Raw genomic sequence first — 57,096 nt, 5'->3', positions numbered from 1 at the left:
CCGGTCACCGCAGTCGCTCCGGCACGACCATTCACCTCGGTGCGCTCGAACTCGGCCCACGTCTCCTTCTCCGCTGCAGAGTCCACCGTGTCACGCGTCTCCTTGCGGATACTCGCAACAACAGGATCGCCCTGGTACTGACATCCCGGTGCCCACGGGGGGCTGTTCGTAACCTTGCCCTCCGTCTTCAGTCCAAAGGATTTCAATTCAGCATCCGACAAGATGCCGCACGGATCCACCCCGGCCAACACCTCACCCGAAGGCTTGGCACCCGAAGTCTCCTCCGTCGCACCCTCCGAGGAATCACCGGGACTACACCCGACAGCCCCCAGCAAAGCCGCACCGACACCAACGGCCACCAACGACCGCGACCACCTGCTCACTGCTGACTCCCCCTGTTCAGGTCACTGCTGATCTGCTCGTCGGTGGCAACGTACTTCTCCTTGGCTTGGCGGAACAGGTCCGCCTTACGCAGCAACTCGTCCCGGAACTGTCTCAGTAGGTCCGCTGCCCCGGTAGAACCGTTAGTGGCTTTCTGCGAGAACTTATTTGCCAACTGTCGCCCCGAGGGGTAATCCCCCAACCCAGGAACTTGTTGCAGACGAGCGGCATTATCGGCAAGCAAGGCTACCTTCTCAGCCTTCTCCTCGTACACCTTGGCTGCTTCGTCGGCGGCACTGGGCTCCATGCTCAGCCCGCCGCCCGAGATCTGCTGCTCGATCCAGGAGTTCTCCTCGCTGATCGCCCCCAGCGCCGCGCTGGCCCCCGAGAACCCGGAGCCCTCCCCCTTGACAACGGACACAGCCACTCCTCACAACGCGCTCGTCACGACCGCCCACCGGCACGAACACTGTAGCGCCGCCCCACGGCACTGTGTGCCAAACCGGCAAAAACCACTCCGGTGACGGAGATCTCAGTCCTTCAACCGGTGCACGAACGCGGTCCACTTTCGGGAGTCCACAGTCAACACCGCGCTGGCTGGCTCCTTCGAGTCCCGCACCGACGCTCCCGCACCACCGAGCGCCACCTCGACGCAAGCGCCCTGGTGATTGCTGTAGCTGCTCTTCCGCCATCCGTACTGCTCACCCACCGCCACGAGACCCCTCCGAGTGCGCGCCGGAGCGGTGCTCCACCGCCCCGGTCGAGGTTTCCGGAAGCGCTGCGCAGCCCGCAATCACCCAACTCAGCCCCACGAACCGGCGCGACGGAAGCCCCGACACAATCACGCACCTCACGCCTGTCCCGGAACGTTCGGCTCGACCTTCTCGGCGGTCTCCAGCGCCTTGGCGCACTCGTCGCGGCTGCCCGAACGAGCGACGTCATGGGCACGTACCTGGATCATGCCCTGACCGGCGTCGAACATCGCGTCGCAGGTCCCCGCCTGGGTAGCCCCCTCGGTCACCGCAGTCGCTCCGGCACGACCATTCACCTCGGTGCGCTCGAACTCGGCCCACGTCTCCTTCTTCGCTGCAGAGTCCACCGTGTCACGCGTCTCCTTGCGGATACTCGCAACAACAGGATCGCCCTGGTACTGACATCCCGGTGCCCACGGGGGGCTGTTCGTAACCTTGCCCTCCGTCTTCAGTCCAAAGGATTTCAATTCAGCATCCGACAAGATGCCGCACGGATCCACCCCGGCCAACACCTCACCCGAAGGCTTGGCAGCCGAGGTCTCCTCCGTCGCACCCTCCGAGGAATCACCGGGACTGCACCCGACAGCCCCCAGCAAAGCCGCACCGACACCAGCGGTCACCAACGACCGCGACCAACCACTCACCACTGCACCCCAGCCACGTGTCCACCCGAACGAAACCGGATCCCTACTCGCTCCGGCCCGGCACCGTCCAGGAATTCCGCACGAACATCGCCCACTGTCTCCAGGAGACCGTCAGCACAGGACCGAAGGGCTCCTTCGAGTCCCGCACCGAGACCCCCTCACCACCGAGTGCCACCTCGACGCAAGCGCCCTGGTTCATGCTGCGGGAGGACTTGCGCCATGCTGTGTCCGGAATACCTCGCATCTCACACCCCTACGTCAGGTCAGCGATCGCACTTTCCAAGCGCTCGACCGATTGTCTCTGATCGAGAGCTTCGTTGCGAAGGGCTTTCGCAGTCGATACGTAGGTCTGCGTCAGGGTCGGGTCTTCGACATCGTAGCGAGCACCGAGCACGGGATGGCTTTCCAGGAACACACCGGGATCGAACTCCTCGAACTCCAGGAGGACGAACTTGCCGTCCATACCCGAATGCGCGCCGACATCGGTGGGAAGCACCTGGATATCCACGTGCGGCAGTTCGGCCATCTCCACGAGGTGGCGGAGTTGTTCTCGAAGGATGTCGCGCCCACCGATGGGCCGCCGGAGGACGGACTCCTCGAACACCGCGTGCAGTTCGAGCGGGTTCGGCTCCAGGAGTCGCTTCTGCCGTTCCAGCCTGAGATCAGCCACCTTCTGTCGGTCCTCGGCCGAAACACTACGACTGGCCGCGGTCAGAGCCGCCGCGTAGTCACTGGTCTGTAGCAGACCGGGGACGACCAGCTGTTCGTAGTTGAACTCGCGAACAGCCTCTCCTTCCGAACCGAGAAAGAACGCGAACCACTCCTCGACCACATCGGCGTAAGGCGCCCACCAACTCGGTTCCGCGGAACGTTTCGCTTGCTCCACCACTGGAGCCGCAGCGGAGTGCGCGACCCCGTAGAACTTGAGCAGGTCACGGACATCCCGATGCTGAAGCCGGTACATACCGGCCTCCATCTGGCTGATCTTTCCTCTCGAACATCCCAACTCAGCAGCCGCCTCGTTGGTCGTCCTTCCCGCATCGGTTCGCGCCTGACGCAACTTCGCCCCGATACGACGTCGCAGCGAGACCGGATCCGTTCGCTCTGACACAGCACCTCCTCCGAGTAAACTCCAGTCTGCCCCAGGCGATATTCGCCCCAAGGTTCAACCAATCGTGGAATCTACAGACTAACCGTTAGCAGCTAACTTGTTAGTACATCGTTCTTCGATTTGTGAGGAGATCCAATGTCAGGCAACAACCCCTTCTACCCCAAGCTGCCTCCGCTGGGCACCCGCGAGGAGTTCATGGCCCAACTGCAGGGCGTGGTCACCGAGAACGCCCCCGGCCTGTTCGCCCTGTGCGAGGAGATCGGCGACCGCCACGACGCCGTCATCCACTACTGGGGCATGGCCCACGAGGACCGCACCGACCTCATCGGCACCGAGGGCACCCTGCACCTCGGCTTCCGCGACGCGGCCACCGCACGCCAGCGCCTGGCCTGTCGCCGCACCCTCCACCTCGTGTGGGCCTGACCCGGAATCCACCGCACGACGAAGAACCGCCCGGCGCGCAGCGGCACGCCGGGCGATCACACCCACGAAGGTCCGAAAAGGATCGCCGACCTCCTACTCGGCGGCGACGCTCCGCGCGGTCTCCCGCGCCCCGCTCCTGGCCAGCTCGTCGTAGTGGTGCTCGACCAGCGACAGGAAGCGCCGGTCGTCCAACAGCGCCTCGTCGACCCCGGCCGCGGCCAGCGCGGGCCGCACGACCCCCCTGCCCGTGCCGCCACCGGCGCCCTCCCGGATCCGCTCGTCGGCGGGCTCACGCACCTCCAACGGCTCCCCGCCGTCGGTCCGCCGCACGAGCACGCAGCGCAACCAGGCCGCGATCGCCAGCGCCGCCGCGCTCGGAACGACCGACCCCCGCAGCGCGTCGCCGACGGTTCCGAGCAGCCGCGGCCCGATCTTGAGCGACCCGTCCGAGGCGACCTGCTGGGTGGTGTGCGCCAGCGCCGGGTTCCGGAAGCGGCGCAGCACCGTGTCCACGTAGCCGCCGTGCTCGAAACCGGCGATCCCGGGCAATGTGGGGGCGACCTCGTTGTCGGCCAGCCTCCTGGCGACCGCCTCGAACTCCGCGACCGACATCGTCTCGGCGATGGTCCCGACACCGGCCAGCGCGCCCAGGTAGGCCAGCAGCGAGTGACACGCGTTGAGCGTGCGCAGCTTGGTCATCTCGTACGGCCGGACGTCGTCGACCAGCAGGGCACCGGCTTTCTCCCAGGCGGGCCGGGCCGCCGGGAAGTCGTCCTCGATCACCCACTGGATGAACGGCTCGGCGACCACGGCCGCCTCGTCGCGCGCACCCAGCTCGGCCTCCACCCCGGCGAGGTCCTCCTCCGTCGTGGCGGGCACGATGCGGTCGACCATCGTCGCGGGAAAGGTGACGTGCCGCTCGATCCACTCGGCCAGCTCGGCGCCGTCCGGCAGCAGCGCGCAGAAATCACGCACCGCCGCACGCAGCACCGGACCGTTCTCGTCGAGGTTGTCGCAGCTGACCACGGCCAGCGGACCCGCTCCCGCCGCGCGGCGGGCACGGATCCCGGCCACGAGCCGCCCCACCACCGTGGACGGCCCCTGCCCGGCGGCATCGGCCAGCACGCCGGGATCGGCGGTGTCCAACCGCCGCGTTCCCGGCAGGAGCCGGTAGGCGTGCTCGGTGACCGTGAGCGTCACGACCGTCACCGAGGGGTCGGCGATGCGCTCCAGCACGGCCTCCGTCTCCGACGGACCGTCCAGCACCTCGCGGACGGAACGCACCACCCGGTACGCCGTCCCCGACTCGTCCCTGGTGACCACTGTGTAAAGACAGTCCTGGCCGCGCAGCCGGTCGCGCACGGCGGGACCGCGCTGGGTGACCGCGCTGATCGCCCACCCGGTCTCACCGGTGGCCAGCATCGCGTCCTCGGTGCAGACGGCCTGGTGCGCCCGGTGGAAGTTGCCCGCTCCGAAGTGGACGATTCCGACGGTGAGCTCCTCGGGGGCGATCCCGTCCCCGGAGCGCCGGGAAACGTCGGTGAGGTTCTCCAGGTTCAACCGGCGCATGACACGCTCCCGGGACTCGTCGCCAAGTGCTCGCGGGTGCTCCCGATCGCCGGGATCCCGCCGGTACCACCACGTCCCCCGACCGACAGCGACGCGGCCGCCGCGGCCAGCCCGACCGCCACGGGGAGCTCGTCCCCGAGGGCCAGCCGAGCGGTCACGGTACCGGCGAAGACGTCCCCGGCACCCGTCTGATCCACCACGCTCCTCGCGGGCACGGGAGGAAGACGCCACGAACCGTCCCGCGATTCCGCCTCGACCAGCACCCCGTCGCCACCGCAGGTGACGGCCACCGCCTCCGTGCCGAGCGCACGGAGCTCGCGTGCCGCCTCCTCCGAGGTGCCGCACCCGAGCAGCGCGGAGGTCTCCCCCGGATGCGACGGGGTGACCAGCTTCGCCCCCTCCGACACGGCGCGCAGCGTGGCGGCCGCCTCGTCCGAACCGACCAGCGCGGGCCGGTGGTTCGGGTCGTAGACGAACTCGTTCGCCGCCTCCTTGGCGGCCAGCACCGCCGCGCGGGCGGTGTCCGACAGCGCGGCGGTGATACCGCTGGTGAGCACGCAGCGCGCGCGTTCGCCGAGCCGCGCCCGCCGAACGTCGTCCGGGCTCAACCCGCTGGCGGCGCTCCCGCGCCGCATGTAGGCGAACCCCCGCGTTCCCCCGGGGTCGGCCCGCATCAGGTAGCAGCCGTTGTGGCCCCCGGTCCTGTCGACCAGTCCGGTGTCCACGCCGAGCTCCTCGATACGCGCGACGATCCCCTCGCCGACCTCGTCGTCGCCGATCCTGGTCAGCAGACCGACACGCGCCCCGGCCGCCGCCGCGGCCGCGGCCGCGTTGAGCGCGTCGCCGGAGCAGCCCAGCCGTGCCTCGACGCCGTCCCGGAACACCGCGGACGTGCCGACCTCGAGCAGCACCTCGCCGAGGACGATGACGTCGTAGTCCATTGTGGTCACCAATCGTGCATCGATCCGTCGTGCAGCCGCGCCACGGGCAGGTAGGCGGGCTCGTACGGGTGGGACTCGGCGGCGTTCTCGTCGATGTCGACGCCGAGCCCCGGATCCTCGCTCGGGTACAGGTGCCCGTCGGCGAAGTGATAGCCGTGCGGGAAGACCTCGTTCGTCCGCTCCTCGTGCGGCATGTACTCCTGAACGCCGAAGTTCGGGATCGCGGTGTCGACGTGCAGCGCCGCGGCCATGCACACCGGCGACAGGTCGGTGGCGCCGTGCGAGCCGGAACGCACGCCGTGCAGCTCGGCCAGCGACAGGATCCGGCGCAGGTGCGTGATCCCGCCCGCGTGCGTGACGCTGGTGCGGATGTAGTCGATCAGCCGCTCGGTGATCAGCCGATCGCAGTCGTGGATGGAGTTGAAGATCTCACCGGTCGCCAGCGGCGTGGTGCTGTGCTCGCGGATCCGGCGGAACGCCGTCTGGTCCTCCGCCGGTGTCGGGTCCTCCAGCCAGAACAGCCGGAAGGGCTCCAGGGCCTTGGCGAGCCCCGCCGCCTCGTTCGGGCTCATCCGGTGGTGGGCGTCGTGCAGCAGGTGGAACCCGTAGCCGTGCTCGCGACGCACCCGGTCGAACAGCTCGGGCACGTGGTTGAGGTAGGCGGGCGTCGACCACGGCGTCTCCTCCGGCAGCCCGGAGGACGCCGGTTCGTAGCGCTCGCCGTCCGAACCGATGCCGTAGGTGCCGGACAGCCCCGGTATCGCGGTCTGCGCGCGCACCGCCCGGTACCCGCGTTCGAGGTAACGTCCGACCTCGTCCACGGTCTCCTCGATCGTGGAGCCCTGGGCGTGGCCGTAGACCATCACCCCGTCGCGGCTGCGCCCGCCGAGCAGCTGGTAGACGGGCAGTCCCGCCACCTTGCCCTTGATGTCCCACAGCGCGGTGTCGACACCCGCGATCGCGGTCATCGTGACCGGCCCGCGCCGCCAGTAGGCCCCCTTGTAGAGGTACTGCCAGGTGTCCTCGATGCGGCTCGCCTCGCGACCGATCAGCAGCGGGCAGACGTGCTCGGTGAGATAACCGACGACGGCCATCTCGCGCCCGTTGAGCGTGGCGTCGCCGACCCCGGTGACACCGTCCTCCGTGGTGATCTTGACGGTGACGAAGTTGCGTCCCGGTGATGTGACGATCACCTTCGCGTCCACGATCTTCATGCTCACCTTTCCGTGGTGCATTCGACGGTCGTTTTGACCCCGGTACCGCCGCTCGCCCGGCCGAGGGCCTCGGCAGCGCGTTCCAGGGGGTAGTTCGCCGTGCCGAGCGCGACGAGGTCCACGGCTCCGTCCTCGACCAGCCGGATCGCCTCGGGGAAGCCGCCCGCGTACCGGAACGCGCCCACCAGGTCGATCTCGTAGCGCTGCACCGGAGCCAGGCGCGCCCGCACCGCCTCGTCGGGAACGGTGCCGACCAGCCCCAGCCGACCTCCGGGGACGGTCGCCGCCACACCGGTGTCCAGAGCGGACACCGCCCCGGAGCACTCCAGCGTGCGTTCCACGCGGAGCCCGTCGAGCTCGTCCGGGCGGAAGGCGCGCTCGACGCCGACCGCTCGGGCGACCTCCAGACGCGATTCGTCCACATCGGATATCGTCACCCGGCGGGCGCCCCAGGCGAGCGCGACCTGGGCCACCAGCAGGCCGACCGGTCCGGCCCCGGTCACCAGCACGGACTGTCCGGGGGCGAAGCCGGTGCGGCGCAGCGCGTGCACCGCGACGGCGAGCGGTTCGAGCGAGGGGACTGCCGCCGCGGGCAGCCCCTCGGGCGCCCGGTGCAGCTGGGCGGCGTCCACGGCGAGGTACTCGGCCAGCCCGCCGTCGCTGGGCGGCGATCCGAGGCAGTGGCCGTTCCCGCAGAGGTTGTAGCGACCCGCCGTGCACAACGAGCAGTGACGGCAGGGCACCGCCGGTTCGACCACCACCGTCCCGCCCACGAGCTCGTCCGGGACCTCCGGGCCGACCTCGACGACCCTCCCGCCGATCTCGTGGCCGAGCACCGCGGGCGCGCGGAGCTCGTTGTTCCCGTTGCGGCCGTCCCGGTAGTAGTGCACGTCGGAACCGCACAACCCCACGTGACCGACCGCGAGCAGCGCCTGGCCCGCGGATGCCCGCGGCACGGCGCGCTGCTCGACCCGCAGGTCCCCGGCACCGTGCAGCACCGCGGCGCTCATCGTCCGATTCATCAGTTCCCACCCCCGAAAACGCTGATCGCCGTGTAGACGCCGAGCCCGACGATGAGCAGGCTGCTGACCGTCAGAGCCACCGAGAACCACCTGCCACCCCGCAGGCCCTCGTCCACCTCGTTCCTGCGCAGGTACCAGGTGGCCACGGTCACCGCGATCAGGAAGACCCCTCCGATGAAACCGCCGGTCTGGACCATGAACACCGGGGAGCTGAAGTACAGGTAAGCGGCTCCCCAGGTGATCGGGAACACGACTGTGAACGCGCGCATCCACCACGTGCGGCGTGCGGTGTCGCGCCAGTCGAACCCACCGCAGACGGAGACCGCGTTCGCGGCGACACGGGTCCAGCTCGGAAGGGCCGCCCACAGCGTGGAGCCGAGCACCGCCACCGCGCCCAGCAGGTAGGCCGTGCTCGCCCACTCGCCCAGCGTCTCGGTGTAGGTGCGGGACAGCGTGGTGATCATGTCGTTGCCCTCGGGCACCAGCCCGGCCGGGTGCAGCACGGCCGCGCCCATGACGAAGAACGCCATCGTGCCGACCGTGTAGACGACCCAGGACAACAAGGCGTCCCGGTACATCACCCTGATCCAGCCCCTGGCACGCTCGCGCCACTCGGGAGTGCCGTCGTTCGGACCCACCCAGCGGGCGTAGCCCTTCTCGATGCACCAGTAGGTGTAGTAGGTGATCTCGTCCGAGGTGACGCCGGTGAGCCCGAACATGGCGATCGCCGCGCCGACCGCACCACCGGGGATCGTGAAGCTCAGGCCGGTGCGCACTTCCGCGAGCCCGTAGCCGACCTCGGTGAACGGCAGCCCGAAGGCGATCACGCAGGTGATCAGCACGAAGATCACCGTCAGTCCGACGGCGCCGCGCTCGATGAGGGTGTACTTGTTGGAGTACAGCGACACGATCGCGGCGACGACCACCACGGCGGTCCAGATCGCCAGCGAGGTGAACTCCAACGGGCCGGAACCGACGGGCATCAGGATGCTCAGGGCCGCCGCCAGGCCGCCGACGACACCACCGACCTGAAGCACCTTGACGACCGCCATCAGGATCCACAGCAGGCTGATCCAGCCGAGACCGCGGAAACGCGGCGGCACCTTGTTGTAACCCTCCAGAGCGGTCTGCCCGGTCACGATCGACCAGCGCCCGAGCTCGACCTGCACCGCCACCTTGACCAGCGTGCTGAACACGACCAACCAGAGCAGCGCGAAGCCGGCCTCGGCGCCCAGCGCCGTCGTGGCGATCAACTCCCCAGAGCCGACGATGGATGCGCTCAGGATCAGCCCCGGACCCAGGAAGCGCAACGATCCACGCCAGCCCGCTGGTGGTTCCTTCACTTCATCGGAGGTCAGCACGTAGGGATCCCGTGCCGACGTGGATGTCTCGGTAGTCATTCGAACTCCGGCGAGGCGGCAATATGCTAGTATATTAGTAGAACCACACTAGCGTTTCGTCAATAGGATGCACCGGTGATGCGCTCACGAAACAACAGCACGAGGACCTCACGCGACCTGGCCACAGCCGAGGTGCGGCGCCGCATCCTCGATCTGACTCTCGAACCGGGAAGTGGTATCGCGGAGAACGAGCTGGCCGCCGAACTGAGCGTGAGCCGCACACCCGTCCGCGAGGCGCTCATCCTGCTCTCCAACGACGGCCTGGTGGAGATCTACCCCCAAGTGGGCACCTTCGTCTCCCGGATCGACCCGACAGCGGTGGCCGACGCGCAGTTCATCCGCGAAGCGCTGGAACTGGCCTCCTTCCGCGAACTGACCCTGACCATCGAACGGCCCCAGTTGAAAAAGCTCCGGGAGAACCTCGAACAACAGCAGCTGGCCGTGAAAGCGCGGGACGTCGACCGGTTCTTCGAGCTGGACGAGACGCTGCACGCCACGATGCTGCGGCTGGCCAACCACGAGGCCGCCTGGGACGTGGTCAGCTCGGCCAAGGCGCACCTCGACCGAGCTCGTCGGGCGTGCCTGCCCATCGCCGACACCCTGGAGCGGATGCTGGAGCAACACACGGAGATCGTCGACCAGCTCGAGTCCGGCCCCCCGGAAGCCGCGGAAGAAGCCCTCCGCTCGCACCTCCGCGAGGTCTTCCACGACATCGACGCGGTCAAGGCGAGAACACCCGAGTACTTCACCAGTGGACCCACCCGCCCCGTGCGCAAGGCCTATCTCGCTTAGGACTGGAGGGTCGGCTGCTCTTTCTGCGTTGGCGGCGCGGGTGGCGGAACCTCTCGCGGGCTCTCGCTCCGGCCAGGCCCGACATCGAGTAGCCACACGCCACGTCGGGCCTTCCTCGCGAGAGCACCACGAGAGAACCCGCGGTCGGTCGGGTTGCGCAGGCTCGTAAGCACTCGCGTTGGACGGTGTCCTTCTTCCGGCAGCTCGGCGCTGCCCGCGCCGCAGGAGAACGCTGCGCACTTCCGGCGAAAGGCCTCGGTCGACGCGAGCGCTTCAACCTACCTGGAACGAGAAGCTCCGGTGCGCGAGTCGGATGCATCGCAAGGCCGGGCCGCTCGCCGCGTAGGCCGCCACTCAAGAGCGGCCCAACGCAGCAAGGCGCCGACTCACGCGACGGCTAAGCAACCACCCGACCAGGCGCACGAAGCTCCGCAGAGGGCTACGCTGCGGATCACACGACGTCGAGCGTGATCTTGCCGCCGCTGTGGCCGGTCTCGCTGTCGTCCTGGGCCGCGGCCGCCTCGCTCAACGGGTACGCCCGCGCGTGCCGCACGCTCAGCTTCCCCGCGACGACGCGCTCGACGATCTCGTCCAGCAGCTCCGAGCTCCGCTCCCCGGACCCCCCGCTCGAGAAGGTCACCCCCAGCTCGGAGGCCCGCGGATCTGCGATGGTGATGACCCTGTCGGTGGTGCCGCGCAGCTTCACCGACTCCGGCAGCACGTTCTGGCCCGCCGCGTCGAACACCGCGTCCACCCGAGAAGTGATCTCCCGTACCCGCTCGACCAGCCCCGCGCCGTAGGCCACCGGCGTCGCCCCCAGCGAACGGAGGTCCTCGAAACGCTGCTCACCGGCCGTGCCGATCACCGTCGCCCCCAGGTCCACGGCGAGCTGCGTGGCGAACCGGCCGACCGCCCCGCTCGCCCCGTGCAGCAGCAGCACCTCGCCCTCCCGGAGCTCCAGCTGCCGCAGCACCCGCAGCGCGGTCGCCCCCGCCACCGGCAGGGCGGCGGCGTCCCGCCACGACAGTTCGGCCGGCTTGCGGGCCACCAGCGAGGCCAGGGCGTACTCGGCGTAGGAACCGGTCTCGGCCCACCCGAACACCTCGTCACCCACCTCGAAGGAGGCGGACGCCCCCACGGCGTCGACCACACCGGCCAACTCCATACCAGGGCGCCGCGGCAGGGAGAGCTCGGTCATCACACCGCTGCGAAGCTTCCAGTCCAGCGGATTGACCCCGGCCACGCGAACAGCGACACGGACCTGTCCCGCCCCCGGTTCCGGAACGCCCACCTCCACGAGCTTCAACACTTCCGAAGACCCGTAGTCGGAGAACTGGATGGCGCGCATGTGCTTTCCTTCCCGGAACCGTGACATCGCTTTCCGGCGCCAAACTCTCACGAAAACTCCGGTCCCGCCACGCGCGGACACCTCCCGCACCGGCTGCCGCTCCCGGCCGGACCCCGGAACGAAAAAACGGTGGAGGCACGTCGACATCCGTGCCTCCACCGCGGCGGAACACACCGGCCGGGCTGCGAAACCGGCCCGGCGGAACTCACCCGTCGGGACCGCTCACCGCTCGGACCGACCGCGCCGATCCCGCAACCTGCTCAACGCCTCGTCCAGCAGTTCCATCCCGTCGGCGTCACTGCGCCGTTCCTTCACATAGGCGAGATGGCTCTTGTACGGCTCGTTGCGCTTCGGCGAGGGCGGGTTCTCCCTGTCACGCCCCGCCGGAAGACCGCACTGCGTGCACTCCCAGATCTCGGGGACCCGCGCATCCGCGGCGAAGGAGGGTTCCACCCGGTGCCCGTTGTCGCACCAGTACTCCACTCGCTGGCGAGGCGCCGACTCCCCCCGCTCCACATCACCGCTGATCGTTCCGGAGCCGAGCCGCATACCACGTATCGCATTACCGCCAGTCATCAGCTTTCACCCACCGTACCCGCCTTTGAACGGACCGAAACCGGGTGGACCGAGACCGCAGATCGAAGCGGTCGGACGGCCGGAACCGCCCGACCGCGTCCCGTCAGGCGCTCATCTTGATCAACAGCCCGGTTCCAATGATCGAGATCACCCACAGCGCGATGACGAACAACGTCATCCTGTCCAGGTTCTTCTCCGCGACACTGGACCCGGCGAGGTTGGACTGCACACCGCCGCCGAACAGCGAGGAGAGCCCGCCGCCCTTCGCACGGTGCAGCAGCACGAGCAGCACCAGCATGATGCTGGTCAGCAGGACCATGATCTGCAGCAAAAGTGTCATATCGTCCTCGTTCACACCACGGTTCGTGGCAAGCCTACCGAATCGGCCACCCACCGTGGGGCAGCAGTTCGCATCAGCGTGCTCACGCGGCAGGCCGGACTCCGACCGTTTTCACAGCGCTTCCCGGCGGACGGCCCTTGCGACCGTCCGCCGCGGAATCGTTCACGGCAGTGGTCCACCCGCTGCCATCGCGCTCATCTTGGCGAACTCGTCGCCGTTGAGACTCGCACCGCCGACCAGGGCGCCGTCCACATCGCCCTGGCCCAGCAGCTCGGAGATGTTGCTGGACTTGACCGAACCCCCGTACAGGATACGGACCTGCTCGGCGATCTCCGAACCGTACTTGTCCACCAGAGCGCCCCGCAGGGCCGCGCAGACCTCCTGGGCGTCCTCGGAGGTGGCCACCTTGCCGGTGCCGATGGCCCAAACCGGCTCGTAGGCGATCACGGCACGCGCGACCTGCTCCTGCTTGAGCCCCTTCAGGCCCTCGATGAGCTGGCTCGTGCAGTGCCGCACGTGGTCGCCCGCCTCGCGGACGTCGAGCGGCTCGCCCACGCACAGGATCGGCGTCATCTCGTGCTTGAGCACGGCCCGCGTCTTCCGGTTGACGGTCTCGTCGGTCTCACCGTGGTGCTCACGACGTTCGGAGTGGCCCGTGACGACGTAGTCGCAGCCGAGCTTGGCCAGCATCGGGGCGGAAACGTCGCCGGTGTAGGCCCCCGAGTCGTGCGGCGAGACGTCCTGGGCCCCGTGGCGGAGCAGCAGCTTGTCCCCGTCGATCAGGGTCTGCACGCTGCGCAGATCGGTGAAGGGGGGCAGCACGGCCACCTCGACCTTGTCGAAGTACTTCTCCGGCAGGGCGAAGGCGATCTTCTGCACCAGAGCGATCGCCTCGAGGTGGTTGAGGTTCATCTTCCAGTTGCCCGCCAGCAACGGTTGCCTGGACATGATCAGACCTCGCCTTCCAGTACGGCCACACCGGGCAGCTTCTTACCCTCGAGGAACTCCAGCGAGGCCCCGCCTCCGGTGGAGATGTGCGAGAACCGCTGCTCGTCCAGACCGAGCGTGCGGACGGCGGCCGCGGAGTCACCGCCGCCGACGACGCTGAACGCGTCGGAGTCGGCGATCGCCTTGGCCACCCCGCGGGTCCCCTCGGCGAAGTTCGAGAACTCGAACACGCCGGTCGGGCCGTTCCAGAACACGGTGCTCGCCGACCCGAGGATCTCGGTGTAGCGCTCGACGGTGCGCGGACCGATGTCCAGCCCCTGCCAGCCCCGCGGGATGGCGTCGGACGGGACCACCTGGGTGTTCGCGTCGTCGGCGAAGCGGTCGGCGACCACCACGTCCACCGGCAGCACCAGCTTGTCGCCGTGCTCGTCCAGCAACTGCTTGGTGGTGGCGATCTGATCCTGCTGCAGCAGCGAATCGCCCACGGAGTTGCCCAGCGCGGCGAGGAAGGTGTAGGCCATGCCACCGCCGATGACCAGCCTGTCCACCTTCGGCAGCAGGGCGTTGATGACCTCGATCTTGTCCGAGACCTTGGAGCCGCCGAGCAGCACGACATAGGGCCGCCGCGGGTCGCCGGTCAGCGTCCGCAGCACCTCGACCTCGTCGAGCACCAGCCCACCCGCGTAGCAGGGCAGCTTGGTAGCGAGATCGTAGACCGAGGCCTGCTTGCGGTGGACCACGCCGAAGCCGTCCGAGACGAAGGCGGCCGAGTTCCCGACCACCTCGACGAGGGCGTCGGCCAGCTCGCCCCGCTCCGCGTCGTCCTTGCTGGTCTCCCTCGGGTCGAAACGCACGTTCTGCAGCATGGCGACCCGGCCGTCGGCCAGCCCGCCCACGACCTCGTGCGCCGACGAGCCGACCACGTCGTCGGCCAGCGCGACCTCGGAACCGAGCAGCTCACCGAGCCTGCGCGCCACCGGGGCGAGCGAATAACGGGTGTCCGGCGCACCCTCCGGCCTGCCGAGGTGCGCGGCGAGCACCACGCGTGCCCCGGCCGAGGTCAGCTTCTCGATCGTCGGGAGCGCGGCGCGCACCCTGCCGTCGTCGGTGATGGTTTCGCCGTCCAGCGGGACGTTCAGGTCGGCACGCACCAGTACGTTCCTGCCCTGAACCCCCTCGCCCAACAGGTCGTCGAGATTCTTCACGCTGCGGCTCCTCCAGGGGAATACACCGTTGGTTGCTGATGGAGATTTTCCGCTTCGGTTGTCGTGGGCGGCCACTCGGCGGACCCACTCGCGGGCTCTCGCCGCGGGTGTCCCGACATCCGGTAGCGGCCGCACCCCGAGCGGAAAACCCCGCTGCGAAGCGCTTCCGCGCCCCCTGCCGCCGCACCCCGGGAGCGCGGACCGGGACCACGAGGCGCCGGCTCGGTGACCGGCTTCGTCCCCGCGGCGCGGTGCGACCACGAGGGCGGCGGTTCGAGCGGGCCGGGGCCGGAGCACTGCTGAGAAGGCCCCGGCAGCGGAGGCTGCCGGGGCCGGAGGCGATTCAGGAAATCTTCGATCCCACGAGGTTGACCACGTCCACCAGCCGGTTGGAGTAGCCCCACTCGTTGTCGTACCAGCCGACGATCTTCACCTGGTTCCCGATCACCTTGGTCAGCGGTGCGTCGAAGATCGTCGAGGCGGGGTCGCCCGCGATGTCACTGGACACGATCGGGTCCTCGCTGTACCGGAGGACGCCCTTGAGCGAGCCCTCCGCGGCCGCGGCCCGGAACGCCTCGTTGACCTGCTCCTCGGTGACGCTGGAGTTCAGCGTGGCGGTCAGGTCGGTGACGGAGCCGGTCGGAACCGGCACGCGCATGGCGTAGCCGTCCAACTTGCCGTTGAGCTCGGGCAGCACCAGGCCGATCGCCTTCGCCGCACCGGTGCTGGTCGGGATCACGTTGAGCGCGGCCGCACGCGCCCTGCGCAGGTCCTTGTGCGGCCCGTCCTGCAGGTTCTGGTCCGCCGTGTAGGCGTGGACCGTGGTCATCTGGCCGTACTCGATGCCGAAGTTGTCGTTGAGCACCTTGGCCATCGGCGCCAGGCAGTTGGTGGTGCAGGAGGCGTTCGACAGCACGGTCTGCGACCCGTCGTAGGAGTCGTCGTTGACGCCGAGCACCATGGTCAGGTCCTCGCCCTTGGCCGGGGCGGAAACGAGAACCTTCTTCGCGCCTCCCTGGTCCACGTGCTTGCGGGCGTCCTCGGCCTTGGTGAACAGGCCGGTGGACTCGACGACCACGTCGACACCCAGATCCGACCAGGGCAGGTTGCCCGGATCCTTCTCGGCGAGGATCTTGATGGTCCTGCCACCGACCTTGATCCCGTCGTCGACCACGGTGACTTCTTCGGAAAGCTGACCGAGCACGCTGTCGTACTTGAGCAGGTGCGCCATGGTCGCGACGTCGCCCAGGTCGTTCGCGGCCACGACCTCGACATCGTGCTCGCTTGCAAGTGCCGCACGCCAGAAGTTGCGTCCGATCCGGCCGAAGCCGTTGATACCTACGCGAACGGTCACGCCGATCTCTCCTCGCGACTTACCGTGCCGAATCATCGGCAGGTGGGCGGTTGTATGGACTCACTTCAGACCCTATCGCCCACGACGGCCCGCGTGCGCATCAGGGAGACGCCGCGACGGCGAGTCCCACCAACGTCACCCGGACGGAATCGCCTGCCCACGGGCTCGCGCCACGGGACGCCCGGATCGGGCCGAGGAGCGCGAAACCGTTTTTCCCAGTCCCCGGGAACCGGTGCCCCGGAGACGCCGGTGGTGCGCCGCCGGGAGATCACCCGCTCCCGGCGGCACGAGCCACCTCGGCGCCGCGTTCAACTGTGCTGCTCCTCGCCCAGCATCCCGTCGACCCCGGACTCCAGCAGCTCAGCGGTCACCGCTGACTCGGTGTCCGGCAGGTTCAACTCCCGCGCGCGCTTGTCGGCCATGGCAAGCAGCCGCCGGATCCGCCCCGCGACGGCGTCCTTGGTCATGGGCGGGTCCGCCAACTGCCCCAGCTCCTCCAGCGAGGCCTGCCGGTGCGCGAGCCGGAGCCTGCCCGCGACCAGCAGGTGCTCGGGAATCGAGCTGCCGAGCAGTTCCAGTCCACGTTCCACCCTGGCTGCAGAGGCCACCGCCGCGCGCGCGGAACGGCGCAGGTTGGCGTCGTCGAAGTTGGCCAGCCTGTTGGCCGTGGCGCGCACCTCACGGCGCACCCGCCGCTCCTCCCAGGTCATCACGCTGTTGTGCGCCCCGAGACGGGTCAGCAGCGCGCCGATGGCATCGCCGTCCCGCACGACCACCCGATCGGTACCACGCACCTCACGGGAGCGGGCCTGCACCTCGATCCTGCGCGCCGCCCCGACCAGGGCGAGCGCGGCCTCCGGGCCCGGGCAGGTGACCTCCAACGCCGAGGACCGGCCGGGTTCGGTCAGCGAACCGTGCGCGAGGAAGGCTCCCCGCCAGGCCGCCTCGGCGTCGCAGACCCCGCCCGCGACCACGTGCGAGGGAAGTCCGCGCACCGGACGCCCACGCGGATCGAGCAGCCCGGTCTGCCGCGCCAGCCCCTCACCCTCGCGGACCACGCGCACCACGTAACGGGTGCCCTTGCGCAGGCCCCCCGAGGTGATCACGTGCACATCGGAGTGATACCCGTACAGCTCGTGCAGTTCGCGACGCAGCCTGCGCGCGGTGGAGCCCGAGTCGAGCTCCGCCTCCACCACGATTCGTCCTCCGACGAGATGCAGCCCGCCGGCGAAACGCAACAACGAGGACACCTCGGCTCTGCGGCAGCAGGCCTTGGTCGTCGGCAACCTGCTCAGTTCGTCCTTGACCGCCGCGGTCATCGCCACCGGTCCGTCCTCCTCTCCAGTGCGGCTGTCAGACTCGCCGCGAGAGCATCCGGTTCGTGTCTCCCCGAAGCCGATGCAGCGGCGACTCGATCAAGCAAAGTCTGCGCACCAAGCGCGCTCGCCGCAGCACGAAGTCGATCGGGGGTGGGAACCGCGTCCTTGTCGGCCAGAACCGCGTCCACCCGCAATTTCGGTGCGTGTTCCGAGATCACGTCGAGATGCTGCTCCGGAGAAAAATCCGCGGTTTCACCCGGTTGCGGGACAAGATTGAGTACCACGATCCGCTGAGCGGCGGTGCTGACCAAGGCGTCCCGGAGCTCGGGGACGAGCAGGTGCGGCAGCACGCTGGTGAACCAGGACCCCGGGCCCAGCAACACCACGTCCGCGTCGAGCACCGCCCGCACGGCCTCCTGCGCGGCCCGCGGCTGGTGCGCCTGACCGTTCACCGCGTCGAGCCGGACGCGCTTGACCCGCCCCGGTGTGCTGGCGATGGCCACCTGGCCCCTGATCGTGCGTACGGCTTCCCTGTCCTCGTCCAGCCCGACGACATCGGCCTCCATGTCCAGCGGCTCGACCGACATGGGAAGCACCCGCCCCTGCACGCCGAGCAGCTCGCAGGCCTCGTCGAGGACGGCTATCGGATCGCCGAGCACCTCCAGCAGACCGGCGAAGACCAGGTTGCCCACCGCGTGCCCGGCGAGGACGCCGTTGCCGCCGAAGCGGTGCTCGAACAGCCGCGACCAGGTGCGGCCGGATTCCTCCTCGGAGGACAGCGCGGAGAGCGCCTTGCGCAGGTCGCCGGGAGGCAGCATCCCGAGCTCACGGCGCAACCGCCCGGAGGAGCCACCGTCGTCGGCCACGGTGACCACGGCGGTGATGTCGGTGGTTATGCGGCGCAGCGCCGCGAGGCTCACCTGGAGCCCGTGACCACCGCCGAGGGCGACGGCACGCAGCGGACGCGATTCCCGTTCGCCGGAAACCCCTGACTCGGGAGTACTCATTCGCGCCCCAGATCGCGGTGAACCGTCTTGACCGTCAAACCTTCCTCCTCGGAAAGTCTCCTCGCGAGTTCCTCGGTGAGCACCACGCTGCGGTGCTTTCCGCCCGTGCACCCCATGGCGAGCGTCAGGTAGCGCTTGCCCTCACGCTGGTACCCGGTTCCGACCAGTCGCAGCAGCTGCTGGTAGTTCCCGAGGAACTCCTCGGCGCCCTCCTGACCGAGGACGTAGTTGCGTACCTGGTCCTGCCTGCCGTCGAAGTCGCGCAGCTCGGGGATCCAGAACGGGTTCGGCAGGAACCGGCAGTCCATCACCAGGTCAGCGTCCATCGGGAGCCCGTACTTGTAGCCGAAGGAGAGCACGGTAACCCTGGTCCTGGTGCTCGCCTCGGTACCGAACGCGTCCTCGATCTTCGTGCGCAGCTGGTGCACCGACAGCCCGGTGGTGTCCAGAACCAGATCGGCCTCCGCACGCAGTTTGGACAGCAGGGAACGCTCGGCCGCGATCCCGTCGGCGAGCCTGCCCTCGCCCTGCAGGGGATGGCCGCGGCGCACCTGCTCGAAGCGACGCACCAGCACCTCGTCGGTGGCCTCGAGGAACAGCACCCTCGGCTTGTAGCCGCGGGCGTCCAGATCCTTGATCACCGAACCGAGGTCCTCGGTGAAAGCGCGGCTGCGCACGTCCATCACCACGGCGACCCTGGTGACCGCATCACTCGAACGGGCACCGAGTTCCACCATCGTGGAGATCAGCTCCGGAGGCAGGTTGTCCACCACGAACCACCCGAGATCCTCCAGGCACTTGGCCGCGGTGCTGCGTCCGGCGCCGGAGAGCCCGCTCACGACCGCGACCTCCATGCCCGTCTTCTCCTCGGTCACTGCTCAACCCCCTGAGTACCGTCTTCCCCCGTCGTGTCCCGGGCCTCTTCCCGGGACGTCCGGTCGGACGAGCCCGGCTCCGCGGTGGTGCCGTCCTCGACCGGCCCGGACACCGTCGTCCCCTCGTTCCGCACGTGCTCCCCGCCGTCCGAGTTCTCGTCCTCCGAGCTCCCGTCGTCCGAGGTCCCGGCCGTGTCCCGATCGTCCGACAGGGCGTGGTGCACCGCTTCGGCCAATCGGTTCCCGAACCCGGGAACGGCGGTTATTTCCTCGATAGTGGCACGACGAATCTTGCGCACCGAACCGAAATGCCTGAGCAGTGCCTTCTTCCGCGTCTCACCCAGCCCCGGAACACCGTCGAGCCGGGAACCGCTCATCCGCGCGGAGCGCTTCTTGCGGTGGTAGCTGACCGCGAAGCGGTGCGCCTCGTCCCGCACCCGCTGCAGCAGGTACAGCGCCTCGCTGGTGCGGGGCAGAATCACCGGAGCCGGCTCGGCAGGAGGCCACACCTCCTCCAACCGCTTGGCCAGACCGACCACGGCGACATCGGTGATGCCCAGCTCGGCGAGCTCGTCAGCGGCCGCGTTGGCCTGCGGGGCCCCGCCGTCCACCACGAGCAGGTTCGGCGGGTAGGCGAACTTGCGCGGCTTGCCGGTCTCCGGGTCCACCCCCGCGGGAACGGCCTCCCCCTCCTCGGAGTCCGACTCCGCTTCGGCTCCGTCGGCCCCACCGGCGGCCTCACCCGCCCTGGTGGTCGCGTCCGGCTGAACCCCCTGGGGCGTCAGCGAAGCCGCGGGCTCCCCGTCACCGGCCTCCCGGAGATAACGTTCGAACCTGCGCCGCACCACCTCGGCGATCGCGGCGGTGTCACCGCCCTCCGACCCCCCGCGCACCGAGAAACGCCGGTACTCGGACTTGCGCGCCACCCCGTCCTCGAACACGACGAGCGAGGCGACCACATCGCTGCCCTGCACGTGGCTCACGTCCACGCACTCGATCCGCAGCGGTGCGCTGTCCAGCCCGAGCGCCTCCTGCAACTCCTGCAACGCGGCTGAGCGCGCGCTGATGTCGCCCGCCCTGCGCAGTTTGTACTGGGCGAACGCCTCCTCGGCGTTGCGCCGCACCGTGTCCAGCAGGGTCCGCTTGTCCCCCCGCTGCGGGACCCGCAACGCGACCTTGCTCCCCCGCAGCTCACCGAGCCACTGGCCGACGGCCCGCGAGTCCTCCGGCAGCTCGGGCACCAGCACCTCGCGGGGAACCGGACTGCCCCCGCCCGCGTCTGCCTGGTCCGCCAGCGCTGCCTGCTCACCGTAGAACTGGGTGAGGAACTGCTCCACCAGCTCGGGCGTACCGGTCTGCTCGACCTTGTCGATGACCCACCCGCGCTGGCCGCGGACCCGGCCGCCGCGCACGTGGAAAACCTGAACGGCGGCGGCGAGCTCGTCCTCGGCGAAGGCGGCCACATCGGCGTCGGTACCGTCCCCGAGCACCACGGCCTGCTTCTCCATCGCGTGCCGCAGGGCCTCCAGATCGTCCCGCAGCCGGGCCGCGCGCTCGAAGTCGAGTTCGGCGGAGGCGTCCTCCATCCGGCGCTGCAACCTGCGCATCATCGCGTCGGAGCGCCCGGACAGGAAATCGCAGAACTCGTCCACCACGCGGCGGTGCTCCGCGGCGTCGACCCGCCCCACGCAGGGGGCCGAGCACTTGTCGATGTAGCCGAGCAGGCAGGGACGCCCCATCTGGGCGTGCCGTTTGAACACACCGTTGGAGCAGGTACGCGCCGGAAAGACCCGCAGCAGCATGTCCAGGGTCTCCCTGATGGCCCAGGCGTGCGCGTAGGGACCGAAGTAACGCACCCCCTTCTTGCGCGGACCGCGGTAGACGTGCAGCCTCGGGAACTCCTCGTGCAGCGTCACGGCCAGCACCGGGTAGGACTTGTCGTCGCGGTAGCGGACGTTGAACTTGGGATCGAACTCCTTGATCCAGGAGTACTCCAGTTGCAGCGCCTCCACCTCGGTGTTGACCACGGTCCACTGGACACCGGTCGCCGTGGTCACCATCCGCCGCGTGCGCGGGTGCAGGGCGGACAGATCGGCGAAGTACGCGGCGAGCCTGCTGCGCAGGTTCTTCGCCTTGCCGACGTAGATGACCCGTCCGTCGCCGTCGTGGAAGCGGTACACGCCGGGCGAGGACGGGATGGTTCCCGGAGCTGGTCGGTAGGTGGACGGATCGGCCACGCCCCCAGCCTACGTGCGCCGGTGACGGCGTTGACCAAGACCACTCCAGAGATGGAGCGACGGGGCCTTCCGCGTGGCGGTGCAGGTGGCGGAACCTCTCGCGGACTCTCGCTCCGGGTGCCCGACGTCGAGTAGCCATACGCCACGTCTGGCCTTCCTCGCGAGAGCACCACGAGAGACCTCGCGGCGGTGTCGGTTTCGAGGGTGGTAGGAGTTCGGCCCGCGGGAGTGCCCACCAGAATCGGGGCGACAGCGGCGCGTGGTCCGGGGAAGAATTCGCGGGATGCGACTTCCGATCACGGTGCACCGGGCGCGGCTCGGCAAGCACTCCTACCGGGTGATCCGGCCCAGACCCACCCCGCCGAACGTGGTGCTGCGGGACTTCAGGAACCGAAAAGGTGAGTTCGACATGCGGCTCGACGCCCGCGCCGCCCACCGGATCGGGGTGGCCTGGCTGCTGGCCGCCCGATCACCGCGATCGCTGGTGCACATCCCGCTGCGGGGCAGGACGACACCGGTCACGCCGCAGTGCCGGCCGCGATGCGTCGAGTGGTGCTGTCCGCTGGCCGAGGACGAACCGCAGCTGGATCTGCTTCTGCTTCATCGCGGTCTGCAGTTCCGCCCCTCGCGCTGGAAGGAGGTACGCGCCCGGCTGGACGGCGGCAGGCCGGAAACGGCCGAAATTCCCGCGAGCGATGTTCCGGACGAGGAGAACGTGCTTCCCTTCGAGGAGCACTGGATGGACCAGCACCCCCTGCGGCAGCACGTGCACGCGGAAACACTGCTGCTCACCGGAAACGCACCGCTGTTCCGGGAGCTGAGCACGTGGTTCCTGGATCTCGCGACGAGAGGCCCCAGCATGCGCTCCCTGACGGGCAGAGCGCACCAGTGCAACGAGCTCCGCTTTCACGCGGATCCCCGCGAGGACAGCCAGCTCCACATGGTCTACGCCGACCGGTGGTCCGGGGCCGACATCAAGCTCTGAGGGCGGTGGCAGGCACCTCGCGCCGTGGCGCACCCCCGAGCTCCTCGGTTCCCCGGCCTTACCGCCTCGGGGGCCGGTAGTTCTCCATCCGACGCAGCAACGACCTGATGCGCAGGGCGTACAGCGGGGAGAGCGCGTAGCCGGGGAAGCTGGCGAACCAGCTGGCGCTGCCCAGGCTGACCGCGTCGGCTCCGGCCCAGAAGTACTCGCGGCAGTCGTCGAAGGTGCGGATCCCCCCGGTCGCGATGATCGGCAGGGTCACCCCCGCGTCCCGCAGCTCGGAGATCACCCGCAGCCCGATCGGTTTGATCGCCCGGCCGGACAGTCCTCCGAACCCGTTGGCCAGCAGCGGGGTTCCCGTCCGCGGGTCCAGCCGCAGCCCCTTCACGGTGTTGATCGCGGTCAGCGCGGACACACCGTGCCGCGCCGCCAGCTTGGCGTGCTGCAGGTAGTCGTAGTCCGGGGAGAGCTTGAGGATGACGGGGTGGTTGCTGCGCGGGACGGCTTCGGCCAGCACCGACTCGATGATCGCGTTGAAGTCGAAGTTGACGTTGTGGCAGGAGACGTTGAACTCGACGGCCGCGATCTCCCCGGCCGGGACGGCTGCGTTGATCCTGTCCACCAGGGTGACGAACTCCTCGGTCGAGAACCCCCCGACCGAGATGATCGTGTTCTGCCCCCTGGTGCGGGGGTAGTAGTCCCGCAGGTAGGAGTCGATGCCCACGTTGCACCAGCCGAAGGCGTTCAACCAGCCACCGTCGACCTGCCGCAGGGCCCGTCCGTAGTACTTCAGCAGCCCGGGAAGCTCCCCCAGCGACCACACGTCCTTGGTCGTGAAGTGCCCCTCGCGGGGTTCGACCGTCAGCGTGCGGGTGGTCACGGCACCGAAGCGGTCCAGCGGGACGAGCTGCGATATGGGGCTCATGCCGTACGGGATGAGCTTGGAGTTGGCCACTCCGTAGCCGAGCAGACTGGAGGAGGTCACCAGGCGGTTCCGGAGTTTCACATCTCCCAACCGCACGTGTGGCCCCGCGGTCTCGTCGGCTCGAACCAACCGCAGGTTGCGCTCCTGGGCCAAGCTCACGATCTCTCTCCTCACCGCCTGCACGGCGCCCGGTTCGGTGTCACCACGACCATTCTCCCTCACCCCGGGGCCGCTCCCCGCACCGTGGGTGATCGGCGCTCTCGATCCCCACCCTGCGCCGGCCCCGACTACTCGAGCTGGCCGATCCTGCGCCGCAGCGCCCGCAGATCGCGCATGGCCCGGACGGCGTGCTCACCGTCGAAGGACTGGATCGCCGTGATCGCCTCGTACTCGTCGTCGGGAAGCTCCAGGCGCGCGCAGCTGGCTCCCTCCGGGAAGCTGATCCCCCGGACGTCGGACCACGCGTACTGGCGGGTCAGGATCGAGTTGCGCACCTCCACGCCGTTCTCGTCGGCACGCAGCCGCGGACGAACGGTCAGCAGGATCAGCCCGGCCAGCACCGCCCCGATGCCCACCATCGAGACCTGGTCCGAAACGGTGAGCAACAACCCCGAAGACGTCCGGCGCAGCAGCAGGGCGGCGATGACGCAGACGATCAGCACCACGGTCGCGGCGGGGATCGCCACCCTGCGCACTCGCAGGGGGCGCACCTGAACCACGTCGTCCGTCCCGGTGGAAGCGCTCACAGGAACCCTCGCTCGTTGCTGTAGTCACCACGGAGCTCACGCAGCACCCGCGCCGTGTCCAGTGCCGCCGCCGTGGCCTCGAACCCCTTGTCCTCGACGGACCCCTCGAAACCGGCGCGTTCCACGGCCTGATCCCTGGTGTCCACCGTCAGAACGCCGTTGCCGACGGCCGTCGCCTCGTCCAGGGCGACCCTGCCGAGACCGGAGGTGACCGATTCGCAGACGTACTCGAAGTGCGGGGTTCCGCCGCGGATGACCACGCCGAGCGCGACGACCGCGTCGTGGTCGTGCGCCAGCTGCTGGGACACCACGGGCAGCTCCATGGACCCGGGAACGCGCACCACCCTCGGCTCCGCGGTGCCCGCTTCCCCGGCCGCGTCCAGCGCGCGCCGCAGCATCCGCTCCGCGATCTCGGTGTGCCAGCGAATGGCCACGATCGCGAGCCGCAGGTCAGGGGCGTGCGGGACCCGCACCTGTGGTCTTCCCTCACCGCTCATGCCGTCACCCCCGAACCGTCACCCAGCGAGGAGTCCTCGCCGTCGTCCAGATACTGCAGCTCGTGCCCCATCCGGTCCCGTTTGGTCCGCAGGTAGCGCAGGTTCTCCGCGTTGGGGCGCACCGGCAGGGGTTCCCTGCCCACGATACGCAGCCCGTAGCTCTCCAGACCGACGCGCTTGTCCGGGTTGTTGGTCAACAGGCGCATCGACCGTATGCCCAGGTCCGCGAGGATCTGGGCGCCCTGGCCGTAGTCGCGCCCGTCCACCGCCATCCCCAGCTCCAGGTTCGCGTCCACGGTGTCGGCACCGGCGTCCTGCAGCTGGTAGGCCTGCAACTTGTGCATCAGGCCGATGCCGCGTCCCTCGTGACCGCGCATGTACAGCACCACGCCCCGGCCCGCTTCGGCCACTTTGGCCAGCGCCGCGTCGAGCTGGGGGCCGCAGTCGCAGCGCAGCGAACCGAGCACGTCCCCGGTCAGGCACTCGGAGTGCACCCGGACCAGGATGTCCTCGCCGTCCCCGATCTCGCCGTAGACCAGCGCCAGGTGCTCGATGCCGTCCAGCAGGCTGTCGTAGCCGAAGGTGCGGAAGGTGCCGTGCTCGGTCGGGATGCGCGCCTCCGCGACCAGTTGGACCTGCTTCTCGAAGCGCCTGCGGTAGGCGATCAGGTCCGCGATGGTGATCAGCGCCAGATCGTGCTCGGAGGCGAAGACCTCGAGCTCGTCGCGCTTGGCCATCTCGCCTTCGCTCTTCTCGCTGACGATCTCGCAGAGCACCCCGGCCGGGCGCAGCCCGGCGATCCGGGCCAGGTCGACGGCGGCCTCGGTGTGTCCGGAACGCCGCAGCACCCCCCCTTCCCTGGCGCGCAGCGGGACCACGTGCCCGGGCCGGTTGAGGTCGGCCGCCACCGAGTTCTCGGCCGCGAGCACGTTGATGGTGCGCGCGCGGTCCGCGGCCGATATTCCGGTCCCCACCCCGTTGGCCGCGTCGACCGTGACCGTGTAGGCGGTGCCGTGCAGGTCCTGGTTGGCGTGGTACATCGGAGGCAGGTCGAGCCGGTCGCAGTCCTGCCCGGTCAGCGCGGCGCAGACGTACCCCGAGGTGTAGCGCACCATGAAGGCGAGCAGTTCCGGCGTCGCCTTCTCCGCCGCGAAGATCAGGTCGCCCTCGTTCTCCCGGTCCTCGTCGTCGACCACCACCACGGGCCTGCCCGCGGCGATGTCGGCCAGTGCGCGGTCGATGTCGGCGAACCGCGTGTCGCCGGCTTGTTGCGTGTTCTTGTCGTGGGGGGTCGACTCGTTCGAGTTCACCGCGCTTACTCCCTGCCTTCGCCGTTGTCCACCGCGCCTGGTGCCCCGGTACGGGCGAGCTGGTCGAGTTGGGGGCCCAACAGCCGCTCCACGTGCTTGGCCAGCGCGTCGACCTCGATGTTGACCCTGTCCCCCTGCGCACGCCGCCCCAGTGTGGTCTCTTCGAGAGTGGTCGGGATCAGTGCCACGCTGAACTCCTGCGCACCGGCCTCGACGACGGTCAGCGACGCGCCGTCGACGGTGATCGACCCCTTCTCCACGAGATACCTGGACAGTCGGCCGGGAATGGAGATCCTGGTCAGCCCGTCCGAGTCCGCTCCGGACACGGTCCCCGTCGCGTCCACGTGCCCCTGCACGATGTGTCCGCCCAGCCGCTCGCCGAGCGCCATGGCGCGTTCGAGGTTGACCCGATCACCCGCCTTCAGCGCACCGAGCGTGGAACGACGCAGTGTCTCGTCGACCACGTCGACCGTGAACCGGCCGTCGGCCGTTCCGGCCACTGTCAGGCACACTCCGTCGACGGCGATGGAGTCACCGTGGGAGGCGTCGGCGGTGACCTTGGGCGCGATCACGGAGAGCCGCGCTCCTCCGGACACGGGGTCGACAGCGGCTACCTCACCGAGTTCCTCCACGATTCCGGTGAACACGTGACACCCTCCTTTGGGCGATCCCGTTGGCCTAGCGTGGTCCCCTCACGGGTGAACCCGGGGTGAGCACGGTACCCGACGTGCGGCCGTCATCCCGTTCCCCCGCGCGGCAGGCCGCGAACCGAGGCCGCTGCTTCCACTCTATCCTTCCGCGGGAACAGCGCTGATCCACACGTCCGGCCCACACATGGTGACCCGTTCGAAGTAAAAGCGCCATGCCCACGAGATGCTCACCACGCCCGCGTCCCCCAGCGCGGACCTTCCCGATCCGAGCAGTGCCGGGGCCACGAAGGCCTGAACCAGATCCACTCGTCCGGCCCGCAGGAAGGCCCCGGCCAGCGTCGGGCCTCCCTCGAGGAAGACCTCCACGACCCCCCTGTCCGCGAGCGCGCGCAGCGCGCCCTCGGGATCACCGCCCGGAAGGCGCAGGGTCGGCGCCGCGTCGTCGAGCACCTCGGCCCCCGCTGGCACCTCCCGGTCACCGAGCACCACCCGCAAGGGTTGTTCCGGGACCGGGGCACCGTGCTCGTCCCGCACGGTCAGGCTCGGGTCGTCGGCCAGGACCGTTCCGGTTCCGGCCACGATCGCGTCGCACTTCGCCCGGAGCCGGTGCACCTGCACACGCGCCTCGGGAGAGGTGATCCACTGGCTGGTCCCGTCCGCCGCGGCGGAACGCCCGTCGAGACTCGCGGCGTACTTCCAGGTGACGTGCGGACGACCGGTACGTGCGAAGTGCAGCCACCCGCGAAGCGCCCCACCGGCGACCTCCTCGGCGAGCACCCCGCCCGCCACGGCGACCCCGGCTCGTTCCAGCTCGCGGGCTCCTCCGGATGCCGGCGGATTCCGGTCGGACACCGCGTACACGAGCCCGCCGATGCCCGCCGCGCGCAACGCCGCCGCGCACGCCCCGGTTCTGCCGGTGTGCGCGCAGGGTTCGAGCGTCACCACCGCCGTCCCGCCGCGCGCACGGGAACCGGCCTCCTCCAGAGCGACCACCTCGGCGTGCGGCCCTCCCGGCGGCCGCGTGGCCCCGCTACCGACGACCTCACCCTCGGTGTCGAGGATCACGCACCCCACCGGCGGGTTGGGGCTGGTGCTGCCGTGCACCCCCTCGGCGAGTTCCGCGGCGTGCCGCATGGCGGCGAGCACACCCGGGGTGCGGGCCCATTCCGGAGGCATCAGCGAGGTCCGTGCGCCGCAGCCTGGGAGCGCAGGCGTTCGACAGCCCCGGTCGGGTCCTCGGCGCCGTAGACGGCTGAGCCGGCCACGAAGCAGTCCACACCGGCCTCGGCCGCCTGCTCGATCGTGTCGGTGTTGATGCCGCCGTCGATCTCGACGAGCAGGTTCAGGTGGCCGGTGTCGACCATCCGGCGCGCGGAGCGCACCTTGTCCAGCACATCGGTGATGAACTTCTGCCCGCCGAAACCGGGCTCCACGGACATGATCAACAGCGTGTCGTAGTGCCGCAGCAGCTCAGTGTAGGGGTCCAGCGGGGTGTTCGGCTTGATCGACAGTCCCGCGTTGGATCCGGCCGCGTGCAGGTTCTTGGCCAGCGCCACCGGGTCCTCGGCCGCTTCGACGTGCACCGTGACGTTGTGCGCTCCCGCCTCGGCGTAGCCCGGTGCCCACCGGTCGGGATCGTCGATCATCAGGTGGCAGTCGAGCGGTGTGTCGGTGCTGTGCAGCAACGACTCGACCACGGGAAGCCCCAGGGTGAGGTTCGGGACGAAATGGGCGTCCATAACGTCGACGTGCAGCCAGTCGGCACCCTGACCCGGACCCCCGACAGCGGCCATCTCCTCGGAGAGCCGAGCGAAATCCGCGGACAGAATGGACGGCGCGATCATGGGCTGGTTCGACACAGTCGGAATGATAGCCCTTGGGTCGTGACCCCTTCCGACTGTCCCGCGCGTCCACCCGCCCCCGGAAGAGCGCACCGGTTCGCGTCCCGGGACGATCGACCGGAGAGGAGCCCGTGGCAGTCCTCGTGCGGCGCCGTCCCACGAGCACGCGGAGCGGAGGAGGAGCAGGAGTGTCGTTGACCCGGAAAGTCCCGCGGGGGGTACCGCGCAAGCTGCTGCGGACCCCGATCCACCTCTACCGCCGGAACCTCGGATGGCTGCTCGGCAGCAGGTTCGTCTACCTCGTGCACCGTGGCCGCAGCAGCGGGCTGCCGCGCGAAACGGTGCTCGAAGTGGTGCGGCACCGGCCCGTAAGCGGCGAGGTGGTGGTGATCTCGGGCTGGGGGACGAGGTCCCACTGGTACCGCAACATCACCGCTTCCCCCGCGCTGGAGATCCGCATCGGGCGCAGGCGGTACCACCGCCCGCGCCAACGGGTTCTCGGCGAGAGCGAAACCGCCGAGCTGCTGGCCGGGTACGTGCGGGAGCACCCCTGGGCGGCACGGCTGTTGACCCGCCTTACGGGGTGGCCGATGCTGACCCCGCGGGGACGCGCGGAACTCGCCCGCACCCTGCCCGCGGTCTCCTTCCTCCCGCGGGAGGCGGAGCCGCCCGGCCCGACCGCGGCCGGACCGGGCGGCTGAACAGCGCCGCCCGAGGTCCGGGGCCGCTCCGGCACCCCCACGGCGACCGAACAGGAGAACTCCGGTCAGGCGCGTGCTCTGCGCCGGATGATCCAGTAGACGACCAGCAGCAGCGCGACGAACGGCACCCCGGCCTTCCAGGCCATGCCGAACTGATCCGTGAAGGGGGTCGTCAACAGCACCGCGAGCACGAACGCCATCGCGAGCACGGTGGTCACCGGCGTACCCGGCAGCCGTACCGGGGAAGCGGGCAACCCCTCGGCGGCTCGCCTGCGCCGGAAGGCCAACTGGCTGGCGAAGATGATCAACCAGGTCAGCAGTGCCCCGAACAGCGCCATCCCCAGCAGCACGGGGAACGCCGTGCTCGGGGACAGCGCGGAAACCGCCGCGGCCAGCGCGAGCCCGGCGGCGGAGAGCACCAGGGCCCTGCGCGGGGTCCCCTGCCGGCTCAGCCCGGCGAACCAGCGCGGGGCGTATCCGTCCCTGGCCAGCGAATAGGTCATCCGGGCGGTGACGTAGAGGTTCGTGTTCATGGCCGACAAAGCTGCCGTCAGGATGACGAAGTTCATCACTCCGGCCGCCGCCGGAATTCCCGCCGTGTCGAACAACCGCACGAAGGGGCTCTGCGTCAGTTCCTCACCCGTGGAGACGCTGTTCCACGGCAGGATCGAGACGATCACGAACATGCCGAGCACGTAGAACAGCGCGAGACGCAGCACCATGCCCCGCGCGGCTCGCGGCACGTCCCGCGTCGGATTCCTCGACTCGGAAGCCGTGACGGAGACCGCCTCGGTGCCGAGGTAGGAGAAGGTGACCACGGTCAGCGCGAGCCAGACCGCACCGATCCCGTTCGGCAGGAACCCGCCGTGCTCGGTCAGCGCCCCCGTTCCCGTCGCGGGAGCTCCCGGAAGGCCGAAGAAGATGTAGAAGATCCCGAGCAGCACGAACACCACGATGGTCACGACCTTGATCATGGCGAACCAGTACTCGAACTCGCCGAAGTAGCGGACGGCCGCGGCGTTGACCACGAGCATGATCACCGAGAAGGCGACCACCGGCATCCACAGCGGGACCTCCGGGTACCAGAACCGGAAGTAGATGCCCGCGGCCACGACCTCGCTGCCTATGTTGACCACCTGGGCGGCCCAGTAGACCCACCGCTGGACGAACCCGGTCAGCCCACCGAGGTAGCGGTGCGCTATGGCCCCGAAACCGCCTGCCTCCGGGTGCACCACCATCATCTCGGCCAACGCGTAGGCCAACGCGAGCGCGACGAGCGCGGCGACCGCGTAGGCCACCAGCACGGCCGGTCCCGCGATCGATATGGCCAGTCCCGATCCGAGGAACAGGCCGGTGCCGATCGCACCGCCGACGGCGATCATCCCGACCTGCCTGCTGCTGAGATCCCTCCGTAAACCGCTCTCGTGCTCTTCCTCCTGTTGTTGCCCCACCAGCGCTCCTCCCGTGGTCGATCGGCTACCGGACAAGCGGCAACAACCCTAGAAAGCGCACTCATCGGGCCCGCAGGCGGTACGGGAACCCTCCGGAAACGAGCACAGCGCCGTTCTCGGGCACGGTCACCGGCTACTCGCCGATGTCCTCCTCCCACAGACCGGGGGACTCCGCGATGAAGTCCGCCATCATGCGCACGCAGTCGGCGTCGTCGAGCAGGACCACTTCCACTCCCTGCTCGGCCAGCCAGTCGTGGCCGCCGTGGAAGTTGCGGGCCTCGCCGATGACGAGCCGGCCGATGCCGAACTGACGGACGAGACCGCTGCAGAACCAGCACGGCGACAGCGTGGTGACCATCGTCGTGGCACCGTAAGTGCGCAGCCTGCCCGCCCTCCTGAAGGCGGTGGTCTCGGCATGGGCGGTGGGGTCGTCGTCCTGGACCCGCCGGTTGCTACCCCGGCCGAGGATCTCGCCTTCCGAACCGACGAGCACCGCTCCGATCGGCACACCACCCGCCTCGGCACCGGCCCGGGCCTCTTCGACCGCCGCCGCGAGCCAGCTCCGGTACTCGTGCAGCTTCGCCTGATAATTCATCGATCTCCACTACTTCACTACCACGCGGCCACCGCCACGCGGTCCTCCGGCGGAAGCACCCGGTTCCGGATGAGCGGCGCCGCGTGCTGGCCTCGAAAATTTCCGGCCGCGCCGAGAACCGGGCCGGGTTTTTCCTTCGGCGCTCCCGGAGCCGCACACCACGCGAGCAGTCGGCACCGCCGCGGGTTCTCCCGTGGTACTCCCGCGAGGAAGGCCCGACGTCGTGCGGGCCGCTACCCGATGTCGGGCCTGCCCGCAGCGAGAGCCCGCGAGAGGTTCCGCCACAGAGCCACCCGAGCAACGGGGCCGGACAGCCTCAACCGCTCAGTGCGGCAGCGAGACCGTGGTGGGAGTGCCGTGCTCGACACTGCGACTGACGGTGCACCGCCGTGCGATCGCGCGCTCGACGGCATCGGCCAGTTTCGCACGCTCGGTCTCGTCGGCCACAGCGGACAGATCGACGTCGAAGGACAGCCGCACGGCACCGAACCTGTTGGGCTCCTCCTCGTCGAGCTCCCCGTCCGCGTGGACGGTGATCGGGGAGTGCTCGCCCACCCGCCTGGTCAACAGGTTCTCTCCGGTGAGCTGAGCACAGCCCGCCACCGCGGCCAACAGCAGTTCCCCCGGGGTGAACGAGTCGGGCGCTTCCTCGGTCGAGATCGTCACCTCGCCACCGCGTCCGTTGGTCGCGGTGAAAACGGACCGGTCGGTCCTGGTGACCTCGACGGGAGTTGACGACATGGTTACCTCCGAACCCACAGCTGACGAAACCCGCGGTTACCGCTCCACCCGCAGCAGAGCGCAGAACATGGCGTCCGTGCCGTGCCGGTGCGGCCACAGCTGGACGGAGGGCCCTTCGCCCAGCGCGGGCATGTCGGGAAAGTACTGACGGGCGTCGAGCTCGCGCGCCTCGGTTTCGCGGACCGCCTCCGCGACCACCTCCGTGGTCTCGGCCGGGTGCGGGGAACAGACCACATAGGCCACCACCCCGCCCGAGCGGGTCCGCTCGATCGCGGAGCGCAACAGCTCACCCTGCAACCGCACGAGCTCGTCGAGGTCCGCGGGCTGCCTGCGCCACCGGGCCTCCGGCCTGCGCCGGAGGGCCCCCAGGCCGGTGCAGGGGGCGTCCACCAGCGCTCGGTCGTAGTTCGCGGACTTCCCGAGGTCACGCCCGTCCGTGACCCGCACGTTCACCGAGAGCCCCCGGGTGGCCGATTTGACGAGCTCGGCCCGGTGCTCGGTCTGCTCCACGGCGTCCAGTTTTCCGCCGTCCATCGTCACCAGCGCACCGAGCAGGTTGGCCTTGCCCCCCGGTCCCGCGCAGAGATCCAGCCAACGGGTGTCCCGACCTTCCAGCTCCACCCTGCTCAACGCGAGAGCGGTGAGCTGACTGCCCTCGTCCTGCACGGAGGCGAAGCCCTCCTTGACCGGCTCCAGCTCCCCGGGGTCCCCCGCGCCGGGCTCGAGACGCACCCCGTACGGGGAGTACGGGGCCGGGTCACCACCGGTGACGGCGGCCAGCTCGTCCGCGCTGATCTCCCCGGGCCGGGCGGTCAGATGCACCTCGGGGCGCCTGTCATCGGCCGCCAGTGCCTCGTCCAGTTCCTCCGCGGCGACGTCACCCAGCGCGGCGGAGAAGGCCCGCGCGATCCACTCGGGGTGCGCGTGGCGGAACGCCGCGTGGCCCACCGGATCGACAGCGGGATCCGGGGCCAGCCTGTCCACCCACTCCTCCTCGGTGCGCTCACCGATGCGGCGCAGCACCGCGTTGGCGAAACCGGACACCCTGGAACCGCGGTTGCCCCGCACCAGATCGACGGTGGCGGCCACGGCGGCGTGCCCGGGAATCCTGGTCCGCAACAGCTGGTAGGCCCCCAGCCGCAACGCGTCGAGCAGCAGGGGGTCCGTCTCGTCGAGCGAGCGGTCGCTGCAGTCCGCGATGACCGCGTCGAGCAGTCCGCGGGCCCTGCAGGAACCGTAGGCGAGTTCCGTGGCCAGCGCGGCGTCCCTGCCGGTCAGGTTGTGCTGGCGCAGCAGCCCCGGCAGGACCAGGTTGGCGTAGGCGTCCCGCTCGCGCACCGCGCGCAGCGTCTCCAGTGCCACGGTGCGCGCGGGATCGTCGGCGGGCGGTTTCGTCCGATCGGCCCGCCGACGCGGCGGGCGGGAATTCTTCGGCCGGGAGTTGTCCCGGGAACGGTCGCGGTTCACTTCAGCACGGTTCCTTGCTCGATGTTGACTCCACGCGCCCAGTCCGTGGCTGGCATGCGTTTCTTGCCGTGTGCCTGCACCTCTCCGAGCCGCACGGGGGTGGTGGCCGTCCCGACCAACACCTGACGGCGTCCCACGGAGATCTCCCCCGGCCGCAATTCACCGGTCCCGGAGGAATCCCGCTCGGGGATTTCCACCGGTCCCAGCTTGAACCGGTTCCCGTCGAGCCAGGCCCAAGCACCGGGATCCGGCGTGACGGAACGGATCATCCGGTCGACCGCTCGCGCGGGCACGCCGAAGTCGACCTTGGCGTCCTCCGCGGTGACCTTGGGCGCGTAGCTCACCCCCTCGGAGGGTTGCGGTTCGGCGTGCACGGTGCCGTCCTCGATGGCGTCCATCGTCGCCACCAGCAACCGCGCCCCGGAAACCGACAGCCTGTCGAGCAGCGAACCGCTGGTGTCGCGCGGTTCGATCCGTTCGGTGACGACTCCGAAGACGGGCCCCGCGTCGAGTTCGGGAACGATCCGGAACGCGGTGGCCCCCGTCATGTCGTCACCGTGACGGATCGCTGCGGGAACCGGGGCCGCCCCGCGCCAAGCGGGCAGCAACGAGAAGTGCAGATTGACCCAACCGTGCCGGGGGATCGAGAGCGCCTGTTCCCGCAGCAGAGCTCCGTAGGCCACCACTGGGCAGCAGTCGGGTTCCAGCTCGGCGAGCCGGTTCAGGAACTCCGGGTCCGAGGCCCGGCTCGGAGTCAACACTTCGAGACCGTACTGCTCGGCGCACTCGCGCACCGGCGAAGGGACCAGCCTGCGCCCCCGCCCCGCCGGGGCGTCCGGCCGCGTGACGACTCCCACGACCTCGTGCCGCGAAGCGAGCAGTTCGCGAAGCGCGGGAACGGCCGGATCCGGCGTTCCCGCGAATACCACGCGCATGTCCAGTGCGCTCCTTTCAGGACTCCCGACAAGCGGCTTGGTCCGGCTCGGGTGCTTCAGCCCACGCGGAGCGTGGGCCCCGGGACGCGAGTCGGACGCATCGCGAGGCGGCAGGGCACGTGGCCACAGGCCGCTGCTCGAGGTGCCGACTCACGTGACGGCCAACCGACCAGCCACGCAAAGCTCCGTTACGAGTTATTGGAACAACGAATGCGGATCCTGCTTGATCACCGGTTCGGTGCCGTCGAACCAGGACGCAGCGCGGATCTCGCGCAGCGCGGTTTCGCGGGTCCGTTCGTCGAGCCGGTCCAGGAACAGCACCCCGTTGAGGTGATCGGTCTCGTGCTGCAGGCACCGAGCGAGCAGGTCGGAACCGCTCACCTCCACCGGCTCCCCGTGCATGTTCCAGCCACGAGCCACCACGTTGCGGTAGCGCCGACACTTCCAGCCCAGTTCCGGGATGGACAGGCATCCCTCCATCCCGTCCTGCGTCTGTTCGTCGGCCAACCACAGCGAAGGATTGATCAGGTGCCCCGCGTGGCCGTCGCAATGGTACGTGAAGACCCGGGCCCCCACCCCCAGCTGGGGAGCCGCCAGCCCGGCGCCTCCCCGCTTCTCCATCGTGTCCCAGAGATCGCGTACGAGCGTACGCAGCTCCCTGTCGAAATCGACGATCTCACCGGCCCTGGTGCGCAGCACCGGATCGCCGAAGAGCCTGATCGGCCGGACGGTCACGCGAGCCCCCTGGTCTTCGAGAGTACACGGCTTGGCCTGCTTGGGTGGTTGCTTGGCGGAACCTCTCGCGGGCTCTCGCTCCGGGTGCCCCGACCTCGGGTAGCGACCCTACACAACGTCGGGGCCTTCCTCGCGAGAGCACCACGGGAGAACCCGCTGCGGTGCCGGTGACTCAGGCTCGTAAGCGCCTGCGTTGGACAGCACCCCTTGATCAGGAGCGCCGGTCCAGGCGCTCTGCGCACTTCCGGTGCAAGGCCGCACCCCAACGCGAGTGCTGTGAGCCTGACCAGGACGAGAAGCTCCGGTGCGTGAGTCGGATGCATCGCAAGGCCGGGCCGCTCGCAGCGTAGGTGGCTACTCAAGAGCGTGCCCAACGCAGCAAGGCGCCGACTCACGTGCCGGCTAACCGGCCAGCTACGCAAAGTTCTGTTATGAGTTGCTGGACCAGTCTAGGCGAGCGAGCCGTCCGGACGGTGCCGCCTCCGCCCAGAGCCCGGAAGCGAGCTCCACGACGGAGGCGGCACCACGACGCGTCACGGCTCGACCGAGAGCGCCTCCTCCGTGTACTTGCAGGAAGGCGACCACAGCAGGAACGAGTCGATCCCGTTGGTCTTGGTGGCCTCGATCTGCGCGCCCACCTTGTCCGGACCGTAGTCGACTCCGAGGCTGAAGTCCTGCAACCAGGGGATCACCTCGGATCCCGTCCCCTCGACCGTCCGCTGCCAGTCCCGCAAGGAACGATTCACGATCTTGTACGGCTCATTGTTCGGGTCCGAGACGCCGTATTCTCCGGCACCCCAGTGTGACGGATAGATCATCGGCGCCACATAATCGACGTAGGAAGCCATTTTCGGAATGTTCTGCCCCACCGATTCGGGCCTGGTCACGGTGATTCCGAACACCGAAGCGCCGAGGAACGTACCGTGACCGCGGAGCCGATCCCGGGATTGTTGGAGAAACTCGGCGATGCTCTCGGACGGAGTGGTGTTCAGTCCCGCGAAACTCATGCTGCCGAGATCGCCGTCCGGTCTGCGCACGTAATCGTAGAGCACGTCGTCGAAACCGAGCTCCGCCGCTTCGGCCGCGATGTCGATGTTGTAGTCCCGCACCGTCGGATCGGCGAAATTGGTGAAGGAGTAGTCCCCGTAGCCTCCGTTGTAGGGACCTCCCGTCCCCGTCTGGACCACCTGCTGGCGGTTTCCGGACTTCCACGCGGCCTCGGCCAGCACCGGGTCCTTGAAGGCGACCAGCCTGCCGACCACGCGCACTCCCAGACCGTGCAACTGTTCGACGGCCTTCCTGGCGTCGTAGTACCCCTTGTCGGCACCGATCCGCTCGGCCAGTGGCACCCCCGAGTCGTACTGGACCTCACCGCTCTCGTCCTTTATGTCCAGCTGCACGGTGTCGATCTTGCCGTTGCGCGCCATGCGCAGCACCGGTTCCCGCAGTTGCGCGCTGGACCAGGCCAGTCCCGTCATGTGCACGGCGCGCATCCCCGGGTGATCGACCTCGACGCGCACTTCGGAAGAGGCCGTGTTGCCCGCGCGATCACTGGCCGTCACGGTGACGGTCGCCGGCGGGTCGGACAGCTCCGTGCTGAACTTCCCCGATCCGTCGGGGTGCACCCGCTGACCGGCCACGTCGACCCGCGCGGCCCCCTCGGCGCTGCCCTGCACCGTGACCGGGGCGGAGAAGGAGTCGGCGCGCACCGTCTCCGGCGTGTTCACCTCGGGCGCGGTCGAGTCCACGTCGAAGCTGCGATTCAGGGACTGGGGCCACGGCAGGGAACCGGACTTCAGCTCCACCCGAAGGTCGTGCCCGCCCTCTTCGAGCTCACCCGGCCGCAGCACGGCCTCACCACCGCGGACCCGAACGGGCACCGGCTCACCGTCGATGCTCGCCGTGATCCCGTCCGGCGACTCCGCCCGCACCCTGATGGCGCCGTCCGCCACCTTGCTCGGCGTGACGGCGTGTTCGGGCAGACCGACGACGGTGGGACGTTGTTCGGTCATCAGATAGGCGACCCAGATTCCACCGATCACGAGCAGAATACCCGCCGCGCTCAGCAGAATCCGTGTCCAGGATGAACGCCGGCGGCGTCGGCCTGACTCGTACTCTTCGTGTTGTCGTTCGTCGGGAGTGTCGATGTTGTCGTTTTCATCGGGCGTCGGATCAACCATCGTGTCACCTCACCTGAATCACCACGGTAAGCCGACGCCGTGCCGCTCGCAGATCGCGACAAAACGTCGTATTTCACGGTGACAGTCGGCGGCAATTCGAGCAATAACCGGCATGGAGCAACCAAAACGGGCTCGATCCTGCCTACAGTTTGGAATCTATGGCACATACGAGGAGCTCATACGGAACAGGCTTACTCCCCCGAGCGGGAAGGCCGGCGGGCTTACGCGGCGCGCTCGCGCTTACCGTCTCCATCGGACTCCTGCTCGCGGGCGGCTGCGCCTCCCGCGGGGCTTCGGAGTCCGAGCAGGACACCGCCGGCCCCACGTCTTCGACGCCCCCCTCGCCGACCTCCGCCCCTCCCTCCGCCGCCGAGGTGGGGGCCAACGAGCTCGGGGAGGTCCCCATCCTGATGTACCACCGAATCACTCCGAATCCGCAGAGCGTCTACGACCGGACCCCACAGCGGTTCCGGGCCGAGTTGCAACGACTGGCGCGGGAGAACTACGCCCCCGTCACCACCGCCGAGTACGCGACAGGAGAAATGGACGTCCCCGCGGGCAAGCACCCCGTCGTGCTGACCTTCGACGACGCTGCGGAAAGCCAGTTCCGCCTGAACTCCTCGGGCGAACCGGCCGAGGGAACCGCGGTGGCGATCCTGCGCGAGGTGGCCGCCGCCCACGAGGACTTCCGAGCGGTGGCCTCGCTCTACATCACCACACCACCGTTCGGGGGTGAACACAGTGGACGGAAGCTGCGCTGGCTGCACCAGCACGGTTTCGAACTGGGCAACCACACCTTGGATCATCCTACCCTTTCCGCGCGCTCGTCCTCCGAAGCGACACACCAGATAGCGGAAATGCAGCGGCGGATCACCCGAGAGGTCCCGAACGCCGAGGTGAGCACCATCGCCCTGCCACACGGAGTGCATCCGCAACCGGAGAAGCTCGCCCGCTCGGGGGAATCCGAAGGAGTGAGCTACCGGCACGACGCCGTACTCCTCGTCGGGGCGCGCCCCGCCCCCTCCCCGTTCTCCGGGAATTTCGACCCGCTGAACGTCCCCCGGATACGCTCACAAGGGGGATCCGGGTCCGGTTCCGAGCTCGGCTCGACGGTGTGGCTGGACAAACTCGCCGCCGACCCGGCCCGCCGGTACACCTCGGACGGCGATCCCTCCGTGATCTCCCACCCCGCCGACAGCACCCGCACACCAGCACCCGGCCAGGAGAAACGAATCAACGCTTACTAGCAGGACCCCACCACCTCGGTTCGCGTGGGTGACTCCGCGGCGGAACCTCGGGTGACGCCGACTGCCCGGGTGGACCTTCCAGCACTGCCTTGCGGCTCGGGGCTGTTCCGGTGCTGCCCGCGGCGAAGGACCGAGCCCGGTTCCGCGCGGGTTCGCCCGGTTCCGCGCGAAACGTTCCTTCTGGAACGGTTCCAGAGCGAACGTTTCGCGCGGAACGTTCCCACCGCGTGCTCGGACTCACCGGCATCGTCATTCCGCGAGGACGAGCACCTCGAGCGGAGGAAGGAGCCCTACCCCGCTCAGATCAACTCCAGGGGGTCCAGGCGCACCCGCACCGACTCGCCCCCGTTGCGGGAGTGCTCCCGCTGAGCGGACCACAGGGCGTCGGCAAGGGAACGCCCCTTCCCACGATCGACGCGCAACAACGCGCGCTCCCGCTCGGCGATCCCGTCCTCGTCCTCCTCCCCCAGCGGAACCGGCCCGAGAACCTCGCCCTCCGGCGGCAACTCGACACGCCCCAACAGCCCGGACACGGCCTCCCCCGAACCGTCCACCGAGGCCACGCGTTTCGCGGGGGGGAAGCCCAGTTCTGCCCGGCCCGCGAGCTCGACGGCCGCGTACCAGGAGGGGTCCCAGCGCACCAGCGCCTGAACCTGGGAGAACGAGGAGTCGGCCAGCACCACCACGCGACCGCCCTCACCGGCGGGCCGCACCTTGGCCGCGGCGGCGAACCACAGCCGCAACGCCTGCTCCCCCGCGCGCAGGTCGGGCCTGGACAGCAGGGCCCGCGCGTCCAGCAACAGGGCCGCCCCGTATCCCCCGGAAACATCGGGCTCGGCCCCCGGGGTGGACACGACCAGAGCCGGACCGGGGTCGACCCGGTCCAGCACGTTCCCCCCTCCCGAAGTGCGCACGGTCACCCCGCTGAACGCCCTGCCCAGCTCCTCGGCGGTGCGGCTCGCCCCGATCACGATCGCGCGCAGTTTCGTGCCACCGCAGTTGTCGCACCGGAAGCCCGCATCGGTGTTGCCGCACCACCGGCACGCCACCTCCCCGGGAGCTCCCCGCTCGGCCTCACCGGGAACGGCCAGCGGTCCCCCGCAGTGCCTGCAACGCGCACGCTCCCTGCACTGCGCACAGGCCAACGCTGGAACGTACCCCTTCCTGGGGACCTGCACCAGCACCGGCGCACCCCCGCGCAGGGCGTTGCGCGCCGCCTCGAACGCCACAGCGGGAACCCGTGCGGCACGCGCGTCCGGATCCCTGGCCAGCTGGGTGTCGTCCTCGCCGATCGCGGTGACCCTGGGCGCGCGAGTTCGCACCTCGGACCTGCTCGCCACGAGCTCGCTCGCCCAACCGGACTCCACCAGCAGCTGGGCCTCGGCTGTGCGCGCGAACCCCCCGACGAGCAAGGCCGCCCCCGCCGCGTGAGCACGGTGGGTGAGCACGTCGCGGACGTGCGGATATGGCGCCCTCGGATAGGAGTGCAACTCGTCGCCGTCGTCCCACACGACCATGAGCCCCGGCCGCGCCACGGGGGCGAACATCGCCGCCCGCGTGCCCACCACGACCGGCACGTTCCCGCGGTGCGCGGCCAGCCAACGCCGATACCGCTCGGCCGGACCGAGCTCGGAGGCCAGGGCGACGACCCGCTCCTCCCCCAGCACGTCCGCACAGGCCTTCACCAGCTTCTCCAGATCACGCTGGTCGGGAACCACCAGCACCGCGCCACGCCCGGCCGCGGCGGCCGTCGCCGCGAGCTCGGCCAACCGCGTGGCCCAGTCCTCTCCCGGCAGCGCCTGCCAGACGGCGCGGGCCGGTTTCCCGTCGTGCACCGCCTCGAGGAAGGCCTCGCCGTGTCCGTACCGCCCCCAGAGCGTGTCCACCGGCCGCCGCGGCTGCGCCGGAGGGGGCGGAACGGCCTCCTTCTCCACCCCGGCGTGCCTGGGGGGGATCGCCAGGCTCACCACGTCGCTCAACGTGCCCGCGTAGCGACGCGCCACAGACCGGATCAGCTCGAGCGTCCCGCCCGAGAGCACCGGCTCGGAAGACACCACCCGCTGCAACCAGGCGAGCCTGCCCCCGTAGTCCGACTCGGCCAGCCGGTCGAGCAGGAACCCGTCCAGCAGCCTTCCGTTGAACCGCACTCGCACCCTGCACCCCGGGACGGCCGCGGAATCGAACTCCTGCGGGATCAGATAGTCGAAGGGGCGGTCCAAGTGGTGCGGAGAGACGTCGACGAGGACCCTGGCCACCGGCAGGTTCGGAGCGGGAACGCGGGAACCGCGCCCCGAGCGCGCTCCACCGGAGGAACGCGCACGTCCGGATCCGGACCCCGCCATGCGCGCACCTCCCAGACACCGACACGGACCGGGCAGCCACCCTACCGAGCGCTCGCGGTCGGAGTTCGCCGGCTCGGTGCGCGTGGTGGCGCGGGCGGCGGAACCACCTGCGACGACCGAGGCGGCGCGGAGAACGGCGCTCCCGCGGAGATCGCCCGCTCTGGTCGGTGGTCGGGTCGGGGCTTCCTTCCGGCCCTCCCGGCGCCGAAACGCACCACACGAGCACCCCGGAAACCGGGGAGGAAAGCTCCAGTAGGATCGGCACGCGGATGATGACCGGTCCGTGCTGTGGAAAGGGTGCCGCGTGTTCCACGTCGTCTTCTATCACCCCGAGATCCCCGGGAACACCGGCAACGCCATCCGGATGGTCGCCGGGGCGGGCAGCGCGCTGCACCTGATCGCCCCGCTCGGGTTCCGCGTGGACGACGCGGACCTCAAACGTGCCGGGCTGGACTACCACGACAGAGCGGTGCTGCGGGTGCACGACAGCCTGGAGGTCGCCTGGCGCGAACTGGAACCGGAACGGGTCGTGGCCTTCACCACCCAGGCGGAACGCTCCTACGAAACCGTGGAGTACCGCTCCGGCGACGTGCTGCTGTTCGGACCGGAGTCGGTCGGCCTGCCGCAGGAGGCCCTGGAGGTGGGGCCGGAGACGATCCGGACGCGTATCCCGATGGTTCCCGGCATCCGCTCGATGAACCTGGCCAACTCGGCGGCCGTCGCGGTCTACGAAGCCTGGCGCCAGCAGGGCTTCGCCGCACGATGAACCCTCCGTTCGGGTGAGTTCGGCGAGAACACCGCACGACGCAGCCGCGATCACGATTACCTGGGAACCGAACACGGCATTCGAGGAGAGCGTCTTGAACGGATTCCCAGCACTACGACGCGGGCTGATCGCACTGGTCGCGGTGACCCTGGTCGGTCTTCCCGGCACAGCAGGGGCGGTGCAGCCCGCCCGAACCACTCCCCCGGAGCAACGCCAGGCGGCGACGTCCCGCAGCACCGAGCGCGAACTGCAACGACGACTCGACGCGGTGCACGACGCGGGGATGCCCGGCATTCAGGCCGCGTTTCGCCGCGGCGACCGGAGCCGGGCGAGGGCGGCCGGAGTCGCGGACACCCGCACCGAACGACCGCTGCGGGCGGGGTTCCACCACCGGATCGGCAGCGTCACCAAGACGTTCGTCGCCACCGCCGTCCTCCGGCAGGTCGAGACCGGACGTGTGGAACTGGACGCCCCCGTCGGGCGTTACCTGCCCGAACTGGTTCCCGGCGAACGCGGAGAACGGATCACCGTGCGCATGCTGCTGAACCACACCAGCGGCATCGCCGACTACGCCGACGTGTTGTTCGGCTCGATCGCACGGGGTTCACTGGCCGATCTGGACAAGAACAGGTTCCGCTACCACTCCCCCGCCGAACTGGTGGCCACCGGATTGAACCAACCACCGACCAACGCGCCCGGTGAAAGCTGGTCCTACTCCAACACGAACTACGTCATCGCCGGGGAACTGCTCAGGGAAGTCACCGGGCAGTCCCCGAGGCGCCACATCACCCGGGAGATCATCCACCCGCTGGGGCTGCGGGACACGTACTTCCCCGGCGCGAACCCGTTCGTCCCCGGTCCGCACAGCAAGGCCTACGAAGCTCTTTACCAGCTGCCGAAACGGCGCGGCGAGTACAGCGTGTACAACATGACCTGGGCCCGCAGCGCCGGGGCGCTGATCTCCACCCCCTCCGATCTGAACCGCTTTTACCGGGCCCTTTTCCGCGGAAAGCTGCTGGCGGAGGAAAGCCTCGCCGAGATGCGGCGCACGGTTCCGGTCCCCGGCAGCCCGGCGATGCGCTACGGCCTCGGGTTGATGCGCCTCGACGCGGGACCGTGCGGCACCCTGTGGGGGCACGACGGAAAGGTCTGGGGAATGTCGACGCTCTCGCTGCACAGCGCCGACGGGAGCAGGCAGCTCAGCTACGGGATGAACCTGACCGACTACCGGCGGCTCGACGACAACGGCCTGCCGATCCCGCACCCGATCGACCGGCAGGTCGAATCACTGCAGAACAACGTGCTGTGTGATGCGGCGGGGTCCACGAGCACCCCGCGGCAGCGAGCACCGGAGCGGCGCACGGTCCACGGGCTCACGCTCGCGGGAGCGTCCTGACCCGTCCACGCGTCAGCGAGCCGTTCGGGAAACGTTCCGGAACGGCGGTTTCGCGCGAAACGTTCCCGCTGGAAGCGGTCCGGGGGCGGAGAGGATCCGGGCCGGATCAGCGGTCGGCCGCGGAGCGGAGCGCCTCGACGCGGTTGGTGCGTTCCCAGGGCAGGTCCACATCCGTACGACCGAAGTGGCCGTAGGCCGCCGTCGGCGCGTAGATCGGGTGCAGCAGGTCCAGGTCCCGGATGATCGCCGCCGGACGCAGGTCGAACACCTCGTTGATCGCGGCCTGGATCTTGATCGGAGCCACGTTCTCGGTGCCGAAGGTCTCCACGAACAGGCCCACCGGCGCGGCCTTGCCGATCGCGTACGCCGTCTGCACCTCGATCCGGCTCGCCAGGCCCGCGGCCACGACGTTCTTGGCCACCCAGCGCGTGGCGTAGGCCGCCGAGCGGTCCACCTTCGACGGGTCCTTGCCCGAGAACGCGCCACCACCGTGGCGGGCCATCCCGCCGTAGGTGTCGACGATGATCTTGCGGCCGGTCAGGCCGCAGTCACCCATCGGGCCACCCGTGACGAACCGACCCGTCGGGTTCACCAGCAGCCGGGTGTCGGAAGCGTCCAGGGAGAGGTCGGAGAGTTCGGGGTCGACCACCTGACGGCGCACACCGCTCGCCACGCCCTCGTCCGGATCGACCTCCTCGGAGTGCTGAGTGGACACCACCACGGTGTCCAACCGGACCGGCTGGTCGCCCGCGTACTCGACCGTCACCTGGGTCTTGCCGTCCGGACGCAGGTAGGGCAGCACGCCCTCGTTCCGGGTTCGGGTCAACCCGCGGGAGAGCCGGTGCGCCAGCGCGATCGGCAGCGGCATCAGCTCCGGCGTGTCGTCGCACGCGTAACCGAACATCAGCCCCTGGTCGCCTGCACCCTGCTGAGCGATCTCGTCGATAGCGCCCTCGACGCGGGACTCGTGCGCGGAGTCCACGCCCTGCCCGATGTCCGGCGACTGCGCGTCGATGGAGACGTTGACGCCGCAGGAGTTCCCGTCGAAGCCCTTGGCCGAGTCGTCGTAACCGATCTCGAGGACCTTCTCCCGCACGATGCCCGGAATGTCGGCGTAGGCCTCGGTGGTCACCTCACCGGCCAGGTGCACCTGCCCGGTGGTGATCATGGTCTCCATGGCCACGCGGGAGCGGGGGTCCTGAGCCAGCATCGCGTCCAGGACCGCGTCGCTGATCGAGTCGGCCATCTTGTCCGGGTGGCCCTCGGTCACGGACTCACTGGTGAACAACCTGCGCTGGTCAGGCTCCATGGAACACCTCGTCACAAGGTAAAAAGGTCGGGTGTGCCCGCGTCTCGGCCGGGATGCCGCCGTGCCACGAGCACGATGCGTGATTTCTGCACTCAGCCTACGGTGGGAGCTCGCTGGTCGGCGAACTGCTCCACCACCGCGTCCCACACTCTGGAAGCCAGCAGGGACTTCGCGCCGTACGGGACGGGACGCTGCGTCCCCGATGCCGCCAGCACCCAGCCCGCGTTGTCCTCCACCTCGAAGGCCTGCCCGTCACCGACCGCGTTGACGACCAGCAGATCGCACGCCTTGCTCGCGAGCTTGTTCCTGCCGTACTGCAGAACGGTGGTGTCGGGGTCCCCGGTCTCGGCGGCGAACCCGGCGAGAACCCCGATGCGGATCCGTCCCTCGGAACGTGCCGAGCCGAGCTCACCGAGCACATCGGGATTGCGGACGAGTCCGACTGGTTCCGGCTCCCGATCGGACTTCTTGATCTTGTGCTCGACCCGTTCGCCGGGCCGGAAATCGGCCACGGCCGCCGACATGACCACGGCGTCCGCGTCCGCGGAGACGTCGAACATCTCGGCGCGGAGCTGCTCGGCCGTCTCCACCCGGCGCAGCCGCACTCCCGCGGGAACGGGCAGGTCCGCGGTGTTCGCGGCCACGAGCGTCACCTCCGCCCCCCGGTGGGCGGCGACCCGCGCCAGGGCGAAACCCTGCCTGCCCGAGGAACGGTTCCCGAGGTAGCGGACGGGATCCAGCGGCTCGCGCGTTCCCCCCGCGGAGATCACCACTTTCCGCCCGGCGAGATCGCGCGGCACGGCCGCGGGGTCGGTGAGCAGCAACCTGGCCAGGTCCACTATCTCGGCGGGGTCGGGCAACCGCCCCTTCCCGGAGTCGGTCCCGGTCAGCCTGCCCCTGTCCGGTTCGGCGACCACGACCCCCCTGCTCCGCAGGGTCTCGACGTTGTGCCGGGTGGCGGCGTTCTCCCACATCTCGGTGTGCATCGCGGGAACGAGCAGGACCGGGCAGCTCGCGGTCAGCAGCGTCGAGGTGAGCAGATCGTCGGCGATGCCGTTCGCCGCGCGGGCGATCAGATCGGCCGTGGCCGGGGCGACCACGACCAGGTCGGCCTCCTGCCCCAGTCGCACGTGCGCCACGCTCGGCACGTCCTCGAACACGCCGGTCCGCACCGGATGCCCGGACAGCCCCTCGAAAGTTGCCGCACCGACGAACCTCAACGCCGCCTCGGTCGGAGCGACCCGGACGTCGTGGCCACTCTCGGTCAGCCCGCGCAGCACCTCACAGGCCTTGTAGGCGGCGATGCCACCGGAGACCCCGAGAACGACCCGGGAACCGCCCGACCCGCTCCCGTCTTCGCTCACGCGCCCTCGGAGTGTTGCAGGACGCCCGCGTGGATCTCGCGCAGGGCGATGGACAGCGGCTTCTCCCGCGGTCCCGGTTCGACCAGCGGGCCGACGTACTCCAGCAGTCCCTCGCCCAACTGGGCGTAGTAGTCCTGGATCTGCCTGGCGCGCTTGGCGGCGTAGATGGCCAGCGCGTACTTGGAGCTCACGTTGTCCAGCAGATCGTCGATCGGCGGATCGGTGATGCCCTCGGCCACTAGGCTCGACTGGGACTGGGTGTTCGAGGACTGGCCGCCGGGAAAGGCGGTCAGCGAGTTGGGGATGCTCACGTGCGTGGCTCCTGTGCTCTCCGACGGCGATCGGGTTCGGTCGATCCGGGTGACTCGACTCGGCGCACGTGACACGCGCACCGGGTCGGCGTCCGACCCACCTACCGGCCGCTCCGCGGTGTGCCGCGCTTCCGACGCGGAACCGCGACGAACCACTACGCGGCCGGCCGCACCGGGCGGCCGACCGGAAGTCCGCAGCTAACCGGGGGTTGGGCCGGTTATCAATCGTACCAATTCATCCGCCGCTGCCCGCACATCGGCGTTCACGACGGTGGCGTCGAACTCGGAACGCGCCGCGAGCTCGGCACGTGCCGTGTCCAGTCGTTGCCGGAGAACCTCGGAGTCCTCCGTACGACGACCGGTCAGCCGCCGGACGAGATCCTCCCACGAGGGAGGCAGGAGCATGACGAGCCGCGCTTCGGGCATGCTGCGCCGCACCTGCCGGGCACCCTGCAGTTCGATCTCCAACACCGCGGGTCGTCCCGAGGCCAGCGCTCGCTCCACGGGTTCACGCGGTGTGCCGTAGTAGTTGCCCGCGTAGTGGGCGTACTCCAGCATCTCGCCCGCGTCCACCATCCGCTCGAACTCGGCCCGGTCGACGAAGTGGTAGTGCACCCCGTCGACTTCGCCCGCGCGAGGGGGGCGGGTGGTCACGGACACGCTGAAGTAGATCTCCGGTGCCTGTTCGCGCAGCCCGTCGAGCACGCTCGACTTGCCGACACCGGAAGGGCCGGAGACGACGGTGAGCCGGGGAGCGTCCGTGTGAACACTCCCCGGCCGCACGCCGTCGTCCGCGTCGATCACGCCGCGTTGAACTCGGCGAGCAGCGCCTTGCGCTGACGCTCGCCGAGACCACGCAGCCTGCGGCTGTTCGCGATCTCCAGCCGCTCCATGATCTGTTGCGCGCGGACCTTGCCCACGCCGGGAAGGGCCTCCAACAGCGCGGAGACCTTCATCTTTCCGAGGGTCTCGTCGTTGTCGGCACTGTCCAAGACCTCGGCCAGGCTGGTCCCACCGCGCTTGAGGCGCTCTTTGAGCTCAGCGCGGGCGCGACGGGCGGCAGCCGCCTTTTCGAGTGCCGCAGCCCGCTGCTCCTCGGTCAGCTGGGGAAGGGCCACCATGTCCTCCGTGATGTGGGTTTTCTTGATCGGTGCGGCGACGGTACCGACCCAGGTCAGGTCGCTACGAGGCGGGTCCTCCTTTTTCGAGTCGGTTTCATCGGCTCTTCCGCCGCCCGGCCTGTCAGGTGACTCGCCCACGACACTGACGAGCACCGGCCGCTGCAAGTACTACCAACAACCACGCTGAAGTGCACTAACCCGGGGCAAAACTGTTCCGAACTGTCCGATTTCCGGGCAGTTGAGCGACGCTCAGCGAGTCATAGCAGGTCATTTCGGGCACACGGCGGGAATGTCGGGCGTGTGAGCAAAACTGCACGAACCGGAGCGAGTTCCCCCACCGCCCGAGGATCCCGGTGTCTCGCCCTCCCGCCCCGCGAACCGGTTCGGGAGAGCTGAAACACACCGGAAAACCGACTCCACGTGGGGGACGCGACGACAGGCACCGCACGGCGAAGTGTTCGATTTCACGTGGGAAGCACGCCTCCCGTCGCGCCGGAACACGCCGGAACACGCCGAGAAATCCGCTTTCCGCCCCGGAAACGACGGCTCCCGACCCGACTCCCACGAGGACGGCCCCGGCGAGGCACGGGCGCCGCTCACCGCGGGAAACCGCGACGCGCCGACGGAAGCCGGAGCGACCGCTCGCACACCGGACCGCCGACCCCGGCGGAGTTCCGCAGAAGGCGGCCGTGACGAAAGTAACGATTGCTGATCGAATCCCACGCCGTCGCGGTTCGTCGCGTGGACGCGCCGGGCCGGCGCGTCCACGCGGCACGTCCGGGGGCCGCGGTCACGGGCCCCGGCGAGCTTGTTCACGGGGCGCAGCCGCTTCGCGCGGTACCGGGCGAGGTCACCTCCCGGTCATTCCGGACAGGTCATCACGCATCCTCCGGGTCGCGGAGCGCAACTCCTCCGCGCTCGGTCCGTGCCGCAACAGCTCCCGCGCCACGGCGGGGACCACGTGCGGCAGGGCTGAACCGAACACGGAACGCAGACCGCGCACAGTTCCGCCCTGAGCACCCAGCCCGGGAACGAGCACCGGACCGTTCAATTCGGACAGATCGAGTTCACCGGAACGGATCGTGGCGCCTGCCACCACGCCCACGTGCCCCATCGGGCTGGCACCCGCGTTGCTCTCCGCCGCGGCGTCCACGATGGACTGAGCGATCGTCGTGCCCTCCGAGGTGCTCGAGCGCTGCAACCCGACCGCCTCCGGGTTGGAGGTCCGGGCGAGCACGAAAACCCCTCGTCCGGACTGGGCGGCGATGCCCAGGGCCGGGGCGAGCGAACCGTAGCCCAGGTAGGGCGAGACCGTTATCGCGTCGGCGGACAACGGCGAGTTCTCGTCCAGGTAGGCGTTGGCGTAGGCGGTCATGGTCGAACCGATGTCACCCCGCTTGACGTCGTGGATCACCAAGGCCCCGGCCTGGCGGGCCTCGGCGACCACGCGTTCCAGGACGGCGATGCCCCGCGAGCCGTACGCCTCGAAAAACGCCGACTGGGGCTTGAGCACCGCCACTTCCCCGGCGACGGCCTCCAGCACCGTCATGGCGAAGCGCTCCAGGGCTGCGGGGGTCTCCTCCAGACCCCACGCGTGCAGCAGAGCCGGGTGCGGATCGATGCCGACGCAGAGCGGTCCCCGCGCGTCGATCGCCTCCCCGAGTCGTTGCCCGAAGGTCGCCTGCACCGCCGTCATCCTGCTTCACCCGTCCGATCACTTCGCAGCGCCGCCTGCAGCCGTTGCAACGGCCGAACGCCGATGTTGCCCAGGATGGCCGCCTCCACGCCCTGTACGGCCGCGGCGGCGCCCTGCACCGTGGTGATGCACGGGATGTCCCGCGACACGGCGGCAGTGCGAATCTCGTAGCCGTCCACGCGCGGCCCCGGGTTCCCGTAGGGCGTGTTGAACACCATGTCGATCTCACCGGCCTTGATGAGTCCGATGACGTCGCGCTCGTCGCCGGGCCCGCCGCTTCCGGCGGCACCGGCCCCCTCGGGGGACTCGTTGTGCTTGCGGACCACCGAGCAGGCGATGTCGTTGCGTTGCAGCACCTCGGCGGTCCCCGCCGTGGCGCAGATGTCGAACCCGAGGTCGGCGAGCCGCTTGACCGGGAACACCATGGACCGCTTGTCCTTGTTGGCCACCGAGACGAAGACCCTGCCCGAAGTGGGCAGCGAACCGTAGGCCCCGCTCTGCGACTTGGCGAACGCCTGCCCGAAGGCGGTGTCGATTCCCATGACCTCGCCGGTGGACTTCATCTCGGGCCCGAGCAGCGAGTCGATGCCGTGCCCCTCGGGGGTGCGGAACCGGTGGAACGGCAGCACGGCCTCCTTGACCGCGACGGGCGCGTCCATCGGGAGGTCGGCACCGTCACCGTGCGCGGGCAGGATCCCCTCCGCGCGCAGATCGGTGATCGTGGACCCGAGCATGACCCGCGCGGCGGCCTTGGCCAGCGGGGCCCCGGCCGCCTTGGAGACGAACGGCACCGTGCGGGAGGCGCGGGGGTTGGCCTCGAGCACGTAGAGCACGTCGTCCTTGAGCGCGTACTGCACGTTGAGCAGCCCGCGCACTCCGATCCCGTTGGCCAGGGCCTCGGTGCAGCGCCGGACCTTCTCGACGTCCTGACGCCCGAGCGTGATCGGCGGCAGCGCGCAGGCGGAGTCACCGGAGTGGATCCCGGCCTCCTCGATGTGCTCCATCACACCGCCGATGTAGACCTCGTTCCCGTCGGCCAGCGCGTCCACGTCGATCTCGATCGCGTCGTCGAGGAAGTTGTCCACCAGCACGGGGTGCTCCGGAGTGACCTCGGTGGCACGCGCGATGTAGTTCTCCAGCGAGGCCTCGTCGTAGACGATCTCCATGCCCCTGCCGCCGAGCACGTAGGACGGGCGGACCAGCACCGGGTAGCCGATGTCGTCGGCGATCCGCTTGGCCCCCTCGAAGGAGGTGGCCGTCCCGTAGCTCGGCGCGGGCAGACCCGCCTTGCCCAGGACTTCGCCGAAGGAGCCGCGGTCCTCGGCCAGGTGGATGGCCTCCGGCGGGGTCCCGACGACGGGAATCCCCGCCTCGGTGAGCTTCCGCGCCAGACCGAGCGGCGTCTGCCCGCCCAGCTGCACCACCACTCCGGCGACGGTTCCCGAGGCCTGCTCGGAGTGCACGACCTCGAGCACGTCCTCGAAGGTGAGCGGCTCGAAGTACAGCCGGTCGGAGGTGTCGTAGTCGGTCGAGACGGTCTCCGGGTTGCAGTTGACCATCACGGTCTCGTAGCCCAGGCCGCCGTTGTCGGGGGCCGCTCCCAGCCCCATCGCCGCGTGCACGCAGGAGTAGTCGAACTCGATCCCCTGCCCGATCCGGTTGGGGCCGGATCCGAGGATGATCACCTTCGGGCGTTCGCGCTGCCGCGCGACCTCGGACTCGGCGCCGGGATCCGACTCGTACGCAGAGTAGTGGTACGGCGTGGAGGCGGCGAACTCGGCCGCGCAGGTGTCGACGGTCTTGTAGACCGGGCGCACACCGAGCCGGTGCCGCAGGGAGCGCACCCCGTACTCCCCGGCCAGTTCGGGGCGCAGCGCGGCGATCTGGCGGTCCGACAGGCCCGCTCGTTTGGTGCGGCGCAGCAGCTCTGCGTCCAGCACGGGAGCGGCCAGGATCTCCTCGCGCAGCTCGACCACCCCGGCGATCTGGTCCACGAACCAGGGATCGATCCCCGAGGCCTCGTGCACCTGGGCGACGGTGGCCCCCATGCGCAGGGCCCGCTCCACCGTGTAGAGCCTGCCGTCGTGCCCGTTGGTCAGCTCGTCCAGGGTGGAGTCCAGCGTCGCCCCCTCGGGGTCCGGCACGGTCCAGAAACCGGAGCGCGCGGACTCCAGCGAGCGCATGGCCTTGCCCAGCGCCTCGGTGAAGTTCCTGCCCAGCGCCATGGCCTCGCCGACGCTCTTCATCGTGGTGGTCAGCCCGGTGTCGGCGCCGGGGAACTTCTCGAAGGCGAAGCGCGGGGCCTTGACCACCACGTAGTCCAGCGCGGGCTCGAAGCTGGCCGGGGTCTTCCTGGTGATGTCGTTGGGGATCTCGTCGAGGCTGTAGCCGACGGCCAGCTTCGCCGCGATCTTGGCGATCGGGAAGCCCGTGGCCTTGGAGGCCAGGGCCGAGGAACGCGACACGCGCGGGTTCATCTCGATGACCACCATCCGCCCGGTGCGCGGGTGGATGGCGAACTGGATGTTGCACCCCCCGGTGTCCACCCCGACCTCGCGCAGCACGTCGATGCCCACGTCGCGCATGTGCTGGTACTCGCGGTCGGTCAGCGTCATGGACGGGGCCACGGTGACCGAGTCGCCGGTGTGCACGCCCATCGGGTCGACGTTCTCGATCGAGCAGACCACGACCACGTTGTCCGCGTGGTCGCGCATCAGCTCCAGCTCGTACTCCTTCCAGCCGAGCACGCTCTCCTCGATGAGCACCTCGTGCACCGGGGACTCCGTCAGCCCCAGCGAGGCCATCCGCTCCAGCTCCTCGTGGGTGTGCGCCATGCCGGAGCCGAGACCGCCCATGGTGAAGCTCGGGCGGATCACCACGGGAAGGCCGCACTCCGCGACGAAGTCGCGCACCTCGTCCATCGTGTTGCACACCCGGCTGCCGGGGACGCCGCCGCCCACCGAGCGCACGATGTCCTTGAAGCGCTGGCGGTCCTCACCGCGCTGGATGGCCTCGATGTCCGCGCCGATCAGCTCGACCCCGTACTTCTCGAGCACGCCCTGCTCGTAGAGCGCCACGGCGGTGTTCAACGCCGTCTGACCGCCCAGCGTGGCCAGCAACGCGTCCGGACGCTCCGCGTCGATGACCTTCTCCACGAACTCGGGGGTGATCGGCTCGATGTAGGTGGAATCGGCGAACTCGGGATCGGTCATGATCGTCGCCGGGTTCGAGTTGACCAGGCTCACCCGGATGCCCTCGGAGCGCAGCACCCGGCAGGCCTGGGTGCCGGAATAGTCGAACTCACACGCCTGGCCGATCACGATCGGGCCGGATCCGATGACCAGAACGTGGTTGATGTCGGTCCTCTTGGGCATCAGCGTGCCTCGCTCATCAGTCGTACGAAGGAATCGAACAGGGGTGCCGCGTCGTGGGGACCCGCGGCGGCCTCCGGGTGGTACTGCACGCTGAACGCGGGAGTGTCCAGCAACCGCAGCCCCTCGACGGCTCCGTCGTTCGCGCAGTGGTGGCTGACCATCGCACGGCCGAACTCGGTGTCGAAGCGCTCACCCGGTTCCCCGCGCACGGCGAAACCGTGGTTCTGCGCCGTGATGGCCACGCGGCCGGTCTCGTCGTCGATGACGGGGATGTTCACGCCGCGGTGGCCGTAGGGCAGCTTGTAGGTGTCCCGCCCCAGGGCCCGGCCGAGGATCTGGTTGCCGAAGCAGATCCCGAACAGCGGGATCCCCGCCCCCAGGATCTCCTTGGTCAGTTCCGTGGCGTGGTCCGCGGTGGCCGGGTCCCCCGGCCCGTTGGACAGGAACACCCCGTCCGGAGCGAGGGAGCGCACCTCGGACAGCGAAGCCGTCAGCGGCAGCACGTGGGTCTCGATCCCCCGCTCGGCCATCATCCGGGGGGTGTTGGACTTGATGCCCAGGTCCAGCGCCGCCACCGTGAAACGGCGTTCGCCCCGCGCCCGCACCACGTAGGGCTCGCCGGTCGTCACGTCACCGGCCAGGTCGGCACCGACCATCCCGCCGCCCGCGGTCACCCGGTCGATCATCTCCCGGTCCGTGGCCAGCTCCGCGCCGGAGAAGACACCGGCCCGCATCGCGCCGCGTTCCCGGATGTGCCGGGTGACGGCCCGGGTGTCGATACCGGAGATACCGACCACCCCCTGCCTGCTCATCTCCGCGGGCAGCGAACGCGTGGAGCGCCACGAGGAGGGCGCGCGCGCCGGATCGCGCACCGCGTAGCCCGCGACCCAGATGCGTTGCGACTCGTCGTCCTCGTCGTTCCACCCCGTGTTGCCGATCTGCGGTGCCGTGGACACCACGATCTGGCGGTGGTACGAGGGGTCGGTCAGAGTTTCCTGGTAACCCGTCATTCCGGTGCTGAATACGACCTCACCGAGGCAAGAGCCCTCGCTGCCGAAAGCCTCGCCGCGAAAGATCCGGCCGTCCTCAAGCACCAGGGCGGCTGGCGTCTGCGCGGTCATGTCTCCTCCTGCCGCGGAGTCGCGGTCTCGTAGTCGTGCTCGGATTCGGAACCGTCGGGGTCGGCGGGCGGCAACGCGTGAAGGGCGCGCACCCATTCCCCCGGGTCGGTCTCACCCTCGGGGCGAAATCCGCTGTCCAGCAGGTGGTCCCCCAACTTCCAGGTCACCACCAGCATTCCCACACCGGGAACAACCTTGTTCGCCAGTTTGTGATCCACCCGTGCGTCGCGCACCGCCGAGACCGGTATCCAGAGCGGCTCCGTTCCGGTCCGCTCGAGGAGCAGTCCCGTGCGGTACAGCCGGGCCCGCGCGCTCGCGCGGTGCCCGAGCGATCCGGCGCTGACCCTGTCCTGCCAGTCGCCCGCGACGGTCGTTCCCACGTAGAGCCCGTCGGAGGCCGGCACCAGCTCGGCCTCCGGGGTCCCTCCGGACGGGGGTTCGGGAAGCAGCCCGGGCAGGTCCGCGTGCCTGCGCGCGCGGTTGAGCCACCCCCGGCGCATCCCGTACACGACCAGCAGCGCGACGAGGAGCAGTCCCAGCACCCACAGTGCTCGTGCCATCAGGATCGACCTCCACGCGCTTCCACCTTGCCGCCCAGCGCGGTGACGCGTCCGCGCGAGATCGTCGCGAACACCCTGGCTGGCAGCACCATTCCCTCGAACGGAGTGTTGACCGCGGTTCCGGCCAGCTCCGTCCCGTGCACGGTCCACTCGCTCTCCGGATCCACCAGCGCGATGTTCGCCGGTTCCCCGACCTCGAGGGGGCGCCCCTGGTCGGCCAGCCCCGCGATGCGGGCCGGGGCCTCGCTCAGCACCCGCGCGACGCCCCGCCAGTCCAGCAGCCCGGGACGGACCATGCTGCGGACCAGCACCGAGAGCGCGGTCTGCAGCCCGAGCATCCCGGGGCGTGCGGCGGACCACTCGCAGTCCTTGTCCTGCTCGGCGTGCGGCGCGTGGTCGGTGGCCACGCAGTCGATCACGCCGGAAGCCAGGGCCTCGCGCAGGCTCCGCACGTCGTCGTCGGTGCGCAGCGGCGGATTGACCTTGTACAGCGGATCGTAGGTCTCCAGCAGCTCGTCGGTGAGCAGCAGGTGGTGCGGAGTCACCTCCGCGGAGACGCCTCCCCGCACCTGGCGGGAACGCCACCAGCGCAGGAAGTCCGCCGTCCCCGCGCTGGACACGTGGCACACGTGCAGCCTGCCGCCGGTGTGCCCGGCGAGCATGCAGTCCCTGGCCACCACGGACTCCTCGGCCGGGGCGGGCCAGCCGGCCAACCCGAGCCGCGCGGCGTTGCCCCCCTCGTGGGCCTGGGCATCGGGAGTGAGCCGCGGGTCCTGGGCGTGCTGGGCGACCACACCGCCGAAAGCGCCGGTGTACTCCAGGGCCCGCCGCATCAGCAGCGGGTCGTCCACGCAGTGGCCGTCGTCGGAGAACACGCGCACCGCGGCGTCCGAGCGGGCCATCGCACCGATCTCGGCCAGCTTCGTACCGCCCAGCCCGGCCGTCACCGCCCCGACCGGGTGCACGTCGACCAGGCCGACCTCGGTCCCGCGCCGTCGGACGTGTTCGACGACGATCGCGTTGTCGGCCACCGGATCGGTGTTGGCCATCGCGAACACCGCGGTGTAGCCACCGAGGGCCGCCGCGACCGAACCGCTCTCGACGGTTTCGGCGTCCTCGCGTCCCGGCTCGCGCAGATGGGTGTGGAGGTCCACGAAACCGGGAAGGGCCACGCCCCCCTCGGCGTGGACGACCTCGTCCGCCTCGACGTCGAGACCCTCGCCGATCGCCGCTATCTTCCCGTTCTCCGCGAGCAGGTCCACCGGCTCTCCGGTGCCGTACGGGCGCACCGAGCGCAGCAGCACCCGCCCACCGGAGTCCTCCGTCGGTCGTTCGACACCGTTCACGCCGCGCTCTCCTCTCCGGCCAGCAGGTGGTACAGCACCGCCATCCGCACGTGCACCCCGTTGCGCACCTGCTGCTCGACGGCCGCGCGTGGCGAGTCGGCGACCTGCGGTGCGATCTCCATGCCGCGCAGCATCGGACCGGGGTGCAGCACGACCGCGTGCTCGGGCAACTTCGCCGCGCGGGCGGGATTGAGGCCGTAGCCGATCGAGTACTCCCGCTCCGTGGGGAAGAACCCGCCGTGCATCCGTTCCGCCTGCACGCGCAGCGCCATCACGGCGTCCAATCCCGGCAGCTGGGCGTCGAGGTCGTGCGTGACCGCGGCCCCCCAGTCCTCCGTCCCCTCCGGAACCAGCGTCGGCGGTGCTATCAGCACCACCTCCGCGCCGAGGGTCCGCAACAGGTGCGCGTTGGAACGGGCCACCCTGCTGTGCAGCAGGTCGCCGACGATGCCGATCCTGCGGCCGGATATCGATCCGAGCCGCTCGCGCAGGGTGGCCGCGTCCAGCAGCGCCTGGGTCGGGTGCTCGTGCATCCCGTCGCCCGCGTTGACGACCCTGGTTCCGGTCGGATCCAGCCACTCGGCGATCCGGTGCGGGGCACCGGAGGCCTGGTGCCGCAGGATCACGCAGTCCGCTCCGGCGGAGGACAGGGTGCGCGCGGTGTCCCGCAGGGATTCCCCCTTGCTCGTGGACGAGCCGGAGGCGGAAACGTTGATCACGTCCGCGCTCATCCACTTGCCCGCCACCTCGAAGGAGACCCTGGTGCGCGTGGAGTTCTCGTAGAACATCGTGATCACGGTGCGCCCGCGCAGGGTCGGTAGTTTGCGCACCTCCCTGCCCAGCAGGGTCTGCTTGAGCGCGTCGGCGGTGTCGAGCACGGCGGTCGCGGTTTCCGAGTCGAGCCGCTCGGCCGTGAGCAGGTGCCGCATCACTGTTCCTCTCCGGCCGAACCGGTGGCACCGGAATTCGCGCTGTTCGGGTGGTCGGGCTCTTCGGTGGAGGACTCGCCGGTGGGACGGGAATCGTCCGCCGCGGCCCCGGGGGCGGGTTCGGGGCGCCGGAGCAGCACGGCGTCGGTGCCGTCCACCTCGGTGAGGCGTACCGCGACGTCCTCGTTCCGGGCCGTCGGCACGTTCTTGCCCACGTAGTCGGCCCGGATGGGCAGCTCGCGGTGCCCGCGATCCACCAGCACGGCCAGCTGGACCGCTCGCGGACGTCCCTGGTCGCGCAGCGCGTCCAGCGCCGAACGAACCGTACGCCCCGAGAACAGCACGTCGTCGACCAGCACGACCAGCGCACCGTCCACCCCTTCCACGGGGACGTCGCTGGCCTCGAGCGGACGGTTCGGCTGCTGACGCAGGTCGTCCCGGTACAGGGTGATGTCCAACGCTCCGGCGGGCGGGTGCACACCGGTGAAAGTGGCGATGCGCTCCGCGACGCGCCGGGCGAGTGGAGCACCCCGGGTGGGGACACCGAGCAGGACGACGTGGTCGCCACCGCTGTCGAGCGCGGTCTTTTCGATGATTTGATGGGCCATTCGGGCGACAGTGCGCGCGACGTCGCCGGCCGAGAGCAATTCACGTTGCCCGGCCGGGGCCGTCGCGTCCGCCGATTGGCGTGACGCCACGGGGACCTCCTTCCCCGCCTCACTGGACGGGCCGTTAAAGGACGCCTGGATCCCGGCAACCGCCGGGCTTGCCCTGTACGCTATCAGCGTCGGGGGGTCAATCGCCGGGGTGGTGTAGCGGGATTCGTGCCACATTCACACCGAGAGCAACTTGACCTGGTGACGCTCGCGAGCGACCATTACTCTCCGTATCAACACAGAGCGTTCCTCCCCGGCAACTGAAACTAGGCTGACGGGGCGAATGAAACGGAGAAACGCCACATGGGCGACTACGCCAAGGCGCTGGGCAGCAAGCTCCG

General features: G+C 69.6%; 55 protein-coding genes and 1 pseudogene (2 of these 56 cut by a window edge). 8 read left to right on the top strand and 48 right to left on the bottom strand.

The features are described 5' to 3' along the window. The 6 genes from FHR84_RS01540 to FHR84_RS01515 all read right to left on the bottom strand — a co-directional run. On the bottom strand, positions 1 to 359 hold the 5' portion of the coding sequence (locus FHR84_RS01540; RefSeq protein WP_179533610.1) for a DUF3558 family protein. Its footprint begins 163 nt before the window's first position; the window shows 359 of its 522 coding nt (coding positions 1-359); its start codon is at positions 357 to 359; the stop codon falls past the left edge of the window. Between the two features lie 20 nt (positions 360 to 379). After that, positions 380 to 802: a hypothetical protein gene (locus FHR84_RS01535; protein ID WP_179533609.1), complete on the bottom strand. Its 423-nt coding sequence runs from the start codon at positions 800 to 802 to the stop codon at positions 380 to 382. 111 nt (positions 803 to 913) lie between these two features. Next, a complete protein-coding gene (locus FHR84_RS01530) occupies positions 914 to 1,096 on the bottom strand; it encodes a DUF397 domain-containing protein (protein WP_179533608.1) in 183 nt (60 codons plus the stop codon). Positions 1,097 to 1,231: 135 nt separating this feature from the next. Next, positions 1,232 to 1,753 (bottom strand): DUF3558 family protein, encoded by a 522-nt coding sequence (locus tag FHR84_RS01525; protein ID WP_179533607.1) that lies wholly within the window; start codon positions 1,751 to 1,753, stop codon positions 1,232 to 1,234. 67 nt (positions 1,754 to 1,820) lie between these two features. Continuing rightward, complete coding sequence (locus tag FHR84_RS01520; RefSeq protein ID WP_179533606.1) at positions 1,821 to 2,021, bottom strand: DUF397 domain-containing protein; 201 nt, start codon at positions 2,019 to 2,021, stop codon at positions 1,821 to 1,823. Positions 2,022 to 2,030: 9 nt separating this feature from the next. Continuing rightward, positions 2,031 to 2,888 carry a Scr1 family TA system antitoxin-like transcriptional regulator gene (locus FHR84_RS01515; protein ID WP_179533605.1) on the bottom strand — a complete coding sequence of 286 codons (858 nt, stop codon included), beginning with the start codon at positions 2,886 to 2,888 and terminating at the stop codon, positions 2,031 to 2,033. A 135-nt stretch (positions 2,889 to 3,023) separates the two neighbouring features. On the opposite strand from FHR84_RS01515, the gene FHR84_RS01510 reads away from it, so the two are divergent. Beyond that, positions 3,024 to 3,311, top strand: a complete 288-nt coding sequence (locus FHR84_RS01510) for a hypothetical protein (RefSeq protein ID WP_179533604.1) — start codon at positions 3,024 to 3,026, stop codon at positions 3,309 to 3,311. 93 nt (positions 3,312 to 3,404) lie between these two features. On the opposite strand, the gene FHR84_RS01505 is transcribed toward FHR84_RS01510, so the two are convergent. Genes FHR84_RS01505 through FHR84_RS01485 form a run of 5 tightly spaced genes read right to left on the bottom strand, consistent with a single transcriptional unit; the run spans position 3,405 to position 9,457 of the window. Continuing rightward, the gene (locus tag FHR84_RS01505) at positions 3,405 to 4,880 is read right to left on the bottom strand and encodes a mannitol dehydrogenase family protein (RefSeq protein ID WP_179533603.1); all 1,476 of its coding nucleotides are present in this window, start codon (positions 4,878 to 4,880) and stop codon (positions 3,405 to 3,407) included. Continuing rightward, a complete protein-coding gene (locus FHR84_RS01500; RefSeq protein ID WP_179534365.1) occupies positions 4,868 to 5,821 on the bottom strand; it encodes a PfkB family carbohydrate kinase in 954 nt (317 codons plus the stop codon). Before FHR84_RS01500 ends, FHR84_RS01505 begins: the two co-directional genes overlap by 13 nt. A 5-nt stretch (positions 5,822 to 5,826) precedes the next feature. Continuing rightward, a complete protein-coding gene (gene manD / locus FHR84_RS01495) occupies positions 5,827 to 7,035 on the bottom strand; it encodes a D-mannonate dehydratase ManD (protein WP_179534364.1) in 1,209 nt (402 codons plus the stop codon). A gap of 2 nt (positions 7,036 to 7,037) precedes the next feature. Then, positions 7,038 to 8,057, bottom strand: a complete 1,020-nt coding sequence (locus FHR84_RS01490) for an alcohol dehydrogenase catalytic domain-containing protein (RefSeq protein ID WP_179533602.1) — start codon at positions 8,055 to 8,057, stop codon at positions 7,038 to 7,040. After that, entirely contained in the window at positions 8,057 to 9,457 is a 1,401-nt protein-coding gene (locus tag FHR84_RS01485) for an Nramp family divalent metal transporter (protein ID WP_179533601.1), read from the bottom strand. Before FHR84_RS01485 ends, FHR84_RS01490 begins: the two co-directional genes overlap by 1 nt. 78 nt (positions 9,458 to 9,535) lie before the next feature. On the opposite strand from FHR84_RS01485, the gene FHR84_RS01480 reads away from it, so the two are divergent. Continuing rightward, positions 9,536 to 10,249: a GntR family transcriptional regulator gene (locus tag FHR84_RS01480; RefSeq protein WP_179534363.1), complete on the top strand. Its 714-nt coding sequence runs from the start codon at positions 9,536 to 9,538 to the stop codon at positions 10,247 to 10,249. Positions 10,250 to 10,700: 451 nt separating this feature from the next. Here FHR84_RS01480 and FHR84_RS01475 read toward each other — a convergent pair whose 3' ends face one another. From FHR84_RS01475 to uvrC, 10 genes are all read right to left on the bottom strand, one after another. Further along, positions 10,701 to 11,597 carry an NADP-dependent oxidoreductase gene (locus FHR84_RS01475; protein WP_179533600.1) on the bottom strand — a complete coding sequence of 299 codons (897 nt, stop codon included), beginning with the start codon at positions 11,595 to 11,597 and terminating at the stop codon, positions 10,701 to 10,703. Between the two features lie 222 nt (positions 11,598 to 11,819). Further along, positions 11,820 to 12,173, bottom strand: coding sequence for an RNA polymerase-binding protein RbpA (locus FHR84_RS01470; RefSeq protein ID WP_179533599.1), 354 nt, complete (start codon positions 12,171 to 12,173; stop codon positions 11,820 to 11,822). Positions 12,174 to 12,276: 103 nt separating this feature from the next. Next, a complete protein-coding gene (gene secG, locus FHR84_RS01465; protein WP_017975949.1) occupies positions 12,277 to 12,513 on the bottom strand; it encodes a preprotein translocase subunit SecG in 237 nt (78 codons plus the stop codon). 162 nt (positions 12,514 to 12,675) lie between these two features. Further along, on the bottom strand, positions 12,676 to 13,461 hold the full coding sequence (tpiA, locus tag FHR84_RS01460) for a triose-phosphate isomerase (protein ID WP_179533598.1): 786 nt from the start codon (positions 13,459 to 13,461) through the stop codon (positions 12,676 to 12,678). A gap of 2 nt (positions 13,462 to 13,463) precedes the next feature. After that, complete coding sequence (locus FHR84_RS01455; protein WP_179533597.1) at positions 13,464 to 14,666, bottom strand: phosphoglycerate kinase; 1,203 nt, start codon at positions 14,664 to 14,666, stop codon at positions 13,464 to 13,466. A gap of 343 nt (positions 14,667 to 15,009) precedes the next feature. Continuing rightward, positions 15,010 to 16,020 carry a type I glyceraldehyde-3-phosphate dehydrogenase gene (gene gap / locus FHR84_RS01450; RefSeq protein ID WP_179533596.1) on the bottom strand — a complete coding sequence of 337 codons (1,011 nt, stop codon included), beginning with the start codon at positions 16,018 to 16,020 and terminating at the stop codon, positions 15,010 to 15,012. Positions 16,021 to 16,328: 308 nt separating this feature from the next. Further along, positions 16,329 to 17,345, bottom strand: coding sequence for a DNA-binding protein WhiA (gene whiA / locus FHR84_RS01445; protein ID WP_142077518.1), 1,017 nt, complete (start codon positions 17,343 to 17,345; stop codon positions 16,329 to 16,331). Then, positions 17,336 to 18,346 (bottom strand): gluconeogenesis factor YvcK family protein, encoded by a 1,011-nt coding sequence (locus tag FHR84_RS01440; protein ID WP_179533595.1) that lies wholly within the window; start codon positions 18,344 to 18,346, stop codon positions 17,336 to 17,338. Before FHR84_RS01440 ends, whiA begins: the two co-directional genes overlap by 10 nt. Beyond that, positions 18,343 to 19,221, bottom strand: a complete 879-nt coding sequence (rapZ, locus tag FHR84_RS01435; protein WP_179533594.1) for an RNase adapter RapZ — start codon at positions 19,219 to 19,221, stop codon at positions 18,343 to 18,345. Before rapZ ends, FHR84_RS01440 begins: the two co-directional genes overlap by 4 nt. Beyond that, a complete protein-coding gene (gene uvrC, locus FHR84_RS01430; protein WP_179533593.1) occupies positions 19,218 to 21,458 on the bottom strand; it encodes an excinuclease ABC subunit UvrC in 2,241 nt (746 codons plus the stop codon). Before uvrC ends, rapZ begins: the two co-directional genes overlap by 4 nt. Positions 21,459 to 21,741: 283 nt before the next feature. On the opposite strand from uvrC, the gene FHR84_RS01425 reads away from it, so the two are divergent. Continuing rightward, complete coding sequence (locus FHR84_RS01425) at positions 21,742 to 22,443, top strand: hypothetical protein (RefSeq protein ID WP_179533592.1); 702 nt, start codon at positions 21,742 to 21,744, stop codon at positions 22,441 to 22,443. Between the two features lie 58 nt (positions 22,444 to 22,501). Here the strand turns inward: FHR84_RS01425 and FHR84_RS01420 are convergent, their stop codons facing one another. From FHR84_RS01420 to rpe, 7 genes are all read right to left on the bottom strand, one after another. Further along, on the bottom strand, positions 22,502 to 23,527 hold the full coding sequence (locus tag FHR84_RS01420; RefSeq protein WP_343075125.1) for a beta/alpha barrel domain-containing protein: 1,026 nt from the start codon (positions 23,525 to 23,527) through the stop codon (positions 22,502 to 22,504). Positions 23,528 to 23,655: 128 nt separating this feature from the next. Then, positions 23,656 to 24,114, bottom strand: coding sequence for a PH domain-containing protein (locus FHR84_RS01415; protein WP_179533591.1), 459 nt, complete (start codon positions 24,112 to 24,114; stop codon positions 23,656 to 23,658). Next, positions 24,111 to 24,611, bottom strand: coding sequence for a 6,7-dimethyl-8-ribityllumazine synthase (ribH, locus tag FHR84_RS01410; RefSeq protein WP_179533590.1), 501 nt, complete (start codon positions 24,609 to 24,611; stop codon positions 24,111 to 24,113). Before ribH ends, FHR84_RS01415 begins: the two co-directional genes overlap by 4 nt. Then, positions 24,608 to 25,921 (bottom strand): bifunctional 3,4-dihydroxy-2-butanone-4-phosphate synthase/GTP cyclohydrolase II, encoded by a 1,314-nt coding sequence (locus tag FHR84_RS01405; RefSeq protein WP_179533589.1) that lies wholly within the window; start codon positions 25,919 to 25,921, stop codon positions 24,608 to 24,610. Before FHR84_RS01405 ends, ribH begins: the two co-directional genes overlap by 4 nt. Before the next feature lie 5 nt (positions 25,922 to 25,926). After that, entirely contained in the window at positions 25,927 to 26,568 is a 642-nt protein-coding gene (locus FHR84_RS01400; protein WP_179533588.1) for a riboflavin synthase, read from the bottom strand. Positions 26,569 to 26,709: 141 nt separating this feature from the next. Then, the gene (gene ribD / locus FHR84_RS01395) at positions 26,710 to 27,747 is read right to left on the bottom strand and encodes a bifunctional diaminohydroxyphosphoribosylaminopyrimidine deaminase/5-amino-6-(5-phosphoribosylamino)uracil reductase RibD (protein ID WP_179533587.1); all 1,038 of its coding nucleotides are present in this window, start codon (positions 27,745 to 27,747) and stop codon (positions 26,710 to 26,712) included. Next, the gene (gene rpe, locus FHR84_RS01390) at positions 27,747 to 28,415 is read right to left on the bottom strand and encodes a ribulose-phosphate 3-epimerase (RefSeq protein WP_179534361.1); all 669 of its coding nucleotides are present in this window, start codon (positions 28,413 to 28,415) and stop codon (positions 27,747 to 27,749) included. Before rpe ends, ribD begins: the two co-directional genes overlap by 1 nt. A 191-nt stretch (positions 28,416 to 28,606) precedes the next feature. Here rpe and FHR84_RS01385 point away from each other — a divergent pair, with 191 nt between their 5' ends. Next, a complete protein-coding gene (locus tag FHR84_RS01385) occupies positions 28,607 to 29,113 on the top strand; it encodes a nitroreductase family deazaflavin-dependent oxidoreductase (RefSeq protein ID WP_179533586.1) in 507 nt (168 codons plus the stop codon). 65 nt (positions 29,114 to 29,178) lie between these two features. Here the strand turns inward: FHR84_RS01385 and FHR84_RS01380 are convergent, their stop codons facing one another. The 7 genes from FHR84_RS01380 to FHR84_RS01350 form a co-directional block, all read right to left on the bottom strand. After that, a complete protein-coding gene (locus FHR84_RS01380) occupies positions 29,179 to 30,495 on the bottom strand; it encodes an amino acid permease (protein WP_425489850.1) in 1,317 nt (438 codons plus the stop codon). A 202-nt stretch (positions 30,496 to 30,697) separates the two neighbouring features. Next, positions 30,698 to 31,159 (bottom strand): nucleoside deaminase, encoded by a 462-nt coding sequence (locus FHR84_RS01375; protein ID WP_179533584.1) that lies wholly within the window; start codon positions 31,157 to 31,159, stop codon positions 30,698 to 30,700. A gap of 324 nt (positions 31,160 to 31,483) precedes the next feature. After that, positions 31,484 to 31,900 carry an OsmC family protein gene (locus FHR84_RS01370; RefSeq protein WP_179533583.1) on the bottom strand — a complete coding sequence of 139 codons (417 nt, stop codon included), beginning with the start codon at positions 31,898 to 31,900 and terminating at the stop codon, positions 31,484 to 31,486. A gap of 36 nt (positions 31,901 to 31,936) precedes the next feature. Continuing rightward, on the bottom strand, positions 31,937 to 33,367 hold the full coding sequence (locus FHR84_RS01365; protein WP_179533582.1) for a transcription antitermination factor NusB: 1,431 nt from the start codon (positions 33,365 to 33,367) through the stop codon (positions 31,937 to 31,939). Next, positions 33,364 to 34,302: a methionyl-tRNA formyltransferase gene (fmt, locus tag FHR84_RS01360; protein ID WP_179533581.1), complete on the bottom strand. Its 939-nt coding sequence runs from the start codon at positions 34,300 to 34,302 to the stop codon at positions 33,364 to 33,366. The genes FHR84_RS01365 and fmt overlap by 4 nt, the downstream gene beginning before the upstream one ends. A gap of 195 nt (positions 34,303 to 34,497) precedes the next feature. Further along, on the bottom strand, positions 34,498 to 35,037 hold the full coding sequence (def, locus tag FHR84_RS01355) for a peptide deformylase (RefSeq protein ID WP_179533580.1): 540 nt from the start codon (positions 35,035 to 35,037) through the stop codon (positions 34,498 to 34,500). A 533-nt stretch (positions 35,038 to 35,570) separates the two neighbouring features. Then, positions 35,571 to 37,217, bottom strand: a complete 1,647-nt coding sequence (locus FHR84_RS01350; RefSeq protein WP_179533579.1) for a putative glycoside hydrolase — start codon at positions 37,215 to 37,217, stop codon at positions 35,571 to 35,573. A 158-nt stretch (positions 37,218 to 37,375) separates the two neighbouring features. Between FHR84_RS01350 and FHR84_RS01345 the strand changes: the two genes are divergently transcribed. Continuing rightward, the gene (locus tag FHR84_RS01345) at positions 37,376 to 38,464 is read left to right on the top strand and encodes a polysaccharide deacetylase family protein (protein WP_246300086.1); all 1,089 of its coding nucleotides are present in this window, start codon (positions 37,376 to 37,378) and stop codon (positions 38,462 to 38,464) included. A gap of 299 nt (positions 38,465 to 38,763) precedes the next feature. Here FHR84_RS01345 and FHR84_RS01340 read toward each other — a convergent pair whose 3' ends face one another. After that, positions 38,764 to 40,806: a primosomal protein N' gene (locus FHR84_RS01340; RefSeq protein WP_179533578.1), complete on the bottom strand. Its 2,043-nt coding sequence runs from the start codon at positions 40,804 to 40,806 to the stop codon at positions 38,764 to 38,766. A 304-nt stretch (positions 40,807 to 41,110) separates the two neighbouring features. Here FHR84_RS01340 and FHR84_RS01335 point away from each other — a divergent pair, with 304 nt between their 5' ends. Then, a complete protein-coding gene (locus FHR84_RS01335; RefSeq protein WP_179534359.1) occupies positions 41,111 to 41,572 on the top strand; it encodes a TrmH family RNA methyltransferase in 462 nt (153 codons plus the stop codon). A 94-nt stretch (positions 41,573 to 41,666) separates the two neighbouring features. Then, the gene (locus FHR84_RS01330; RefSeq protein WP_179533577.1) at positions 41,667 to 42,968 is read left to right on the top strand and encodes a serine hydrolase domain-containing protein; all 1,302 of its coding nucleotides are present in this window, start codon (positions 41,667 to 41,669) and stop codon (positions 42,966 to 42,968) included. 106 nt (positions 42,969 to 43,074) lie between these two features. Here the strand turns inward: FHR84_RS01330 and metK are convergent, their stop codons facing one another. The 12 genes and pseudogenes from metK to pyrR form a co-directional block, all read right to left on the bottom strand. Further along, entirely contained in the window at positions 43,075 to 44,277 is a 1,203-nt protein-coding gene (gene metK / locus FHR84_RS01325) for a methionine adenosyltransferase (RefSeq protein ID WP_179533576.1), read from the bottom strand. Between the two features lie 92 nt (positions 44,278 to 44,369). Next, a complete protein-coding gene (gene coaBC / locus FHR84_RS01320; protein WP_179533575.1) occupies positions 44,370 to 45,641 on the bottom strand; it encodes a bifunctional phosphopantothenoylcysteine decarboxylase/phosphopantothenate--cysteine ligase CoaBC in 1,272 nt (423 codons plus the stop codon). Further along, positions 45,638 to 45,952, bottom strand: coding sequence for a DNA-directed RNA polymerase subunit omega (gene rpoZ, locus FHR84_RS01315; protein ID WP_017975982.1), 315 nt, complete (start codon positions 45,950 to 45,952; stop codon positions 45,638 to 45,640). Before rpoZ ends, coaBC begins: the two co-directional genes overlap by 4 nt. 198 nt (positions 45,953 to 46,150) lie before the next feature. Then, positions 46,151 to 46,756, bottom strand: coding sequence for a guanylate kinase (gmk, locus tag FHR84_RS01310; RefSeq protein WP_179533574.1), 606 nt, complete (start codon positions 46,754 to 46,756; stop codon positions 46,151 to 46,153). Continuing rightward, complete coding sequence (mihF, locus tag FHR84_RS01305) at positions 46,753 to 47,070, bottom strand: integration host factor, actinobacterial type (protein ID WP_026152571.1); 318 nt, start codon at positions 47,068 to 47,070, stop codon at positions 46,753 to 46,755. Before mihF ends, gmk begins: the two co-directional genes overlap by 4 nt. An 853-nt stretch (positions 47,071 to 47,923) precedes the next feature. Beyond that, the gene (pyrF, locus tag FHR84_RS01300; protein ID WP_179533573.1) at positions 47,924 to 48,769 is read right to left on the bottom strand and encodes an orotidine-5'-phosphate decarboxylase; all 846 of its coding nucleotides are present in this window, start codon (positions 48,767 to 48,769) and stop codon (positions 47,924 to 47,926) included. Then, entirely contained in the window at positions 48,766 to 52,143 is a 3,378-nt protein-coding gene (gene carB, locus FHR84_RS01295; RefSeq protein WP_179533572.1) for a carbamoyl-phosphate synthase large subunit, read from the bottom strand. Before carB ends, pyrF begins: the two co-directional genes overlap by 4 nt. Next, positions 52,143 to 53,264, bottom strand: coding sequence for a glutamine-hydrolyzing carbamoyl-phosphate synthase small subunit (carA, locus tag FHR84_RS01290; protein ID WP_179533571.1), 1,122 nt, complete (start codon positions 53,262 to 53,264; stop codon positions 52,143 to 52,145). Before carA ends, carB begins: the two co-directional genes overlap by 1 nt. Next, positions 53,261 to 53,824 (bottom strand): PH-like domain-containing protein, encoded by a 564-nt coding sequence (locus FHR84_RS01285; protein WP_179533570.1) that lies wholly within the window; start codon positions 53,822 to 53,824, stop codon positions 53,261 to 53,263. The genes carA and FHR84_RS01285 overlap by 4 nt, the downstream gene beginning before the upstream one ends. Continuing rightward, positions 53,824 to 55,170, bottom strand: coding sequence for a dihydroorotase (locus FHR84_RS01280; protein WP_179533569.1), 1,347 nt, complete (start codon positions 55,168 to 55,170; stop codon positions 53,824 to 53,826). The genes FHR84_RS01285 and FHR84_RS01280 overlap by 1 nt, the downstream gene beginning before the upstream one ends. Next, positions 55,167 to 56,099 (bottom strand): aspartate carbamoyltransferase catalytic subunit, encoded by a 933-nt coding sequence (locus tag FHR84_RS01275; protein WP_179533568.1) that lies wholly within the window; start codon positions 56,097 to 56,099, stop codon positions 55,167 to 55,169. The genes FHR84_RS01280 and FHR84_RS01275 overlap by 4 nt, the downstream gene beginning before the upstream one ends. A 119-nt stretch (positions 56,100 to 56,218) precedes the next feature. Next, positions 56,219 to 56,797: pseudogene (pyrR, locus tag FHR84_RS01270) on the bottom strand (bifunctional pyr operon transcriptional regulator/uracil phosphoribosyltransferase PyrR); the annotation flags it as partial. Positions 56,798 to 57,058: 261 nt separating this feature from the next. Between pyrR and bldD the strand changes: the two are divergent. After that, positions 57,059 to 57,096 carry the beginning of a transcriptional regulator BldD gene (bldD, locus tag FHR84_RS01265; protein WP_017975994.1) on the top strand. 451 nt of this gene lie beyond the right edge of the window, so the window shows 38 of its 489 coding nt (coding positions 1-38); it begins with the start codon at positions 57,059 to 57,061; its stop codon lies off the right edge, out of view.

The sequence above is a fragment of the Actinopolyspora biskrensis genome (assembly GCF_013408175.1).
Taxonomy (GTDB): Bacteria; Actinomycetota; Actinomycetes; order Mycobacteriales; family Pseudonocardiaceae; genus Actinopolyspora; species Actinopolyspora biskrensis.
This window is presented reverse-complemented; position numbering and strand designations above follow the sequence as displayed.

Excerpts from the sequence above, each read along its gene's own strand:
- FHR84_RS01520 (WP_179533606.1), bottom strand. The coding sequence starts at position 2,021 with ATGCGAGGTATTCCGGACACAGCATGGCGCAAGTCCTCCCGCAGCATG.
- FHR84_RS01510 (WP_179533604.1), top strand. The coding sequence starts at position 3,024 with ATGTCAGGCAACAACCCCTTCTACCCCAAGCTGCCTCCGCTGGGCACC.
- FHR84_RS01505 (WP_179533603.1), bottom strand. The coding sequence starts at position 4,880 with ATGCGCCGGTTGAACCTGGAGAACCTCACCGACGTTTCCCGGCGCTCC.
- FHR84_RS01500 (WP_179534365.1), bottom strand. The coding sequence starts at position 5,821 with ATGGACTACGACGTCATCGTCCTCGGCGAGGTGCTGCTCGAGGTCGGC.
- manD (WP_179534364.1), bottom strand. The coding sequence starts at position 7,035 with ATGAAGATCGTGGACGCGAAGGTGATCGTCACATCACCGGGACGCAAC.
- FHR84_RS01490 (WP_179533602.1), bottom strand. The coding sequence starts at position 8,057 with ATGAATCGGACGATGAGCGCCGCGGTGCTGCACGGTGCCGGGGACCTG.
- FHR84_RS01485 (WP_179533601.1), bottom strand. The coding sequence starts at position 9,457 with ATGACTACCGAGACATCCACGTCGGCACGGGATCCCTACGTGCTGACC.
- FHR84_RS01480 (WP_179534363.1), top strand. The coding sequence starts at position 9,536 with ATGCGCTCACGAAACAACAGCACGAGGACCTCACGCGACCTGGCCACA.
- FHR84_RS01475 (WP_179533600.1), bottom strand. The coding sequence starts at position 11,597 with ATGCGCGCCATCCAGTTCTCCGACTACGGGTCTTCGGAAGTGTTGAAG.
- FHR84_RS01470 (WP_179533599.1), bottom strand. The coding sequence starts at position 12,173 with ATGACTGGCGGTAATGCGATACGTGGTATGCGGCTCGGCTCCGGAACG.
- secG (WP_017975949.1), bottom strand. The coding sequence starts at position 12,513 with ATGACACTTTTGCTGCAGATCATGGTCCTGCTGACCAGCATCATGCTG.
- tpiA (WP_179533598.1), bottom strand. The coding sequence starts at position 13,461 with ATGTCCAGGCAACCGTTGCTGGCGGGCAACTGGAAGATGAACCTCAAC.
- FHR84_RS01440 (WP_179533595.1), bottom strand. The coding sequence starts at position 18,346 with ATGAGTACTCCCGAGTCAGGGGTTTCCGGCGAACGGGAATCGCGTCCG.
- FHR84_RS01425 (WP_179533592.1), top strand. The coding sequence starts at position 21,742 with ATGCGACTTCCGATCACGGTGCACCGGGCGCGGCTCGGCAAGCACTCC.
- ribH (WP_179533590.1), bottom strand. The coding sequence starts at position 24,611 with ATGAGCGGTGAGGGAAGACCACAGGTGCGGGTCCCGCACGCCCCTGAC.
- ribD (WP_179533587.1), bottom strand. The coding sequence starts at position 27,747 with ATGCCTCCGGAATGGGCCCGCACCCCGGGTGTGCTCGCCGCCATGCGG.
- rpe (WP_179534361.1), bottom strand. The coding sequence starts at position 28,415 with ATGATCGCGCCGTCCATTCTGTCCGCGGATTTCGCTCGGCTCTCCGAG.
- FHR84_RS01380 (WP_425489850.1), bottom strand. The coding sequence starts at position 30,495 with ATGATCGCCGTCGGCGGTGCGATCGGCACCGGCCTGTTCCTCGGATCG.
- FHR84_RS01375 (WP_179533584.1), bottom strand. The coding sequence starts at position 31,159 with ATGAATTATCAGGCGAAGCTGCACGAGTACCGGAGCTGGCTCGCGGCG.
- FHR84_RS01370 (WP_179533583.1), bottom strand. The coding sequence starts at position 31,900 with ATGTCGTCAACTCCCGTCGAGGTCACCAGGACCGACCGGTCCGTTTTC.
- fmt (WP_179533581.1), bottom strand. The coding sequence starts at position 34,302 with ATGCGCGTGGTATTCGCGGGAACGCCGGATCCGGCCGTTCCCGCGCTT.
- FHR84_RS01350 (WP_179533579.1), bottom strand. The coding sequence starts at position 37,217 with ATGGTTGATCCGACGCCCGATGAAAACGACAACATCGACACTCCCGAC.
- FHR84_RS01345 (WP_246300086.1), top strand. The coding sequence starts at position 37,376 with ATGGCACATACGAGGAGCTCATACGGAACAGGCTTACTCCCCCGAGCG.
- FHR84_RS01340 (WP_179533578.1), bottom strand. The coding sequence starts at position 40,806 with ATGGCGGGGTCCGGATCCGGACGTGCGCGTTCCTCCGGTGGAGCGCGC.
- metK (WP_179533576.1), bottom strand. The coding sequence starts at position 44,277 with ATGGAGCCTGACCAGCGCAGGTTGTTCACCAGTGAGTCCGTGACCGAG.
- pyrF (WP_179533573.1), bottom strand. The coding sequence starts at position 48,769 with ATGACGGCGGTGCAGGCGACCTTCGGGCAACGACTCGGGGAGGCGATC.
- carB (WP_179533572.1), bottom strand. The coding sequence starts at position 52,143 with ATGCCCAAGAGGACCGACATCAACCACGTTCTGGTCATCGGATCCGGC.
- carA (WP_179533571.1), bottom strand. The coding sequence starts at position 53,264 with ATGACCGCGCAGACGCCAGCCGCCCTGGTGCTTGAGGACGGCCGGATC.
- FHR84_RS01285 (WP_179533570.1), bottom strand. The coding sequence starts at position 53,824 with ATGGCACGAGCACTGTGGGTGCTGGGACTGCTCCTCGTCGCGCTGCTG.
- FHR84_RS01275 (WP_179533568.1), bottom strand. The coding sequence starts at position 56,099 with ATGCGGCACCTGCTCACGGCCGAGCGGCTCGACTCGGAAACCGCGACC.